The 55,521-nt window shown below is 50.7% G+C and carries 63 protein-coding genes, 4 tRNA genes, 4 pseudogenes and 1 riboswitch (2 of these 72 only partly in view); of the genes and pseudogenes, 62 read left to right on the forward strand and 9 right to left on the reverse strand.

Annotation, left to right across the window (positions count from 1 at the left end; all coding sequences use genetic code 11):
• Positions 1-335, reverse strand: the 5' portion of a protein-coding gene (locus H9L05_RS10075) for a thioredoxin family protein (protein ID WP_187734039.1). 112 nt of this gene lie to the left of the window's left edge; 335 of the gene's 447 nt are visible here — the first part of the coding sequence; it begins with the start codon at positions 333-335; its stop codon lies off the left edge, out of view.
• 164 nt (positions 336-499) lie between these two features.
• Between H9L05_RS10075 and H9L05_RS10080 the strand changes: the two genes are divergently transcribed.
• On the forward strand, positions 500-802 hold the full coding sequence (locus H9L05_RS10080) for a hypothetical protein (protein ID WP_187734040.1): 303 nt from the start codon (positions 500-502) through the stop codon (positions 800-802).
• A gap of 74 nt (positions 803-876) precedes the next feature.
• Here H9L05_RS10080 and H9L05_RS10085 read toward each other — a convergent pair whose 3' ends face one another.
• Both H9L05_RS10085 and H9L05_RS10090 read right to left on the reverse strand, forming a co-directional pair.
• The gene (locus H9L05_RS10085) at positions 877-1,965 is read right to left on the reverse strand and encodes a DUF5074 domain-containing protein (RefSeq protein WP_187734041.1); all 1,089 of its coding nucleotides are present in this window, start codon (positions 1,963-1,965) and stop codon (positions 877-879) included.
• Between the two features lie 32 nt (positions 1,966-1,997).
• Positions 1,998-3,971 carry a TonB-dependent receptor plug domain-containing protein gene (locus H9L05_RS10090; protein WP_187734042.1) on the reverse strand — a complete coding sequence of 658 codons (1,974 nt, stop codon included), beginning with the start codon at positions 3,969-3,971 and terminating at the stop codon, positions 1,998-2,000.
• Positions 3,972-4,132: 161 nt separating this feature from the next.
• A riboswitch (cobalamin riboswitch) is annotated at positions 4,133-4,359 on the reverse strand.
• A gap of 113 nt (positions 4,360-4,472) precedes the next feature.
• Between H9L05_RS10090 and H9L05_RS10095 the strand changes: the two genes are divergently transcribed.
• Complete coding sequence (locus H9L05_RS10095; RefSeq protein ID WP_187734043.1) at positions 4,473-5,078, forward strand: DNA-3-methyladenine glycosylase; 606 nt, start codon at positions 4,473-4,475, stop codon at positions 5,076-5,078.
• 130 nt (positions 5,079-5,208) lie between these two features.
• Here H9L05_RS10095 and H9L05_RS10100 read toward each other — a convergent pair whose 3' ends face one another.
• Both H9L05_RS10100 and H9L05_RS10105 read right to left on the reverse strand, forming a co-directional pair.
• Positions 5,209-6,426, reverse strand: coding sequence for a class I SAM-dependent methyltransferase (locus H9L05_RS10100; protein WP_187734044.1), 1,218 nt, complete (start codon positions 6,424-6,426; stop codon positions 5,209-5,211).
• Positions 6,427-6,463: 37 nt separating this feature from the next.
• Positions 6,464-6,850, reverse strand: a complete 387-nt coding sequence (locus tag H9L05_RS10105; protein ID WP_187734045.1) for a hypothetical protein — start codon at positions 6,848-6,850, stop codon at positions 6,464-6,466.
• Positions 6,851-7,209: 359 nt separating this feature from the next.
• Here H9L05_RS10105 and H9L05_RS10110 point away from each other — a divergent pair, with 359 nt between their 5' ends.
• On the forward strand, positions 7,210-7,959 hold the full coding sequence (locus H9L05_RS10110) for a DUF4397 domain-containing protein (RefSeq protein ID WP_187734046.1): 750 nt from the start codon (positions 7,210-7,212) through the stop codon (positions 7,957-7,959).
• A gap of 124 nt (positions 7,960-8,083) precedes the next feature.
• Positions 8,084-9,394 carry an adenosylhomocysteinase gene (ahcY, locus tag H9L05_RS10115; RefSeq protein WP_187734047.1) on the forward strand — a complete coding sequence of 437 codons (1,311 nt, stop codon included), beginning with the start codon at positions 8,084-8,086 and terminating at the stop codon, positions 9,392-9,394.
• 64 nt (positions 9,395-9,458) lie between these two features.
• Here ahcY and H9L05_RS10120 read toward each other — a convergent pair whose 3' ends face one another.
• Positions 9,459-10,652 (reverse strand): hypothetical protein, encoded by a 1,194-nt coding sequence (locus tag H9L05_RS10120; RefSeq protein WP_187734048.1) that lies wholly within the window; start codon positions 10,650-10,652, stop codon positions 9,459-9,461.
• Positions 10,653-10,787: 135 nt separating this feature from the next.
• On the opposite strand from H9L05_RS10120, the gene H9L05_RS10125 reads away from it, so the two are divergent.
• From H9L05_RS10125 to nadD, 7 genes are all read left to right on the forward strand, one after another.
• The gene (locus H9L05_RS10125) at positions 10,788-11,555 is read left to right on the forward strand and encodes a glycosyltransferase family 2 protein (RefSeq protein WP_187734049.1); all 768 of its coding nucleotides are present in this window, start codon (positions 10,788-10,790) and stop codon (positions 11,553-11,555) included.
• On the forward strand, positions 11,552-12,595 hold the full coding sequence (locus H9L05_RS10130; RefSeq protein WP_187734050.1) for a glycosyltransferase family 9 protein: 1,044 nt from the start codon (positions 11,552-11,554) through the stop codon (positions 12,593-12,595). Before H9L05_RS10125 ends, H9L05_RS10130 begins: the two co-directional genes overlap by 4 nt.
• A gap of 52 nt (positions 12,596-12,647) precedes the next feature.
• Entirely contained in the window at positions 12,648-13,757 is a 1,110-nt protein-coding gene (locus H9L05_RS10135; protein WP_187734051.1) for an O-antigen ligase family protein, read from the forward strand.
• Between the two features lie 226 nt (positions 13,758-13,983).
• The gene (locus tag H9L05_RS10140; protein ID WP_166073307.1) at positions 13,984-14,628 is read left to right on the forward strand and encodes a sigma-70 family RNA polymerase sigma factor; all 645 of its coding nucleotides are present in this window, start codon (positions 13,984-13,986) and stop codon (positions 14,626-14,628) included.
• 22 nt (positions 14,629-14,650) lie between these two features.
• Complete coding sequence (locus H9L05_RS10145) at positions 14,651-14,935, forward strand: hypothetical protein (protein WP_187734052.1); 285 nt, start codon at positions 14,651-14,653, stop codon at positions 14,933-14,935.
• A gap of 9 nt (positions 14,936-14,944) precedes the next feature.
• A complete protein-coding gene (gmk, locus tag H9L05_RS10150) occupies positions 14,945-15,529 on the forward strand; it encodes a guanylate kinase (RefSeq protein WP_187734053.1) in 585 nt (194 codons plus the stop codon).
• Positions 15,529-16,134 carry a nicotinate (nicotinamide) nucleotide adenylyltransferase gene (gene nadD, locus H9L05_RS10155; RefSeq protein WP_187734238.1) on the forward strand — a complete coding sequence of 202 codons (606 nt, stop codon included), beginning with the start codon at positions 15,529-15,531 and terminating at the stop codon, positions 16,132-16,134. The genes gmk and nadD overlap by 1 nt, the downstream gene beginning before the upstream one ends.
• A 57-nt stretch (positions 16,135-16,191) precedes the next feature.
• On the opposite strand, the gene frr is transcribed toward nadD, so the two are convergent.
• The 3 genes from frr to H9L05_RS10170 all read right to left on the reverse strand — a co-directional run bounded on the left by frr (position 16,192) and on the right by H9L05_RS10170 (position 18,200).
• Entirely contained in the window at positions 16,192-16,755 is a 564-nt protein-coding gene (gene frr / locus H9L05_RS10160) for a ribosome recycling factor (protein ID WP_187734054.1), read from the reverse strand.
• 97 nt (positions 16,756-16,852) lie between these two features.
• Positions 16,853-17,629, reverse strand: a complete 777-nt coding sequence (gene pyrH, locus H9L05_RS10165; RefSeq protein ID WP_187734055.1) for a UMP kinase — start codon at positions 17,627-17,629, stop codon at positions 16,853-16,855.
• A gap of 67 nt (positions 17,630-17,696) precedes the next feature.
• The gene (locus H9L05_RS10170) at positions 17,697-18,200 is read right to left on the reverse strand and encodes a biotin/lipoyl-containing protein (protein ID WP_187734056.1); all 504 of its coding nucleotides are present in this window, start codon (positions 18,198-18,200) and stop codon (positions 17,697-17,699) included.
• Positions 18,201-18,297: 97 nt separating this feature from the next.
• On the opposite strand from H9L05_RS10170, the gene H9L05_RS10175 reads away from it, so the two are divergent.
• The 51 genes and pseudogenes from H9L05_RS10175 to rplQ form a co-directional block, all read left to right on the forward strand.
• A complete protein-coding gene (locus tag H9L05_RS10175; protein WP_187734057.1) occupies positions 18,298-20,097 on the forward strand; it encodes a M1 family metallopeptidase in 1,800 nt (599 codons plus the stop codon).
• Between the two features lie 65 nt (positions 20,098-20,162).
• Positions 20,163-20,522 (forward strand): HEAT repeat domain-containing protein, encoded by a 360-nt coding sequence (locus H9L05_RS10180; RefSeq protein ID WP_187734058.1) that lies wholly within the window; start codon positions 20,163-20,165, stop codon positions 20,520-20,522.
• A 41-nt stretch (positions 20,523-20,563) separates the two neighbouring features.
• Positions 20,564-20,896 (forward strand): hypothetical protein, encoded by a 333-nt coding sequence (locus tag H9L05_RS10185; protein WP_187734059.1) that lies wholly within the window; start codon positions 20,564-20,566, stop codon positions 20,894-20,896.
• A gap of 249 nt (positions 20,897-21,145) precedes the next feature.
• Positions 21,146-21,228 (forward strand) — tRNA-Tyr (locus H9L05_RS10190).
• A 99-nt stretch (positions 21,229-21,327) separates the two neighbouring features.
• Positions 21,328-21,400: transfer RNA gene (locus H9L05_RS10195), tRNA-Gly, on the forward strand.
• Between the two features lie 75 nt (positions 21,401-21,475).
• Positions 21,476-21,547 (forward strand) — tRNA-Thr (locus tag H9L05_RS10200).
• A 173-nt stretch (positions 21,548-21,720) separates the two neighbouring features.
• On the forward strand, positions 21,721-22,911 hold the full coding sequence (tuf, locus tag H9L05_RS10205) for an elongation factor Tu (protein ID WP_187309859.1): 1,191 nt from the start codon (positions 21,721-21,723) through the stop codon (positions 22,909-22,911).
• Between the two features lie 117 nt (positions 22,912-23,028).
• Positions 23,029-23,099: transfer RNA gene (locus H9L05_RS10210), tRNA-Trp, on the forward strand.
• A gap of 50 nt (positions 23,100-23,149) precedes the next feature.
• Positions 23,150-23,344, forward strand: coding sequence for a preprotein translocase subunit SecE (secE, locus tag H9L05_RS10215; protein WP_133271645.1), 195 nt, complete (start codon positions 23,150-23,152; stop codon positions 23,342-23,344).
• A gap of 11 nt (positions 23,345-23,355) precedes the next feature.
• A complete protein-coding gene (gene nusG / locus H9L05_RS10220; protein WP_133271646.1) occupies positions 23,356-23,916 on the forward strand; it encodes a transcription termination/antitermination protein NusG in 561 nt (186 codons plus the stop codon).
• Between the two features lie 128 nt (positions 23,917-24,044).
• Positions 24,045-24,487: pseudogene (rplK, locus tag H9L05_RS10225) on the forward strand (50S ribosomal protein L11).
• Between the two features lie 21 nt (positions 24,488-24,508).
• Positions 24,509-25,204, forward strand: a complete 696-nt coding sequence (gene rplA / locus H9L05_RS10230) for a 50S ribosomal protein L1 (protein ID WP_133271648.1) — start codon at positions 24,509-24,511, stop codon at positions 25,202-25,204.
• Positions 25,205-25,221: 17 nt separating this feature from the next.
• Positions 25,222-25,776, forward strand: a complete 555-nt coding sequence (rplJ, locus tag H9L05_RS10235) for a 50S ribosomal protein L10 (RefSeq protein WP_187734060.1) — start codon at positions 25,222-25,224, stop codon at positions 25,774-25,776.
• Positions 25,777-25,844: 68 nt separating this feature from the next.
• Positions 25,845-26,225 (forward strand): 50S ribosomal protein L7/L12, encoded by a 381-nt coding sequence (gene rplL / locus H9L05_RS10240; protein ID WP_187734061.1) that lies wholly within the window; start codon positions 25,845-25,847, stop codon positions 26,223-26,225.
• Positions 26,226-26,427: 202 nt separating this feature from the next.
• A pseudogene (gene rpoB / locus H9L05_RS10245) lies at positions 26,428-30,317 on the forward strand (DNA-directed RNA polymerase subunit beta).
• Positions 30,318-30,432: 115 nt separating this feature from the next.
• Positions 30,433-34,782, forward strand: a complete 4,350-nt coding sequence (rpoC, locus tag H9L05_RS10250) for a DNA-directed RNA polymerase subunit beta' (RefSeq protein ID WP_187734062.1) — start codon at positions 30,433-30,435, stop codon at positions 34,780-34,782.
• A gap of 151 nt (positions 34,783-34,933) precedes the next feature.
• Positions 34,934-35,221, forward strand: a complete 288-nt coding sequence (locus tag H9L05_RS10255) for a DUF3467 domain-containing protein (RefSeq protein ID WP_187734239.1) — start codon at positions 34,934-34,936, stop codon at positions 35,219-35,221.
• A 267-nt stretch (positions 35,222-35,488) separates the two neighbouring features.
• On the forward strand, positions 35,489-35,917 hold the full coding sequence (gene rpsL / locus H9L05_RS10260) for a 30S ribosomal protein S12 (protein ID WP_084445982.1): 429 nt from the start codon (positions 35,489-35,491) through the stop codon (positions 35,915-35,917).
• Between the two features lie 86 nt (positions 35,918-36,003).
• Positions 36,004-36,471, forward strand: a complete 468-nt coding sequence (rpsG, locus tag H9L05_RS10265; protein ID WP_100337277.1) for a 30S ribosomal protein S7 — start codon at positions 36,004-36,006, stop codon at positions 36,469-36,471.
• A gap of 98 nt (positions 36,472-36,569) precedes the next feature.
• Positions 36,570-38,710: pseudogene (fusA, locus tag H9L05_RS10270) on the forward strand (elongation factor G).
• Positions 38,711-38,731: 21 nt separating this feature from the next.
• Complete coding sequence (gene rpsJ, locus H9L05_RS10275) at positions 38,732-39,037, forward strand: 30S ribosomal protein S10 (RefSeq protein WP_084445992.1); 306 nt, start codon at positions 38,732-38,734, stop codon at positions 39,035-39,037.
• A gap of 717 nt (positions 39,038-39,754) precedes the next feature.
• Positions 39,755-40,426 (forward strand): O-antigen ligase family protein, encoded by a 672-nt coding sequence (locus H9L05_RS10280; RefSeq protein WP_223284936.1) that lies wholly within the window; start codon positions 39,755-39,757, stop codon positions 40,424-40,426.
• Positions 40,427-40,613: 187 nt separating this feature from the next.
• The gene (gene rplC, locus H9L05_RS10285; protein WP_133271654.1) at positions 40,614-41,234 is read left to right on the forward strand and encodes a 50S ribosomal protein L3; all 621 of its coding nucleotides are present in this window, start codon (positions 40,614-40,616) and stop codon (positions 41,232-41,234) included.
• Positions 41,235-41,240: 6 nt separating this feature from the next.
• Positions 41,241-41,878, forward strand: a pseudogene (gene rplD / locus H9L05_RS10290) (50S ribosomal protein L4).
• Positions 41,878-42,165 (forward strand): 50S ribosomal protein L23, encoded by a 288-nt coding sequence (gene rplW, locus H9L05_RS10295; protein ID WP_187309867.1) that lies wholly within the window; start codon positions 41,878-41,880, stop codon positions 42,163-42,165. Before rplD ends, rplW begins: the two are co-directional and overlap by 1 nt.
• Positions 42,166-42,199: 34 nt before the next feature.
• The gene (rplB, locus tag H9L05_RS10300; protein WP_133271657.1) at positions 42,200-43,027 is read left to right on the forward strand and encodes a 50S ribosomal protein L2; all 828 of its coding nucleotides are present in this window, start codon (positions 42,200-42,202) and stop codon (positions 43,025-43,027) included.
• A gap of 3 nt (positions 43,028-43,030) precedes the next feature.
• Complete coding sequence (rpsS, locus tag H9L05_RS10305; protein WP_133271658.1) at positions 43,031-43,309, forward strand: 30S ribosomal protein S19; 279 nt, start codon at positions 43,031-43,033, stop codon at positions 43,307-43,309.
• Between the two features lies 1 nt (position 43,310).
• Positions 43,311-43,790, forward strand: coding sequence for a 50S ribosomal protein L22 (gene rplV / locus H9L05_RS10310; RefSeq protein WP_187734064.1), 480 nt, complete (start codon positions 43,311-43,313; stop codon positions 43,788-43,790).
• Between the two features lie 5 nt (positions 43,791-43,795).
• A complete protein-coding gene (gene rpsC / locus H9L05_RS10315; protein ID WP_187734065.1) occupies positions 43,796-44,683 on the forward strand; it encodes a 30S ribosomal protein S3 in 888 nt (295 codons plus the stop codon).
• Positions 44,684-44,721: 38 nt separating this feature from the next.
• Positions 44,722-45,144 (forward strand): 50S ribosomal protein L16, encoded by a 423-nt coding sequence (rplP, locus tag H9L05_RS10320; protein WP_084446017.1) that lies wholly within the window; start codon positions 44,722-44,724, stop codon positions 45,142-45,144.
• Positions 45,145-45,148: 4 nt separating this feature from the next.
• Complete coding sequence (gene rpmC / locus H9L05_RS10325) at positions 45,149-45,361, forward strand: 50S ribosomal protein L29 (protein WP_187734066.1); 213 nt, start codon at positions 45,149-45,151, stop codon at positions 45,359-45,361.
• A gap of 2 nt (positions 45,362-45,363) precedes the next feature.
• A complete protein-coding gene (gene rpsQ / locus H9L05_RS10330; RefSeq protein WP_187734067.1) occupies positions 45,364-45,654 on the forward strand; it encodes a 30S ribosomal protein S17 in 291 nt (96 codons plus the stop codon).
• Between the two features lies 1 nt (position 45,655).
• Complete coding sequence (rplN, locus tag H9L05_RS10335) at positions 45,656-46,024, forward strand: 50S ribosomal protein L14 (RefSeq protein ID WP_073107059.1); 369 nt, start codon at positions 45,656-45,658, stop codon at positions 46,022-46,024.
• A gap of 12 nt (positions 46,025-46,036) precedes the next feature.
• Positions 46,037-46,429, forward strand: a complete 393-nt coding sequence (gene rplX / locus H9L05_RS10340) for a 50S ribosomal protein L24 (RefSeq protein ID WP_223284862.1) — start codon at positions 46,037-46,039, stop codon at positions 46,427-46,429.
• Complete coding sequence (rplE, locus tag H9L05_RS10345) at positions 46,354-46,914, forward strand: 50S ribosomal protein L5 (RefSeq protein ID WP_133271662.1); 561 nt, start codon at positions 46,354-46,356, stop codon at positions 46,912-46,914. Before rplX ends, rplE begins: the two co-directional genes overlap by 76 nt.
• Complete coding sequence (gene rpsN, locus H9L05_RS10350; RefSeq protein WP_084446035.1) at positions 46,907-47,176, forward strand: 30S ribosomal protein S14; 270 nt, start codon at positions 46,907-46,909, stop codon at positions 47,174-47,176. The genes rplE and rpsN overlap by 8 nt, the downstream gene beginning before the upstream one ends.
• 203 nt (positions 47,177-47,379) lie before the next feature.
• A complete protein-coding gene (rpsH, locus tag H9L05_RS10355) occupies positions 47,380-47,778 on the forward strand; it encodes a 30S ribosomal protein S8 (RefSeq protein WP_133271663.1) in 399 nt (132 codons plus the stop codon).
• Between the two features lie 18 nt (positions 47,779-47,796).
• Complete coding sequence (rplF, locus tag H9L05_RS10360) at positions 47,797-48,351, forward strand: 50S ribosomal protein L6 (RefSeq protein WP_133271664.1); 555 nt, start codon at positions 47,797-47,799, stop codon at positions 48,349-48,351.
• A gap of 9 nt (positions 48,352-48,360) precedes the next feature.
• On the forward strand, positions 48,361-48,714 hold the full coding sequence (rplR, locus tag H9L05_RS10365) for a 50S ribosomal protein L18 (RefSeq protein WP_187734068.1): 354 nt from the start codon (positions 48,361-48,363) through the stop codon (positions 48,712-48,714).
• A gap of 6 nt (positions 48,715-48,720) precedes the next feature.
• Entirely contained in the window at positions 48,721-49,314 is a 594-nt protein-coding gene (gene rpsE, locus H9L05_RS10370) for a 30S ribosomal protein S5 (protein ID WP_187734069.1), read from the forward strand.
• A 5-nt stretch (positions 49,315-49,319) separates the two neighbouring features.
• Positions 49,320-49,499, forward strand: a complete 180-nt coding sequence (gene rpmD, locus H9L05_RS10375) for a 50S ribosomal protein L30 (RefSeq protein WP_187734070.1) — start codon at positions 49,320-49,322, stop codon at positions 49,497-49,499.
• A gap of 13 nt (positions 49,500-49,512) precedes the next feature.
• Positions 49,513-49,959, forward strand: coding sequence for a 50S ribosomal protein L15 (rplO, locus tag H9L05_RS10380; RefSeq protein ID WP_187734071.1), 447 nt, complete (start codon positions 49,513-49,515; stop codon positions 49,957-49,959).
• A gap of 13 nt (positions 49,960-49,972) precedes the next feature.
• The gene (gene secY / locus H9L05_RS10385; RefSeq protein ID WP_187309877.1) at positions 49,973-51,289 is read left to right on the forward strand and encodes a preprotein translocase subunit SecY; all 1,317 of its coding nucleotides are present in this window, start codon (positions 49,973-49,975) and stop codon (positions 51,287-51,289) included.
• Positions 51,290-51,292: 3 nt separating this feature from the next.
• On the forward strand, positions 51,293-52,063 hold the full coding sequence (gene map, locus H9L05_RS10390) for a type I methionyl aminopeptidase (protein WP_187734072.1): 771 nt from the start codon (positions 51,293-51,295) through the stop codon (positions 52,061-52,063).
• A gap of 4 nt (positions 52,064-52,067) precedes the next feature.
• Positions 52,068-52,286 (forward strand): translation initiation factor IF-1, encoded by a 219-nt coding sequence (gene infA / locus H9L05_RS10395; protein ID WP_086592757.1) that lies wholly within the window; start codon positions 52,068-52,070, stop codon positions 52,284-52,286.
• A gap of 12 nt (positions 52,287-52,298) precedes the next feature.
• The gene (gene rpmJ, locus H9L05_RS10400) at positions 52,299-52,415 is read left to right on the forward strand and encodes a 50S ribosomal protein L36 (protein WP_071890035.1); all 117 of its coding nucleotides are present in this window, start codon (positions 52,299-52,301) and stop codon (positions 52,413-52,415) included.
• 22 nt (positions 52,416-52,437) lie between these two features.
• The gene (rpsM, locus tag H9L05_RS10405; protein ID WP_084446066.1) at positions 52,438-52,815 is read left to right on the forward strand and encodes a 30S ribosomal protein S13; all 378 of its coding nucleotides are present in this window, start codon (positions 52,438-52,440) and stop codon (positions 52,813-52,815) included.
• Positions 52,816-52,889: 74 nt separating this feature from the next.
• Positions 52,890-53,282, forward strand: coding sequence for a 30S ribosomal protein S11 (gene rpsK / locus H9L05_RS10410; protein WP_084446069.1), 393 nt, complete (start codon positions 52,890-52,892; stop codon positions 53,280-53,282).
• 143 nt (positions 53,283-53,425) lie between these two features.
• Positions 53,426-54,031 (forward strand): 30S ribosomal protein S4, encoded by a 606-nt coding sequence (gene rpsD / locus H9L05_RS10415; protein ID WP_187309879.1) that lies wholly within the window; start codon positions 53,426-53,428, stop codon positions 54,029-54,031.
• Positions 54,032-54,084: 53 nt separating this feature from the next.
• Positions 54,085-55,074 carry a DNA-directed RNA polymerase subunit alpha gene (locus H9L05_RS10420; RefSeq protein ID WP_187734073.1) on the forward strand — a complete coding sequence of 330 codons (990 nt, stop codon included), beginning with the start codon at positions 54,085-54,087 and terminating at the stop codon, positions 55,072-55,074.
• Between the two features lie 180 nt (positions 55,075-55,254).
• Positions 55,255-55,521 carry the 5' end (the start) of a 50S ribosomal protein L17 gene (gene rplQ / locus H9L05_RS10425; protein ID WP_187734074.1) on the forward strand. The gene runs 333 nt beyond the window's last position, so 267 of the gene's 600 nt are visible here — the first part of the coding sequence; its start codon is at positions 55,255-55,257; its stop codon lies off the right edge, out of view.

The raw sequence follows: 55,521 nt of genomic DNA on the forward strand, positions 1-55,521 counted from the left end.
GGCAAGCCAAATCTGGCTTGCAAACGGTAAAATAAAGTCTCGGCAGATGCGGGGCATGAGCCCCAGGTACCTAATTCGGTAAATGTAGCATCCGGACAAATATGCCCGGGGATGCTGTTTTTGCCATCGGACTGATAGGCAGCCCTCAAGATAGGATATTCCGAACGAAAAAGGACAGACTGGTCAGTGCGCCCCTCAGATTCCTCAACTGAATAAGCAAATACTGGCAACTGCTCGGGCCCGGATGTGCGGTGCTCGCTGGCCAGTTGCCTTGCTGAGGCCCTGAGCGCAGAAGAGCGACGCGCAGCAGTGAGTGGGGCCGAGGAAATGAGCATAAGCGAAGGGTTGAGGTTCGGTTTGCGAATTCTAATGTACATACATCCATTTAATTTTTCTAGTTCGACTTGGTATCGTAGGCGTCGAAAACCAACTACCACCCCAAACTACCGTATCATAGCCTAACCCCTTTTATTGCCTTGTATATCCTTGCACCCAACTCATGAAAACTTCCTTTTTGTCTCGAATTTTGCTCCTGGGGGGCATTTTTGCTGTTTCGCTCACCGGTTGCAGCACCGGCACTGACCCAGGCGAAACCAACGTAGAAAGCGGCTCCGCGAAGGAGCAGGTAAACGAAAATAAGTCGGATGCCAACGACCCGGACGATAAGCTTTACACGACTTCCGATGCTGCCACCAACGGCGCCACGGCCGACACCTCAACCGTAAAAACCGGCAAGCAGGTGTATGACGAAGCTGATGACCGCCGCGACGAAAACGTAGACGGCAAGGCCGGCCCTCAGTAACTGACAAAGCACAGAAAAGCCCCCCAGACCATCGTCTGGGGGCTTTTCTGTGTCTGAGAGCTGGATTTTACTATTTAATAAAACACAAAGCTGTTCGGACCGATGTTTACGCCAAATGAATCGATGGCCGCGCCCGTGGGTTGGTAGCGGATAACCTTACCGGTAGTCGTGAAAGGAGCAATAGACCCGTAAATCGTGTTGTCCTGCGGATCAATGCCTAAGCCGTAGAAGTTACGTCGCACAAGAGGCGTAGCCGGTAGCATTGTGGCGCTTGCGCTAAGCTGATATACGGCGCTCTTATAACTATAATATAGCTGGTCCTTGGCCCCATTAATAACCAGATTGCTGGGGCCGCCACTGGCGAACGGAAGTACAGTTTGATTGGTGGGGCTGCCTGGGGCAAAGCGAACCAAGCTGCCGTTAGTTGAAGAAAGCACCGCAAACGTGACTGGATCGTAGCGAGTGATGCCACCACAGCCTACCCAGATATTGCCGTTCTTATCCTGCGCCAAACTGCTGGGTCCATCTTGCACCTGAACGGTGGCTTCTACCGCATCGGAAGTAGGATTGATAATGCTGATGGTGTTTTCATCCGAGTTTGCGACGTACAATCGGCCATTAGCTAGCAGCAGCTGCTCGGGCTGTCGGCCCACTGCAATAGACTTGGTTACGGTATTCGTGCGCAGATCTATAACTGCCACTCGGCCTGGCTTGCCCCGTTCAATCCACTCAGACAGGTAAGCTTTTGACGAGCTTACGGCCGCTAAATAGCGCGGCTGCTGCAACCGGTCGATGGTGGCTACCTGTTTAAAGTCGGCCATCGATACTACTTCTACCTTGCCGGTGGCATTCACCACAATGTAGCCCTGGTCGCCAACTACTGTCATCGACTGCACCACATCGCCCAGAATACGGCCATTTACCTTGGTAAACAAGTTGTTATCGACAACAGCCCTCGACGTTTTGCTGAATAAGCTGATAGCGCCATTGGGCGTATTAAACTGGCCCTCGTTTACGACATACACGTTGGAGCCAGTGCCGGCAGGCGCGGGCGGGCCAGTTAGCGGACCATCACTTTCCGGGTCGCAGCCAAATAGAGTAAGTGCGCCGATACCCGTGAGCAGGGTGCGCGTTAGAAAAGAAGAAAAATGTAGTTGGAACATATAATAAGGAGTAAAAAAGAAAGGAAGCTTGATTAGCGCCACGTGAGGCGTAGGCTGAGCGCGGCATTGCGGGGTGGCATGGCCCGGTAGGCGTACACTTGGTAGTCGCGGTTGGTGAGGTTGAAGCCTTGGGCCAGCACCGTCAGCGCCCAGGTAGGCGCAATAGCCACCGTCCGGCCCAGGCTGGCGTTTAGCAGGGTGTAAGACGGCAGAAAATCGACGGCAGAAGCGTCGGTGTAGCGGTAGCCGGTGAAGGTGAGCCCCGTGGTAAGCTGCCACTTGTGCCAGCTGTGGTCGGTGGTGAAGGCAAACGAATGCAGCGGCACATAAGGAAGCTGCCGCCCCGCTGGGTCAGGATCTTCCGCCCGGCCCTGCACCTTTTCCGACTGCGTGAAGCCGTACGCTGCCCGAGCCGTGAGCAAATAAGCCCCCCAGTGCCCGGTGAACTGCGAGCTGGCTTCTACGCCACGAGCGCGCACCTGGCGCAGGTTGCGCGGCGTGTAATCCCCTTGAGTGTTGGGCAGCCATTGTACCCAGTCGTCTACTAACTGGTGATAGGCTGTTAGCTCCGTTTGCAGATTCCAGGGGGCATTTTTGGTGAACTGATGCCGCAAGCCAGCTTCGTAGCCAAGGCCGTTTTCGGGGCGAAGGTTGGGGTCGCCGGTACGCCAGAAACGCTCGTTTAAAGTAGGCGCGCGGTAGCTGCGCGAGGCACTCACCTTTAGCGAAAGCTGCTGAGCCGGCGTTTGCCAAAACTGCCACTCGGCCCCAACCGTGGGAGCGAGCGGTGGCCGCCTACCTGAGATGAACGCCTGCCGTAGGTTGGCCGTGAGCTGCAAGCGAGGCACAGGATCGAAGCGAAGCAGCCCAAAGCCTGAAAACCGGTTTTCGGACACTGCCCGTCCGTAGCCATCTACTTCGGCCGCGAAGTGTTGGGCCTCGCCGCCTAAGCGCAGACTGGCTTTGGGATTGAAAGTGAACGTGTGCTCGGCTTGTGCCTGCGTGGTTCGGACCCGCGAATTACTCGTCAGGTCGTCGTTTTGGTAATCAATAACATCTTCAAACCACGCCACCCGCACCGCCGACTCATGGTGCCCGGAAGCTACGTGGCGGTAGCCAGCCAGCAGGCGGCGGCTTTGGTCGCGCTCCTGAGCGTGGTTGTTGCCCGAGCCAATGGCAGGCTGAAGCTGGCGGTCGGCATCGGTAAGCCAGATGGCCGCTGTAAGCTCGGCACGCTCACCTATGCGTAGGGTTGCGTCCTGGCTCAGGCTCCACTGGCGCACTGCGGCATTCTGCTGCCGCCGCTGCACCAAGCCCGTTATTTCGGGTGAGTTATAGGGAAAATCGTTGCGGGCTTCGCGGTAGGATGCCGCCGTACGCACGGCCACTTTCTGGTTGCTGAAGCGACCTTCCAAGCTGCCTGCGCCCAAGCCATACTGGCCCGCATCGAGTTGGGCGCTTATCTGGGTGCCTGATCCCCATCGGATAGGCGAGGAAAGCAGTACGGTACCGCCCACGGCGCCGGTGCCATAGGTGGCACCGGCCGGACCGTGCTGCACATCTATGCGTGTATTGGCCCCGGCAGGCAAAAGGGCAAAATCAGCTTCTCCAAGGGACGGTAGGTTGATGTTGAAGCCATTCCACAGCACCGCCGTGTGCCGGGCCGACGTACCCCGAATGGTAATGGAAGAAAGCTGCCCAGGCCCGTAGTTCTTGATATACAACGGCGTGCGCGCCGCCAATACATCCGTAAGCGTGCCCGTGCGGTATTGGCTTAAGGCCAGCGAATCGAGGGTGGTAAGGCGGCTGCCTACCGCAAACCGGCCGGGGCGCGCGGCTTGCACCCGCACATCAGGCAGCAGCTGGACGGCAGAAAGCTGGCTGGAATCGGGAGGGGAAGCTACATTGGCGTTTGACTGAGCCTGGCAGGGAAATGCACTCAAAAAGCCCCCCAGCAATCCAACGGCCGTTAGCAGCCAGCGCCGCCAAAATCTTTGTGTACTCATGATCCGAACTAAATTTTCGGTTTAGGAAAATTCAGTTCAAAACCCCGCAAAAGCCCTCCTGAAGCAGGAAAACTACCGCGAAGCCGAGGCCGAAAACAGGTGAAACCGGCCGCACAAAGCAGCCACTGCATTCGTTCTCCGCCTTTCCTCCGAAAGCGCTGAACATTAAACTTGTACAGGCAGGTCTCCTGGCTTGCTTCGAGTGGTGCCGCCTTCCCATTTCTCAAACTTCTGATGGATCAGAAGCTTTCAACGAAACAGTGGCCGGGGATTGGCCCACCCTCCAATGAAGCGTACAGTTGCGGGGACAGCTCCCGATTTGAACGGGATTCCCTTTTCAGCCGCGCCCCACAATCGGGGTCTGGCCACCTATAACGGGCGCAAAGATAGCGGCATTCGCTTCACTACAACACCTGACCGGCCAACTGAGCAGCGGGCAAAGCAAATACAAACTCGTCTGTAGCCGTATAGAAGTCGTAAAATGACCTTTTAGCATAGATAATGGCTACCAAATTGCCCCCCAGCTTCTACCGTCGCCCCGATCCTGTGCAGATTGCCCGCGAGCTGCTCGGTAAGCACGTGTTTTCGAACCTGAATGGTGAGCTAACGGGTGGCCGCATCGTAGAAGCCGAAGCGTATTCCCACGTCGGCGACCACTCACTTACAATGCATATTAAGCGGCGCGGAGCCCACGCTCAAGCTTTACGGGAGCCGGGTGGCCGCGCTTATCTCTACCAAGTGTATCAGCGCCATACCCTGTTCAACATCAGCACCAACGAAGCCCATAAACCCGATACCGTGCTCATTCGGGCCATTGAGCCATTACAAGGGGTAGAAATAATGCTGCAGCGACGCGGCCAGACAACCGTCTCGCCTAAGCTGACGGCTGGTCCGGGCTTGCTTACGCAGGCCTTAAACATTACGCCCGCCCTCACCGGCACCGACTTGCAGGGCGATGTGCTTTGGCTGGAAGATCATGGCGAAATAATCTCCGACGACCAAGTAAGGCGCAGCCCACGCGTAGGCCTGGCTTATGCCGGCTACGAAGCAGCCAACCTGCCCTGGCGCTTTCGCATTATTGGCAGCCCTTGGGTAAGCAAAGCCTGACTACGGCTAAGTCGTCCGGCTTTGAATAAGTAGGTTTCTTCTGGTTTACTGATATAAAAAAGCTCCCCAGAATTATTCTGGGGGCTTTTTTATATCAGTAAATAACTTTGGAGCAGATCATAAAAGTTGATCATTCTGCCCAGTCAGAAAAGTCTGCGGTTTGGCTTTTCTCGCACACCAGCACCATCAGGCGGCCACGCAGGTCGGTGGTAGCAAACAAGTAAGTGTCGCCGCCCTCCCGAATCCCGGTGCGCAGACGAAACTCGGCTACGGAGTCAGGGAAATTGCGCGTCGTAACATGGGCGCGGGCCTCAGGACCAAGGTGGGGGAGGAGGGCGTCGCGGTCGTAGCGCTCAGTGGCCCGGATGCGAAAAATACGGCCTGGAAAGTCAGGGCGAAGCGTGTCGGCGGTATATAAGTGGCTGTGCTGGTGAAGCTTCAACAGCTCAAAGGCAGTACCTATACTTTTGAAGCCGCCCGCTTTGAGAACCGCCACGTTAGGCTCGTACAAATACTGTTGGGGCTCAGCGTAGCGCGGTATGGCGCGTGCCTCGCGGGCCCTGTTTAGCCGAAACTCCTGCTGCTGCCCATTCCGTAACAAGTTGACCGTAAAGCGCTCCGGATCTACGGCAGCCTCTGGTCCGAGCTCATATAACACTTCTTTACACTCATTGTCAACGGCTACCACCCACAGGCGACGAACCTGGCGCAACTCACTAAGAGCCTGCTCAATATCGAGCATAGGCGACGTTTTGAGCAGCACCCGCCGGCTTTTATGCAGTAGCAAAGGCAGCAGGCGAAGTACATCCGGCTCGCAATCATGGAGGCGGAATATCTTGCGGGCAGCCGTGTCGCGCCGGGCCGGATCGAGGTAAATCCAGTCAAACGTATCGGGCGTGTTCTTCAGGAAATTTACAGCGTCGCTGGCATGGCACTGCACATTGTGAACCCCCAATTGTGCCAGATTATACTCTACAACGGCTACTAATTTGGGGTCGCGCTCTACGTAATGAACCTCCGGTATGCGGTTGGCAAAATACGTAGTATCAACGCCAAAGCCACCAGTCAGGTCGGCTAGGCGCTGTCCGCTCACCAAGCTTGCTTTAAAAGCCGCCGCGCGGGCCGAAGAAGCCTGCTCGACAGACACTGCGCTGGGAAAAATCAGATCGGGGTTATCGGCCCAGGCCGGAATTTTGGTGCGGGCCTTCTGGCGCGCCTGAATCTGGCGTACCAGATCGGGTACCGGCAGGCCCGGAAAGCGTCGGGCCTGGAGGGCAAGTTGGGCGGGGTCGTGGTGTAGGTGGTCGGCAACGTACTGCCGGGCCGCGTCGGGCAGCGGAAAGTCCATAGCTATGCTTACGCAAAAACGGGCTCTTCAGCGCAACCTAATGCAAATTCCAGCGCAAAGCGAGCTGAGGTTGGCCTGTTGGAGCAGCCGTAAGGCCTACAGCAGTGGGAGCTACACGCTGGAAAAGGCTACCGCGAGCCGCAGGCCAGCTGGCGTTGTGGGCTTCTACTGCCCGTTGGAAATGGGTATTTGTGTTACGGCTGATGAATACGTTAGCCAGCAAGCTAGCCGCCGCTACACCTATAGCAACTTTTTGCGGGTTGCTGAAGTAGCGCTGCTCACCTTCGTCCGCCAGCACCTGCTGGCCATAGAAACCTAAGGCACCCACAAAGGTCAGGCGCTCCGCCAAAAACAGCCATTTCTGCCGACGGTAGCTGTTTAAGTGCTCCAACGCCTGAGTATTGCCGGCCAAATAAGGACGCAAACGCTGTCCGAAAAAACCGGCATTCTGATACTCATTAGTGCCCTGGGGGCAAAATAGAAGTTCTTTTGGGAGCCATTCAGACCCCGGCCTTGGTCCTCAGGACTGAGGCGCAAAATGGTGGGGGTTTGCTGAGCCTGGGCAACACTAAAAGTTAGTAAGAAGCAGAGCAATAAGGCAATAGGGTGGAAGTGGCGCAGATTCATAAGAGCAGTATGAGGCAATAGATAGGTAAAGGTAAGGGACTACAGGGCGGCGGAATTAGTTCAGTAAGAACAGAAACTTTCAGCTAACAACTCAACAAAAGGGCCAAGACCTACGTTCTGAGGCCAGTTTACTTAGGTTCCACATTTAATTTGCTTATGATAACTCTCGCAACTGCTTTTCGCCGTTACCTCCTGCTGGCTACACTGCCTGCCGCCGCGCTAGCCTTCTCCGGCTGCGGCGACGATGATGATGATAATGCCGGCAACGGCCGGTTAATGGCCATTCATGCCGCTGCGGCTGCCAGTGTGCCAGTAAAAATTGTTGCTGACAACGCCGAGATTGGCCAGCTTGAATATGGCCGAAACAGCACCTACGCCAACGTGAGCGCTGGTGCCCGGACGCTGAAAATCAACGATGTCAGTTCTAATCAAACCTTAGTGAGCCAAGCGGGTACTATCGAGCGGGATAAAAACTATTCGCTCTTTGCTTATTCACCTGCTGCTACCATCGGATCGGCCGCGCTGTTACTGGTCTCCGATGATTTGACTGCTCCGGCTGCTAATAAGGCGAAAATCCGGTTGGTGCATCTGGGGTTAAGTGCCCCCAATCTCGTTGATTTATCGCTGGCTGGTCCTATTAGCCGCACTGGTGTTGTACTTAATGTTGCTTTCGGTACGGCTTCTCCCTTCATAGAAATAGAGCCGGGCTCTTATAACTTTGGCGTTTCTTCGGGAACGGGAGCTACGGCTACAACGGAAGTTTCTGTGGGTGATGGATCAGGCTCGGGTACAGGTACCAAAACGTACACGGCAGGTAAGATTTATACCGTGGTAGTTCGTGGTATTAAGAGTGCCAGCGTAGCCTCAGCTCAGCAGCTCAGAGCAACAGTAATTGAGAATAACTAGCTCAGCAGCAGTTAGCAATTAGCTATAAAAGAACCTGTTCCTGGTTGGGGCAGGTTCTTTGTTTTTTACCTCCGACTAACAATTTGATTACCTTTGTAGTTGAATAGCAAAAAAACACTATATCATGGTTGATACGACCTACGTTCCTTACAAAGTAAAAGACATGTCGCTGGCCGAATGGGGCCGCAAGGAGATCCGTTTGGCAGAGGCTGAAATGCCGGGCCTGATGGCTTTGCGCGAAGAGTTTGGCGCTTCGCAGCCGCTGAAAGGTGCCCGCATAGCTGGCTGCCTGCACATGACTATCCAGACTGCCGTACTCATCGAGACGCTTATCGCGCTTGGTGCCGACGTTACTTGGTCATCGTGCAATATCTTCTCGACTCAGGACCACGCCGCCGCTGCTATTGCTGCTGCCGGTATCCCGGTATATGCCTGGAAGGGCATGAATGAGGAGGAATTCAACTGGTGCATCGAGCAGACGCTGTATTTCGGTGAAGATCGTCAGCCCCTGAACATGATTCTGGACGACGGCGGTGACCTGACCAACATGGTGCTCAACAACTTCCCTGAGCTGGCTGCTGGCATCAAAGGTATTTCCGAAGAAACTACTACTGGCGTACTGCGCCTCCTGGATCGGGTTAAGAACGGCAGCTTGCCAATGCCTGCTTTCAACATCAATGACTCCGTAACCAAGTCGAAATTCGACAACAAGTACGGCTGCAAAGAGTCAGCAGTGGACGCTATCCGTCGGGCTACTGACGTGATGATGGCCGGCAAAATTGCGGTGGTAGCTGGCTACGGCGACGTAGGGAAAGGTACTGCTGCTTCGTTGCGCGGTGCTGGTGCCCGGGTTATCGTTACTGAAATTGACCCGATCTGCGCCCTGCAAGCTGCCATGGACGGCTACGCGGTGAAGAAAATGTCGAACGCTATCAAAGAGGCCGACATCGTAGTAACTGCTACCGGCAACTGCGACATCATCACGGAAGAGCATTTCCGCGCGCTGAAGGATAAGGCTATCGTCTGCAACATCGGTCACTTCGATGATGAAATCGATATGGCTTGGCTCAACGGCAAATACGGCCACACCAAAGACACCGTGAAGCCGCAGGTTGATCTGTATAACATCGACGGCAAAGAGGTTATCATTCTGGCTGAAGGTCGCTTGGTAAACCTAGGCTGCGCTACGGGTCACCCTTCGTTTGTGATGTCGAACTCGTTCACCAACCAGACCTTGGCGCAGTTGGAGTTGTGGCAGCACTCTGATCAGTACGAGAACAAAGTGTATACGCTGCCTAAACACCTCGACGAGAAAGTTGCTTACCTGCACCTGGCCAAAATCGGTGTGGAGCTGGATGAGCTGAAGCCTAAGCAGGCCCAGTACATCGGCGTAGATGTAGAAGGCCCGTTCAAGTCGGATCTGTACCGCTACTAGAATTCGGTATTATTATAAAAAAGCCCCTTAGACATCGTCTGGGGGCTTTTTTATTGTTGCGCCTTTATTCATCAACCGTAAACCACGGCACCTTTAGCTGGCCCGGCATAGCATATATACTAACGGTGTCGCCCACCTCTGTTTGCTTATAATAATCCTTAGTAACGGTCACGTCTTCGTTAGTTGTGCGCGGTCCCCAGGGAGCAACTTCCAAGTAATATGTAGTGGTTTTGCCGCTGCTCACATGTTTGCTGAGAACCTGCGCCTCATACTTAGTAGCCTGACCGTCATCGAAAGCACAATTGTAAGCGAGTGTACCGGCAAACCCATAGCTGACAGATATAAACAGAATCGCAAACAGTAAGCTTATACGCGACTCATTCTGGGCGAGAAAAGTGCGGCTCCCCACAAGCAATATAAGCGCAACAATAAGCGCTACTCCGCCCGCCTGAGGCCATAGAGGGCCATACTCCAGAATTTCAAAATCAAGTAGTACACGTGCCAATAATATCAGCACTGGCCCCGTGATTGCCGTGGTTAGCCCAGGATACACACTATTCTCCTTGCCATCAACTCTTATGGCGCCTTGGTGAATCCATGAGGCTACTATAGCTAATAAGGGTACTACCAAGCCGGCAGCCATAGCCCACTGATAGGGTTGGGGGCGAAATAGCAGCCAAACGGCTACTATGCCACCAGCAATATTGAGCCATTTGGCCGTGCGTTGCGCCTTCTCCAGCGTTTCTTGCCGCTCGGCTGGTGTCCGGCCCAAATCGTGGTCTTCCAAAGCTTGGGCGGCCTCTTGCTCCTGCTCTACTATATCCAGATCGGGATAATGGTCTGCGAACCATTCCTGCAACCCCGCATAATTCTCGCTGGTATAGCCTATCTGAATCTTTGGATCAGATGTACTTTTTGGAAAGACGCGTATGTAGTGCTGATCAATCCGATAGCCTTTGATATTAGCTAGTGGCAATTCTTTACGTCGGAATACGCCCGCATAAATGAGCTTGTCAGCGGTGATAATATGTCTGGCTTTGATGGTTTCTAGTAGACCGTAAATGAATAAGCCAGCCATTGCTATCATGAGAGCAGAAAACCCAATGCTGAAGCCTATTTGCTTTTCATTCCATCCTATCCAGAAGGGCAGAGATAGAAATAAAATGATGAGTGGCGGAGCCAAGATGTACATAAATAGGCGCCAACCTTTGGCGGTGCCGTATTCTTGCTGCGTCTGCGACTGTTGGGTAATGAGCATGATCTGATAAAGCTGTGGAATAGGGAAGGGAGTAAATGAAGTGGTAATTATAGGTTGCGAAACTGAGGCCAATAATATACTTGGGCTACTAAATCAGAATAAGAAGCTGGTCTTAATTCTGGATATTTGCCCCCCATGCCAGTTTCCCTGTCCGTCGTCATTATTACTTTCAATGAAGAGCGCAACATCGGCCGCTGCCTGGACGCGCTCGGCGACATAGCCGACGAGGTAGTAGTGGTCGACTCTTTCTCGACTGATGCGACGGTAAGCATCTGCCAGAGTCGCCAGGCGCGGGTTATTCAGCATGCCTTTGCCGGCTACGTGGAGCAGAAGAACTTTGCCACGGCCCAGGCTCGCTTCGATTATGTGCTTCAGCTCGATGCCGACGAAGTGCTGACGGATGAGCTGCGCCAAAGTATCCGGGCGGCAAAGCAGAACTGGCAGGGCGCGGGCTACACCCTGGCTCGCCTCACCAACTATTGCGGCACCTGGGTGCGCCACGGCGGCTGGTACCCCGACCGCAAGCTGCGCCTCTACGACCGCCGCCTGGGCCGCTGGACTGGCTTGCTCCTGCACGAGCGCTACGAGGTGGCTGAGGGGCAAAATGTGGGCATTTTAGCGGGCGACTTACTCCATTACTCCTACGACTCGGTGACCCAGCACATTGCGCAGCTCAACCGTTTCACCAGCATTGCCGCCGAGGAGCTGACTCTGCGTGGTAAGCAAAATGCTACGCTTTTTCATTTACTGCTGAAGCCCATCTGGAAGTTCGTGCACGGTTATTTTCTGCGTCTGGGCTTTCTAGATGGTTTTGCCGGCCTGTGCATTGCCAGCATTTCTGCGGGGGGCGTTTTTCTGAAATACGCCAAGCTGCGCACCCAATCGATACCTCCTGCTAAATGAAAACCTTTCTGGTAAGCCGGACCGACGCCATTGGTGACGTGGTGTTGACCTTGCCCGTTTGCGGGCAGTTGAAGCGCTTATTTCCGGGCTGTCGGGTAGTCCTGATCGGCCGCACGTACACACAAGCCGTGGCAGAGGCCTGTCCGCAGGTTGATGCGTTTATCAATGTAGATGAGCTGCTGAAAATGCCCCCCAATGCACAAATTGCGTTGCTAAGGGCAGAGGAAGCCGCCGCTATTATTCATGTTTTTCCCAATAAAGCACTGGCCCGGCTAGCCCGGCAAGCAGGTATTGCGGTACGTATCGGCACGCGCAACCGCTGGTTTCATTGGCTGACTTGCAATCGGCTGGTAGCACTGAGCCGCCGTCACTCCCCCTTGCACGAAGCTCAGCTGAATCTGCAATTGCTGCGTCCGTTAGGTGCGCCTAAAGCCAATTTGCCCTTAGCTGAAGTAGCAACACTAAGCAATTTACAGCCCGCAGAACCATTGGGGGGCAATTTCAGACAGCTTCTTCAGACTCGTAAAGCCGGGCAGCTCAATGTTATCCTGCATCCCAGCTCGCGCGGCAGTGCCCGCGAATGGGGCCTCGATCATTTCGGGAGCTTAGCTCAACTACTACACCAAGCCGGGCATCGCGTATTCATTACCGGAACGGCTGCCGACGGCGAAATGCTGCGCCCGTGGCTGACTGCCCATGCCGCCGCTCTGACCGCAGACTTAACCGGACAACTCTCTCTGCCTCAGCTTCTAGCTTTCATTCACGCCTCCGATGGCTTGGTAGCGGCCAGTACGGGCCCGTTGCATCTGGCCGCCGCGCTGGGCCGACATGCGTTAGGCATTTATCCGCCCCTGCGGCCTACCGACCCCGGGCGATGGGCGCCGCTCGGGCCTCATGCTGAGTACATCGTGTTCGACCGTCCCAACTGCACCGATTGCCGGACGCAGCCCGCGGCGTGCACTTGTGTGCGTGCAATTCAGCCGGCGCAGGTGTTGGCACGTATTTCGGGGTGGCAACCGTTAGCTATTTCTGCATCCTGATATTTTGGCGTTAATCTCTCATTCTGCTCCTCCTATTTCCCTATTGCCAAGTTTGCGTCAAGCCTGGCAACAAGGTCGCATATCGCAATACCTGTTGTTGCTGGCTTGTGTAGCTGGAGTATCCGGCCTTTTTGCTTCACGGGCATTGGTAGCCCTGAGCCCGCTGGTAGGCGTAGCCGCCGCCGTAGCCAACCCCAATGCACGGCTGGTTTTGGCGCAATGGCTACGTAATAAAGCAGCTTGGAGCTTGGCTCTTTTGTACCTGCTGTTGGTAGTAAGTAGCTTGTACACTGAAGACTGGTCAGTTTGGCGGCACCAGATGTATCGGCAGCTTCCGCTGATAGGGGTGCCGCTGGCCTTTGCCCTGGCTGTGCCGCTAAGTGGCCGTCAGCGCTATGCAGTGGGTTGTTTGTTCGTGGCTGGGGCAGCACTTATAGGCGGCGCTACGGTTGTTCGTTATTTGCTTAATCCGCTAGCTAATAACGAACTGATAATGATGGGCCAGAATACGCCTTCCGTAACGGGCATTTTTCACATTCATTTCGGCTTGATGCTGGCCTTAGCTGCTTACTTCGGCCTGTTGTTGAGTGGTAGCAAGTATGCGGGGAAAGTAGCGCGGGTGCTGCTGGTTCTGGGGGGCATTTCTTCGGCTGTTGCGCTGCACGTGTTGGCTTATCGAACGGGGCTGCTGGTACTGTATGCCGCTTTACTGGTAAATGGAGTGCTGCTCATTGTTAGGCAGCGGCGCTTTCTGCTGGGGGGCATTTTGCTGGCCTTCCTGTTCATTGTGCCATTCCTGACTTATAATTTTCTCACCTCTTTCCGCTACCGGGTGCTGGGCACGGCCTACGATATAGCCCAGTTTTCAGCCGATCAGGATATCAATGATTTTTCGGTATCGCAGCGCTTTGCTGCCTGGGAAACGGCCCGTGTAATTACCACTTTCCGGCCGTGGGTGGGCGTGGGCCTTGCCGATGTGCGCGTGGAAATGATGCGCCAGTACGAATGGCGCGACTACGGGCTGGAGCCCGCTAACCGCGTTATGATTCATAATCAATACTTACACTACCTAGTAGGGGGGGCGTCATCGGATTATTTCTTTGGCTACTGGTTCTGCTTGGACCGCTGGCGCAACCTAGTTTGCGTAGAAACCCGTACGTGATACATTTCCTGGTCGTAATGGGCACCGGAATGCTGGTTGATTCACTGTTGGAGCTACAAATTGGCTTCAACTTATTCGTGTTTCTTTACAGTTTTCTTGTAGTAGCTGGTGAGCGACACAGCCAAGAGGCTGTTGCGAACCTTCCCTGAGCGAACGGGTATAGTAGTATACGTTTCTTGGCCGATTGTCCTTTTTTGGTGATATTCGGCCGTAATTTTTAGCCTCCATGAGCGATTCTCCCGAACGGGTACCCAAGCTGAGCAAGGAAGAAAAAGACCGGCGGTTTCAGGCCGAACTGATGCCGGTGCTCGACCCGCTCTACAACTTTGCCTACCGCCTTACTCTCGACGAAGACGATGCCAACGACCTCGTGCAGGAGACCTATTTGAAGGCCTATCGGTTCTTTGAGTATTTCGAACAGGGAACCAACGCGAAAGCGTGGCTGTTTCGCATCCTGAAAAACTCGTTCATCAACGACTTCCGAAAAAAGAGTAAGCAACCCGCCAAAGTCGACTACAGCGAAATTGAGGGTTACTACAATACGGAAGACGTAGAAGCCGAGGGCGACGTGGGAAGCACGTCGTCGGATATGCGGCAGCAGTCTGTGCGCGACCTTATCGGTGATGAGGTAGCCAGCGCGCTCAACTCGCTGCCCGTAGATTTCCGCACCGTCATTATTCTCTGTGATCTGGAAGGGTTTACTTATGAAGAAATGGCCAAGGTGCTGGATATTCCTATCGGTACAGTGCGTTCTCGTTTGCACCGGGCTCGTAACTTCCTGAAAGAAAAATTAGAAAAATACGCTAAATCAATGGGCTATGGCAACGAACAAGAAAACGACGCTGACGCTCTCCTCACAGACGAAGATTAATAACAATATTTCTGGCTCCCTTATGGAAACTACCTCTACCACAGCCCCCAACCAGCAAGTCGCCGCTTCTGGTCCTGATTGCGAACGTGTGAACACGATTCTCGACCAAATTATCGTGGGGCAGGATCCCAATGAGGAGGATGAAGAATATTTCATCCATCACGCCGAAGACTGCTCTCCTTGCTTCGATAGCATTGATAAACAGCAGGTTTTCGTTGGTTTCCTTAATGAGAAAGTAGGTCGTAAGGGCGCCCCTTCTTCACTTCCCCACACCATTATGGCGAGAGTTCAGGCAGAAATGGCCTAATTTCGCTTCATGCAGGGTAAAATCATCGTGTTTTCGGCCCCCTCCGGAGCCGGCAAAACTACTATAGTCCATCGGCTGCTGGAGCGGGTTCCAGAGCTAAGCTTTTCAATTTCGGCTTGCACCCGCGATCGGCGCGGTCGCACTGAAGCCAACGGCAAGGACTATTATTTCATCTCCGTTCAAGAATTTCAGGAGAAAATCCGCCACGATGAGTTTGTCGAGTGGGAAGAGGTATATGAGGGGGCTTTTTATGGTACCCTCAAATCTGAAATTGAGCGCATCTGGGAGAGCGGTAAGCACGCCGTCCTGGATGTTGATGTTAAAGGTGGATTGAGTATCAAAGAGTTTTACAAAGACCGCGCATTAGCAGTATTCGTAAAACCACCCTCGCTGGAAGTATTAGAAGAACGACTAAAATCGCGTGCCACCGACTCAGCGGCCAGCATATCGGCCAGGCTGTATAAGGCAAACTTTGAGCTTACGTTTGAGGACCGATTTGATGTAACCATCGTCAACGACGACCTTGATGAGGCCATGGCTCAAGCGCAAAAGCTGGTACGTGAGTTTATAACGGCCGAACCTGCCATTCTGTGATTTCGGGCCCATCGTCGTCAGAGCGAGAGCATAAAAAGGTAGGATTGCTTTTCGGCTCGTTCAATCCTATTCATACTGGCCACCTCATTTTGGCGCATTTTATGGCTACCCACACCGATCTGGACGCGGTATGGCTGGTAGTGTCGCCCCAAAGTCCATTTAAGGTGGGCCAGGAAATGCTGCCCGAAGAAGAACGGCTGGCGCTGGTTGAGCTGGCAATTGCCGACAATGACCGGCTACGGGCTCTCGATATTGAGGCGCACATGCCTAAGCCCAGCTATACCATCGATACGCTCGACGAGCTGGTTCGTCTTCATCCGCAGCATCGGTTTGTGCTGCTAATGGGCGAAGACAATTTGCCTGATTTGCCGCGCTGGAAGCAGGCCGACCGTATTCTGGCCGAGCACGAGGTATATGTGTATCCCCGGCCCGACGTCGATTCCACGAACTTGAAAACGCATCCCAGCGTGCGCGTAGTAGAGGCTCCCTTGCTTGATATCTCTGCCACGTTTATCCGAGATTGTGTGCGAGGCGGCAAGTCAATTCGCTACCTAGTTCCTGATTCAGTAGAGAAAAGAATTCTGACTGCCGGTTATTGGCAGTAACATCAAAAAAGCCCCCAGACTAGTCTGGGGGGCTTTTTTGATGAAGGAAAACAAAAATCAAACTGTCATGATCTCGGCTTCCTTCTTACTCATCAGATCGTCAATCTTGGTGATGTAGCTGTCAGTGGCTTTCTGAACTTTAGCTTCGGCATCCTTCACTGCGTCTTCAGCCGCACCTTCCTTCAGTAGCTTACGCAACGACTCGTTCACGTCTTTACGAATACCCCGGATGCGTACCTTACCGCCTTCCGATTCGTTTTTCACCTGCTTCACTAGGTCGCGGCGGCGCTCCTCTGTCATCGGGGGAATGTTCAGGCGAACACCTTCCGCATCTGACTGAGGATTCAGACCTAAGTCACTGTTCTTGATGGCCTTTACGATCTCACCTACAATGTTTTTTTCCCAGGCTTTGATATAGAGCGAACGAGCATCGGGAGCGGAAATATTCGCTACTTGGCTAATAGGAGTAGGCGTACCGTAGTAGTCTACGCGCAAGCCTTCCAGCATAGCCGGTGAAGCCTTTCCAGCCCGTATGCGACTCAGCTCTAAGTTGGTGTGTTGCAGGGCCTTCCCCATCGATTCCTCCGCCTCGCTCAGATAAAACTGAATTTCTTCGTCCATTGTGGAAATATTGAAAGTTAAAAGTTGAGTGCTGAAGAGGGCTGCTGATTAATCCAGTGGCCACTATTCAGAACGCATGATTTTAGGTGTGCGAATATTACGCGGGTAAATTCAGGTTAGGCTGTAGACTGCTGTGCTTGGCCTCCAGAATTTGCCCCCCAGCGCCTTCCATCGATACCCGCGTACCGATGTTCTCGCCGTCGATCAGCCGCTGCAGGTTGCCGGTTTTGTTCATGTCAAATACCACGATAGGCAGGTTATTTTCCTTGCAGAGCGTGAAAGCAGTCATGTCCATCACGTTCAGGTTCTTCTCTATCACCTCATCGAATGAGATTTCGGGGAAGCGCACAGCGGAAGGATCTTTCTCCGGGTCGGCCGAGTATATGCCGTCTACCCGCGTACCTTTTAGTACCACGTCGGCCTCAATCTCGATGGCGCGCAATGAAGCGGCCGAATCGGTGGTAAAGTAAGGCGAGCCTATACCAGCCCCAAAAATAACTACGCGGCCTTTTTCTAAGTGCCGTAGCGCCCGCCGCCGGATGTACGGCTCGCATACCTGCTGAATAGTAAGGCCGGAAAGCAGGCGAGTGTTCACCTCAAGCTTTTCGAGGGCGCTCTGCAAGGCCATAGAGTTGATGACCGTAGCCAGCATACCCATATAATCGCCCTGCACCCGGTCGAGACCAAAGGTTTCGGCTTGTACGCCCCGGAAGATATTGCCGCCACCGATTACTACTGCCAGCTGGGTGCCCGTAGCCGCCACAGCCTTTATTTCTTCAGCATACTGCATCAGTCGAGTGGCGTCGATACCGTATTGCTGTTGGCCCATCAGCGCCTCACCGCTTAGCTTGAGCAGAATTCGTTTGTACTTCAAAGTGGTGGAAGTTGGTGAATGAGATGCTTAAAAAATGGGTAGCTTCTACTACCCATTCCAAACGCCTTTATGTGAACTGTACGAGCACTTGTCCCTTCTGCACGTTATCGCGCAGATTTATTTTAATGGCACCAATCGTAACGTCGCTGGGCGCTTTTAGAATGTTCTCCATTTTCATTGCTTCCAATACCAGAAGCGGGTCACCCTTTTGTACCGTTTGGCCGGTCTCTACCCGAATATCCACAATCAGACCAGGCATCGGCGCTTTTAATTCGTGCACTTTACTAGTCGCGGCATTGCTCATACCTAGCTTATCGAGCAGCAAGTCGAAGCGGTCTTTGGCCTGCAAATCAACGATTCGATTGTTCAGCTTTAACTGAAGTGCTTTGGCGGCGTAATCAATAGTGATTAGCTCGGCAGAGTAGGAGCGGCCTTCATATAGTATGTGGTAGCGGCCGGCGCCCAGCGGTACCACATCCCAATTAAAGGGCGCATTATCTACGGTAATAGAGCCGTTGGTCTGGTACTCAATGTCCCATACTTGATTGGGTCCGGTGCGTACTTGCAACATAGGGGAGGGGCGGTAAAAGACGGAAAGGGGCTTAAAGATAGGCCAAATCTGAAATAATTTCGGAACTTTAGCCATCCTTTCCTTATTGCCACCCAGCATGAAATACTCGGTCCTCGGCGCTCTTAGCCTGGTCCTTACATGTCACTTCGGGGCTCCGGCTCAGGCGGTGAAATCCAATAAGCCGGCGACGAATAAGGCTGCTACAAGCAAAAAAGCTTCTGCTGCTGCTGCCTCACCAGCTGCCCAATCGGCTCCAGTTGCCCCTTTAGTAGTGCCTTCCTGGTTGCCCCCCAGTAACCCCGTACAGCCATCGGCTACCATCCTCACCGACGTACTCGATACGAAACTCGATGTACGGTTTGATTGGGCCAAACAACAGTTGCTTGGCACCGCTTTGCTCACGCTACGCCCGCACTTCTATACCCAGAACCAAGTTGTACTTGACGCCAAAGGTTTCGATATCAAAAACGTGCGTTTGGTTACGGGCAATAAAGACAAAACGCTTACTTATGGCTACGACAAGCGTAAGCTGACAATCAATTTGGATCGTCAATACACGCGCTCTGAGACGTACCTGATTCGCATCAGCTACGTCGCTAAGCCCAACGAATTGCCTGCCAATGGCAGCGCAGCCATTACTTCCGACAAGGGCTTATACTTCGTGAATCCGCTGGGCACCGAGAAAAACAAGCCCAAGCAAATCTGGACACAAGGAGAAACTGAGGCTAATTCATGCTGGTTTCCGACCATCGATAAGCCAAATCAGCGGATGACGCAGGAAATTGCCATGACGGTAGAGGCGCAATACAAAACGCTCTCGAATGGTCTGCTGATTTCTTCTAAAAAGAACTCCGACGGCACCCGCACCGATGTATGGAAGCAGTCGTTGCCCGCAGCTCCTTACCTGACCATGATGGCCGTCGGCAATTTTGCCGTAGTGAGCGACAGTTGGAGAGGCAAAACAGTGGACTATTATGTCGATCCACAGTATCAAAGCACGGCCAAGGCAGTATTCGGGAATACGCCCGAAATGATGGAGTTCTACTCCCAGAAACTCGGCGTAGACTTTCCGTGGGAGAAGTATTCCCAGATTGCCGTGCATGATTTCGTGTCGGGAGCAATGGAAAACACGACGGCGGTTACGTTCGAACAGTCTATTGTGCAGCGCTCGGCCCGCGACATTCAGGATATGACTTACGACGCCGAGTCAACCATCACCCACGAGTTGTTCCATCACTGGTTCGGCGATTATGTCACGAGCGAGTCGTGGGCCAATCTGCCGCTTAATGAGTCGTTTGCAGATTATTCGGAGTTTCTGTGGGCAGAGCACAAGTATGGTGCTGATGCCGCCGCTTTAGTACAGCAGAAGAGCTTAGGTCAATATTTAGACGAAGCAAGAAGTAAGCGAGAGCCACTTGTGCGCTATCAGTATGCCAGCCAAGAAGATATGTTTGACCGTCATTCCTATAATAAGGGCGGGCGGGTGCTGCATATGTTGCGCAAGCATGTCGGTGATGAAGCCTTTTTCGCTTCTCTGAATCGTTATTTAACCCAACACAAATACACTTCTGTTGAGCTATCCGAGTTGCGTACGGCGTTCGAGGACGTGACCGGCGAAGACTTAATGTGGTTCTTCGATCAGTGGTTTCTACAACGGGGCCATCCTGAGTTGCGCGTTACCCATAGCTATGCTGGGGGGCAAATTGCGTTACGTGTTCAGCAATTACAGGATTCTACCTTCTCGCCTATCTACCGTTTGCCCATTACCATCACAACGTGGGCAAACAATCAAGCTACCGACCATCGAATCGTGGTCACGAAAGCCAACCAAACCTTTCATTTACCCGCCAGTCAGCGTCCTGCCTTGGTGAAATTTGATTCTGGGGGCAATTATTAGCTGATATCGATGAGGAGTTAACGCAAGATGAGTTGCTCTATCAGTACTACCACGCTCGCAACTACTTGCAGAAATACGAAGCCATTGAAAAGCTGCGCCCAAAGCTCGCGGACTTAGCGGTGAGCGGGATGATGCGCAACGCCCTGAATGATAGCTTTTGGGCCGTGCGCCAAGCCGCAGCAGAAGCGCTCCGGCGCTACAAAGGACCGGAAGGAAATGCTGTACGAATGGAATTACAACGTGTAGCAACTGCAGATAAGAAAAGCCAAGTCCGGGCCGCTGCATTAGCAAGCCTATCCTCCTTTCAGAATGAGGATTTTGGGTCTGTATACACTGTTGCTCTGGCTGACAGCTCCAATCTGGTGGTTAGTGCCGCTATCAACGCTCTTGCCAAGGCCCCACAATCGAATCGAGAGCACAAATAAACAAGCTTCAGGAAAAAGCCAGCCCCAGCTTATTAGGCGCTTTGTCAAATTACTACGCCCTCAATGGTAGCGTTGATCAATACCAATGGTATTTGGGCCGCATGAGCGAAGTAAGCGACGAAGATCTATACGAATCTTACTTGCAGAACTTTGCCACTTTCATGTTGCGAATGCCTCCTGTGGAGCGCGATAAAGGAGTGCAGCGCTTAGAAAGCTATGCCCGCTCACACTCGCGTGACATTGTTCGGCTCGGTGCCTACAAGGCATTAAGCACCATGGTTTCCAGCATGCCAGCTCTAAAAACAACACTTCAGGACATTCGCACAAAAGAAAAAGACCCCAACCTGAAGACCATGTATACATTGCTTCAATAAAGAGAAGGTAATCCTTTGTGACTCTCAGGCAGGCAATTGACTTTAAAATTAGCTGTTACGCTACAGTGCCGTGGGGGCATATTCGAAAAATGCCCCCACACAAAGAAAAAATATTGAAAGCTTTTCGCTCGTGAGCTTGACTTACATCAGAAAGCCGTTAATTTTGCAACTCCTTTTGCCACCCTACCACTTAGGATGGTTGTTTTAAAAGGGAAAATCTTCTCTATAAATGGTAGAGAAAATACACTTGGGGAGGTTCCAGAGCGGCCAAATGGGACAGACTGTAACTCTGTTAGCGTAAGCTTTCGAAGGTTCGAATCCTTCTCTCCCCACAGAGTAAGTTCAGGAATGTGAGAATTGAATTGTTAGAACGGTGGCTATTAGGCCACTTTCCTCAACAGTTCAATTCTCGAATTTCTAAGCTTAATATCGCGGGAGTAGCTCAGTTGGTAGAGCGACAGCCTTCCAAGCTGTAGGTCGCGAGTTCGAACCTCGTCTCCCGCTCTTTGTCCTTTATTAGTCTTGCCTCAATGCTTAGTTGTGGTAAGTCTCCTGGAAGATGAAAAGCATTTATACCAAGCCGTTTTAGCTCAGTGGTAGAGCACTTCCTTGGTAAGGAAGAGGTCATGGGTTCAAATCCCATAAATGGCTCACAATATCTAATACTAATACCGGCGGAGCAGCGCGACTGCACCGTTTGGATCTGTCAGCAAGATAAAGCGACATGCAGATGCTTTAAAAATAGCGCTGCGTTTCGCTTTCTTGTAGGTTAGCTCAGTCGCGTTTTCCTCTCATCACCACTACATTTCTCTAATCTCATTACAATGGCTAAAGAAAATTTTGATCGTTCCAAACCGCACGTGAACATCGGTACCATCGGGCACGTCGACCACGGCAAAACAACCCTGACCGCTGCTATCACCACGGTATTGGCGGGCAAAGGTTTGGCCGCTAAGCGTGACTTCTCCTCAATCGACAATGCTCCTGAGGAAAAAGAGCGTGGTATCACTATCAACACGGCTCACGTTGAGTACGCTACCGAAAACCGTCACTATGCACACGTTGACTGCCCTGGTCACGCTGACTATGTGAAGAACATGGTAACGGGTGCTGCTCAGATGGACGGTGCTATCCTAGTTGTAGCTGCTACTGATGGCCCAATGCCTCAGACCCGTGAGCACATCTTGTTGGCTCGCCAGGTTGGTGTACCTCAGTTGGTAGTGTTCATGAACAAAGTCGACATGGTCGACGACCCTGAGTTGCTCGAACTCGTTGAGATGGAAATCCGCGAGCTGCTCTCTTTCTATGACTTCGACGGCGACAATATTCCAGTTATTCAGGGTTCTGCTCTGGGTGGCCTGAATGGTGATGCTGCTTGGGTTCCTAAGATTGAGGAATTGATGGCTGCCGTTGATAGCTTCATTCCGATTCCTGCTCGTCTGACCGACCTGCCCTTCCTGATGCCTGTAGAGGACGTGTTCTCTATCACAGGTCGTGGTACGGTAGCAACTGGTCGTATTGAGCGTGGTATCATTAACTCTGGTGAGCAGGTTGATATCCTCGGTATGGGCGCTGCCCCCGGCTTGAAGTCGACGGTTACTGGTGTGGAGATGTTCCGCAAGATCCTTGACCGTGGAGAAGCTGGCGACAACGTAGGTCTGTTGCTGCGTGGTATTGAAAAAGAAGCCATCCGTCGCGGTATGGTTATTTGCAAGCCAGGTTCTGTAACTCCTCACCAGAAGTTTAAGGCTGAGGTTTACGTTCTGTCGAAGGAAGAAGGTGGTCGTCATACACCATTCTTCAACAACTACCGTCCTCAGTTCTATCTGCGTACTACTGACGTTACTGGTATCATCACTCTGCCAGAAGGCGTAGAAATGGTAATGCCCGGCGACAACATCACTATTCAAGTGGAGTTGATCAGCAAAGTAGCTATGGAGAAAGGTCTTCGTTTCGCTATCCGCGAAGGTGGCCGGACCGTAGGAGCTGGTCAGGTAACTGAAATCCTCGACTAATTATTAGTAGTCAATACGATCCGCCTCCGATTTTTCGGGGGCGGATTTGTTTTGAACCTATATTACCTTACATTTGCACTCCCAATTGAGGCTTTTGTTTCATGGGGTGCATTTTTTACGGGCGTAGTTCAAGGGTAGAATAGAGGTCTCCAAAACCTTTGATGGGAGTTCGAATCTCTCCGCCCGTGCGAAAGGACCGTTATGCGGTCAAATCTTAAAGCCTAACCTGGCTCCAGACATGAGTAAGCTGACAAATTACATCCGCGAGACTACTGAGGAGATGCGCTACAAAGTAACGTGGCCATCTTTTGAGGAACTGCAGAAGAGTGCCGGTTTGGTACTACTTGGCTCACTCATCTTTGCTGCTGTTGTTGGTCTGATGGACTTAGTGTTCAATACAGGCTTGGAGGCTTTTTACAATTCATTCCGTTAATCGGCTGATCAATGGGAGAATTGAAATGGTATGTAGTTCGCTCTGTAAGCGGACAGGAGAAGAAAGCTAAGCAGTATTTAGAAACCGAGCTTGGCCGACACAATCTGACGGAAATGGTACCACAGGTGCTGATTCCAATCGAGAAAGTGTTCGAGATGCGTAATGGAAAGAAGCGCGTTCGGGAGCGTAATCTGTATCCAGGCTACATCATCATTCACGCGGACCTTACCCACGGTGAAGTCGATCATATTATCACCAGTACCCCAGGAGTTATTGGCTGGGTAGGTGATAAGGATAGCAAAACAGCCTCTAGCAAACCTGCTCCATTACATATTTCGGAAGTCAACCGCATCCTAGGTATTGTAGACGAACAGGAAGAGCAAACAGCTTCACTAGAAACTCCTTTCATTACTGGTGAGCTGGTAAAAGTGATTGATGGCGCGTTTAGTGGATTTTCTGGTACTGTTTCAGAAGTATTTGAAGAGCGTAAGAAACTCAACGTAATCGTTAAGATATTCGGTCGTAGCACTCCGATGGAGTTGAGCTATACTCAGGTAGAGAAAGAATCATAGTTGTAAGAATTTATCGTCGCTGGCTAGTCGCTTCGAGCCAGTGATGCTTCCACATAGTATTTCGAAGCAAATTTTAAACTGAGGGCTCACGGTGTTACGACCTGCAAGCCTGAAGCCTTTTAACCCCAATGGCCAAAGAAATTAGAGGTTATCTGCGACTGCAGATAAAGGGAGGCGCTGCGAATCCTTCGCCGCCGGTTGGACCTGCACTTGGTAGCAAAGGCCTTAACATCATGGAGTTTTGCAAGCAGTTCAATGCTCGCACCCAGGATAAGGCCGGCCAAGTATGTCCCGTTTTGATCACCATGTACACCGACAAGTCTTTTGACTTTGTGGTGAAAACGCCCCCGCGCCGGTATTGCTGCTCGAAGCTGCAAAGATCCAAAGCGGGTCGAAGGAGCCTAACCGTAACAAGGTAGGTTCTGTTACCTGGGATCAGGTGCGCCATATTGCTGAAACCAAAATGGCTGACCTCAATGCATTCAAGATTGAGTCGGCTATGAAGCTTGTGGCTGGTACAGCCCGTAGCATGGGTATCACCGTCAAGGGCGATTCTCCCTTTGCCAACTAACTTTTAAACCTAGAAAAGCTCATGGCAAAAGTTAGCAAGAAACGCAAGGAAGCCCTTGCCAAGCACGACCTGACGCAAGTACGTTCATTGGTTGAGGCAGCGAAAATAGTGAAGGACATTACCTACACTAAGTTCGACTCATCTGTTGATATCGACGTGCGTCTAGGCGTTGATCCCCGTAAAGCCGACCAAATGGTGCGTGGCGTAGCTACGTTGCCACATGGTACCGGCAAAACTGTTCGTGTACTAGCTCTAGTAACCCCCGACAAAGAAGCCGAAGCAACTGCTGCTGGTGCTGACTTTGTTGGCCTTGATGACTACATCTCGAAAATCGAGAAGGGCTGGACTGACATCGACGTGATTATCACGATGCCATCCGTAATGGCTAAAGTAGGTCGTTTAGGTCGTGTGCTCGGTCCCCGTGGCCTGATGCCTAACCCTAAGTCGGGTACTGTTACTACTGACGTAGCCAAAGCTGTTCAGGAAGTGAAAGCTGGTAAAATCGACTTTAAAGTTGACAAGACTGGTATCATTCACTGCAGCGTAGGCAAAGTATCCTTCGACGACAACAAGCTCGCCGAAAATGCTTTCGAAGTAATTCAAACGCTAACACGTCTGAAGCCTTCGTCAGCTAAAGGTACCTACATCAAGAGCATCACGCTTTCGAGCACGATGAGCCCGGCTGTTCCGGTAGACACGACGGTAACTTCCGCCTAACTAACTGACGACGAACTATGACCCGGGAAGAAAAACAAGACCTCGTCAACGAGTTGAGCGAAAAGTTTCAATCGCACAACGCGTTCTATATCACGGATGCATCTACGATGTCCGTGGCGAAGATCAACGATTTCCGTCGCCTGTGCTTTAACCGCGGGATGGAGTACAAAGTGTACAAGAACACGTTGATCCGTAAAGCTCTCGATACCCTCGGTGGTGATACTACCGAGATGGATGAGGCTTTAAAAGGCCAATCAGGCATTCTGTTCTCGAAAGAGTCAGGTAATGCACCGGCCAAATTGTTGAAGGATTTCTACAAGCAGCAGAACTACGCTAAAACTGTAGTTCCGAAGCCAGCCCTAAAGGGCGCATTTATCGACAGCGGCGTTTACGTTGGCGTTGATAAGCTAGAAATGCTCAGCACACTTAAAGGCAAGCAGGAACTCCTCGGCGAAATCGTCGGCCTGCTGCAATCGCCTGCCAAGAATGTTATCTCTGCCCTATCGAGCGGCGGCAGCAAGCTGGCTGGTATCCTTAAGACACTTTCCGAAAAAGAAGAGGTTGCAGGCTAACCGCTGCTCATCTTTTTCACTTTCAATTTCCAAACGATTCAATAACCTTTTTTTAACAATCTACAGAAATGGCAGATTTGAAAGCATTCGCTGAGCAGCTCGTTAGCCTGACGGTGAAAGAAGTAAACGAACTGGCTACTATCCTGAAAGACGAGTATGGCATCGAGCCTGCTGCGGCTGCTCCAGTAATGATGGCCGGTGGTGGCGGTGGCGCTGCTGCTGACGCTCCTGAGGAAAAAACCTCGTTCGACGTAATCCTGAAGGCTGCCGGCGGCGCTAAGCTGGCTGTAGTTAAATTGGTAAAAGACCTGACTGGTCTTGGCTTGAAAGAAGCTAAAGAACTAGTTGACGGTGCTCCTAAGCCTTTGAAAGAAGGTGTTACCAAAGACGAAGCCGACACGCTGAAGAAGCAACTGGAAGAAGCCGGCGCTGAAGTAGAAGTTAAGTAAGCTGCGGCCCGCTTTTTCTCCTATAAACTTGGATAGGCCTGGCAACTAAGCCAGGTCTTTTCCTGTTTGTAGGCTATAAGTTTTAATAAAATGCCCCCAGCGCCGCATTGCGGCTTTTCGTGCCTACGGGTACGTAGATGGGAATGGTCAGGTTGACCAGAGTTAGTAAGCTTCAGTGTCCATTTCTTAAGACCCAAACGCATTGGCTACACCGAAAGCAGAGGCTTTGCAGAAAGCCGTTGAGCGAATCAATTTCGCCAAGATTAAAAAAGTTATCGAGTATCCGGACTTCTTGGACGTGCAGTTGCAGTCGTTCCAAGATTTCTTTCAGTTGGAAACTGCGGCCGAAAGCCGTGCCGACGAAGGCCTATTCAAGGTGTTCGCGGAGAACTTTCCAATATCGGACTCGCGCGAGAATTTTGTGCTGCAGTTTATGGATTATCACGTCGACCCGCCGAAATATTCGGTCGACGAGTGCATTGACCGTGGCCTAACTTACTCAGTACCGTTAAAGGCTAAGCTACGTCTTATCTGCAACGATACAGATAATGAGGATTTCGAGACGATTGAGCAGGAAGTGTTTTTGGGAAATATCCCTTACATGACCGAAAAAGGCTCTTTCGTTATCAATGGTGCCGAGCGTGTAATTGTATCTCAGTTACACCGTTCGCCAGGTGTATTCTTTGCTCAGAGCAAGCATACCAATGGTACCAAGCTATACTCAGCCCGTATTATCCCTTTCAAAGGTTCGTGGATTGAGTTTGCTACGGACGTGAACAACGTCATGTATGCTTACATAGACCGAAAGAAGAAATTCCCAGTTACAACCTTGCTTCGTGCTATCGGTTACGGCACTGACAAAGACATTCTAGACTTGTTCGGTTTGTCGGAGGAAGTGAAGGCTGAGAAGAAGAGCTTAAAGAAAGCAGTAGGTCGTAAGTTGGCTGCTCGGGTACTACGCACCTGGACTGAAGACTTTGTGGACGAGGATACCGGTGAAGTTGTTTCAATCGACCGTAACGAAGTTCTATTAGAGCGTGACTCGACTATCCAGGAGGAGGACATAGATGTAATCCTGAATGCGGGTCCAAAGTCTATCATTCTCCATAAGGAGAATGTGAACATCGCTGACTTCGCCATTATTTATAACACACTGCAGAAGGACAACTCCAACTCGGAGAAGGAGGCTGTGGAGCAAATATATCGTCAGCTCCGTAATACGGAAGCTCCTGACGAGGAAACTGCTCGCGACATCATCCAGAAACTGTTCTTCTCTGATAAGCGCTACGACCTCGGCGACGTTGGTCGCTATCGTATCAATAAGAAGCTTGGCCTCGACAAGAACTGGGAAGCACGGGTATTGACTAATGAGGACATTGTTCTAATTGTTAAATATCTGATCGGTCTTATCAACTCGAAGGCTGTAGTCGATGATATTGACCACTTATCGAATCGTCGGGTACGTACGGTAGGGGAACAGCTTTACGCTCAGTTTGGCGTAGGTCTGGCTCGTATGGCGCGTACGATTAAGGAGCGCATGAACGTGCGCGATAACGAGGACTTTAAGCCAGTTGATTTGATCAACGCGCGTACGCTGTCGTCAGTTATCAACTCCTTCTTCGGCACCAACCAGCTTTCTCAGTTCATGGACCAGACCAACCCGCTGGCCGAGGTGACGCACAAGCGTCGCGTATCGGCACTGGGGCCAGGAGGTCTGTCACGTGAGCGTGCTGGTTTCGAAGTACGTGACGTACACTACACTCACTACGGGCGTCTGTGTACCATCGAAACTCCGGAAGGACCCAACATCGGTCTGATTTCTTCGCTGTGCGTTCACGCTCGCGTGAATGGCATGGGCTTTATCGAAACGCCTTACCGTGCTGTAAAAGAAGGTAAAGTAGACGTAAGCCATGAAGTGAAGTACCTGACCGCTGAAGAAGAAGATACTCACCACATCGCGCAGGCTAACGCCCGCATCGATGATAAGGGTAACTTCTTGTCAGAATTGGTAAAAGGCCGCTTCGAAGGTGACTTCCCAGTGGTTGAGCCAGCAGAGTACTCTTACATGGACGTTGCACCGAACCAGATTGTATCGGTAGCTGCTTCGTTGATTCCATTCCTGGAGCACGATGATGCTAACCGTGCACTGATGGGTTCGAACATGCAACGTCAGGCTGTGCCATTGCTCCGCCCAGAGGCTCCTATCGTGGGCACGGGACTGGAAGGTCGTACGGCTATCGACTCACGCACGCTAGTTGTAGCTGAAGGCGACGGTGAAATTGATTATGTAGACGCTAATAAGATCATCGTTCGCTATGATTTGACTGCTGAAGATGTACTTGTAAGCTTCGATGCTGAGCGAGTATCATACGACCTGATCAAGTTCCGTCGTACTAACCAAGACACATGCATTAATCTTACGCCGCTGGTTAAGAAAGGCCAGCGTGTAACGAAGGGCGAGCCGCTATGTGAAGGCTATGGCACGAACAAGGGTGAGCTAGCTCTCGGCCGTAATATGCAGGTGGCCTTTATGCCATGGCAGGGTTACAACTTCGAGGATGCTATCGTAATCTCGGAGCGTGTCGTTCGTGATGATATTTTCACCTCTATCCACATTGAGGAATTCGAGCTAGAAGTTCGGGAGACGAAGCGAGGGGAGGAAGAGTTGACGTCTGAAATTCCAAACGTAAGTGAAGAAGCTGTCCGTAACCTCGACGACAACGGTATTATCCGTTTGGGCGCAGAGGTGAAAGAAGGGGATATCCTCATTGGTAAGATTACCCCTAAGGGCGAAACTGATCCAACGCCGGAAGAAAAGCTGCTTCGCGCCATCTTTGGTGACAAAGCTGGTGATGTGAAAGACGCCTCGCTTAAGGCGCCGCCATCCTTGAATGGTGTTGTTATTGGCACTAAGCTATTCTCACGTCCTAAGAAAGACAAGAACCTGCGCGCTAAGTCGAAGAAGGAAGTAGAAGAGTTGAAAGACCGCTACGCCCAAGAGCTTCGTAGCGTGAAGGCAGTAATGGTTGATAAACTGGTGCAGCTTCTGGAGGGCAAAACCTCACAGGGTGTGAAGCACAAGTTTGGCGATGAGATCTTGTCTAAAGGTGTGAAGTTTGGTAAGAAGAACGTCACTGAGGCGCTCTTCCCGAGAAGAACCCTTATAAGGATGAGAGCAACTACGCTGTACCGGAAGAGGTAAATATGTTCAAGGATCTGATCCTGGAGAACTGGACCGCTGACGAGAAAGTGAATAGCATGCTGCTGCAATTGGTGAAGAACTACGCCAAGCGTCGCAACACTATCACGGCTCGTTTCAAGCGCGACCGGTTTACCTTGGAAGTAGGTGATGAACTCCCCGCAGGTATTGTGCAGCTGGCCAAAGTATACATCGCCAAGAAGCGTAAGCTGAAGGTGGGGGACAAAATGGCTGGTCGTCACGGTAACAAGGGGGTGGTAGCCCGCATCGTGCGCGATGAGGATATGCCTTTCTTGGCTGATGGTACGCCAATGGACATAGTGCTTAACCCGCTCGGTGTACCAAGCCGCATGAACATCGGTCAGATTTATGAGACTGTACTTGGTTGGGCTGGCTTGAAGCTAGGTCGCACCTATGCTACCCCGATTTTCGATGGTGCTACCGAAGAGGAAGTATCACGTGAGTTGGCGGAAGCAGGGTTGCCGCACTTCGGTCGCTCTTACTTACACGATGGTTTGACTGGCCAACAGTTTGACCAGCCAGTAACGGTGGGTGTTATCTATATGCTGAAGCTGGGTCACTTAGTGGATGATAAGATGCACGCTCGCTCTATCGGACCATACTCGCTCATTACGCAGCAGCCGCTGGGTGGTAAAGCGCAATTTGGTGGTCAGCGCTTCGGCGAAATGGAAGTGTGGGCGTTGGAGGCCTTCGGTGCGTCGAACGTGCTGCAGGAAATTCTGACGGTGAAGTCGGACGACGTTGTCGGCCGGGCCAAAGCTTACGAAGCCATCGTGAAGGGCGACGTGCTACCCAAGCCAAATATCCCCGAGTCATTCAACGTGCTCATTCATGAGCTACGTGGTCTGGCACTGGAAATCACGCTTGACTAATTAGAAAAGGCGCGGTTCGCTTCCAAGCAATTGGAACGGGCCGCGCCAGCTCTAGTGTTACGATAGGCTGCAAAGCACATTTTACTTCTGACATAGTTTTTAGAAAAACGACAGTATGGCGTTTGCAAAGAATAAAAAACTGGTGCAGGACTTCTCGAAAGTCACTATCTCTCTGGCCTCGCCCGAATCCATTCTGGAGCGGTCGAATGGGGAAGTAGTGAAACCCGAGACGATCAACTACCGGACGTACAAGCCTGAAATGGGCGGCCTATTTTGCGAGCGGATTTTCGGTCCTGTGAAGGACTGGGAATGCCACTGCGGCAAATACAAGCGCATCCGTTACAAGGGCATTATCTGCGACCGTTGCGGCGTGGAGGTGACTGAGAAGAAGGTGCGTCGGGAGCGGATGGGTCACATCGAGCTGGTGGTACCTGTTGCTCATATCTGGTATTTCAAGTCCCTGCCCAATAAAATCGGTTACTTGCTGGGCTTGCCTACCAAGAAGCTTGATCAGATTATCTACTACGAGCGCTATGTGGTAGTTCAGCCTGGTGTATTAGCTGAAGAAGGCGTACAACAGCTTGACTTTCTCACCGAAGATGAGTACTTGGACATCATCGATAAACTTCCCCGGGAGAATCAGATGTTGCCTAATGAGGACCCTAATAAGTTTATTGCCCGTATGGGAGCTGACGCGCTGCAACTTCTGTTGGAGCGTACTAACCTCGACGAGCTTTCCTATAGCCTACGTGACTCTGCCGCCCACGAGACTTCACAACAGCGTAAAGCTGATGCGTTGAAGCGTCTGCGGGTAGTAGAAGCTTTCCGCGACGCAGCTACTCGTATCGAGAACAAGCCTGAGTGGATGGTTATTCGTATGGTGCCAGTGATTCCACCGGAACTGCGTCCGCTTGTTCCATTGGATGGGGGGCGTTTTGCTACCTCTGACTTGAATGATCTGTATCGTCGCGTTATTATCCGTAACAACCGCCTCAAGCGCCTAATTGAAATTAAGGCTCCTGAGGTGATTCTACGGAACGAGAAGCGCATGCTCCAGGAAGCTGTGGACTCGCTCTTCGACAACTCGCGTAAGGTTAATGCGGTGCGCGCCGAAGGTAACCGGGCTCTGAAGTCGCTGTCCGATATGCTGAAAGGCAAGCAGGGCCGCTTCCGTCAGAACTTGCTCGGTAAGCGTGTTGACTACTCTGGCCGTTCGGTTATTGTAGTTGGTCCTGAGTTGAAGCTGCATGAGTGCGGTCTGCCTAAGAACATGGCAGCTGAGCTGTTTAAGCCATTCATTATCCGTAAGCTCATTGAGCGCGGTATAGTGAAGACGGTAAAATCAGCAAAGAAGATCGTTGATCGTAAGGATGCTGTAGTGTGGGATATTCTGGAGAACGTGCTGAAAGGTCATCCAGTCCTGCTCAACCGTGCTCCTACCTTGCACCGCTTAGGCATCCAGGCATTCCAACCTCGTCTGATCGAGGGTAAGGCTATTCAGCTGCACCCACTTGTTTGTACAGCATTCAACGCTGACTTTGACGGTGACCAGATGGCTGTGCACGTTCCGCTCGGACCGGCTGCTATCCTGGAAGCTTCAACGCTGATGCTGGCTTCGCATAACATTCTGAACCCAGCCAACGGCGCACCCATCGCGGTACCGTCGCAGGACATGGTACTCGGTTTGTATTATGTGACTAAAGGCAAGCGCAGCACTGATGAAGAGCAGGTACAAGGCGAAGGCCGTATCTTCTACTCGGACGAAGAAGTTGTAATTGCTATCAACGAAGGTCAACTTTCAAAGCACGCTATTATTAAGGTGCGTACGAAAGTGCGGAACGAGAACGATGAACTTGTCACCAAGATCATCGAGACCGTAGCCGGTCGTGTTCTGTTCAACCAGCTGGTTCCGGAGGAAGTGGGCTTCGTTGACGAACTGCTAACTAAGAAGAAGCTTCAGCAGATCATCTCGCTCGTGTTTAAGCGTACGGGCATGGCCCGCACGGCTCAGTTCCTCGATGACATCAAGACGCTGGGCTTCCAGTCGGCTTACAAAGGTGGTTTGTCGATGGGTCTGGGTGATATTCAGATTCCAAAGGAGAAGGATGCCCTTATCGCTCAGGCTCAGGCCGACGTGGTAGCGGTAACCCAGAACTACCAGATGGGTCTGATTACTGACAACGAGCGTTACAACCAGGTTATCGACATCTGGACGCGTATCAACAACCAGATCACGGAGACACTCATGGGCCGCCTCGAAAAGGAGAACCAGGGCTTCAACTCGATCTACATGATGATGCACTCCGGTGCCCGTGGCTCGCGCGAGCAGATTCGTCAGCTCGGCGGTATGCGTGGTCTGATGGCTAAGCCACAGAAGTCGTTGCAAGGTTCGGTAGGTGAGATTATCGAAAACCCGATTCTGTCTAACTTCAAAGAAGGCCTGGACGTTATCGAGTACTTCATCTCCACCCACGGTGCTCGTAAAGGTCTGGCCGATACGGCATTGAAAACGGCTGATGCTGGCTACCTGACTCGTCGTCTGGTAGACGTATCGCAAGACGTTATTGTAAACGAAGTAGACTGCGGTACTCTCCGTGGCCTTGAGGTTTCGGCATTAAAGGACAACGAGGATATCGTAGAGTCACTCGCTGAGCGTATCCTGGGTCGTGTAGCAGTTCACAACGTTGTGAATCCGCTGAATGACGAGATAATCTTGGCTGCTGGTGAGGAAATCACGGAGGAAATCACTCGTTTGATTGACAATACAGCTATTGAGACGGTGGAAATCCGCTCAGTACTGACTTGTGAATCGAAGCGTGGTATCTGCGCCAAGTGCTATGGTCGTAACCTGTCTTCTGGCCGTATGGTACAGAAAGGTGAGGCTGTTGGTGTAATTGCTGCTCAGTCTATCGGAGAGCCTGGTACTCAGCTTACCCTGCGTACTTTCCACGTGGGTGGTACTGCCTCCAACATTGCTGTTGAGGCTAGCATCCGTGCTAAATTCTCTGGTGCTGTTGAGTTCGAAGACATTCGGACAGTAGCTACTACTACTGACGAAGGTGTGAAGGGCAAGGTAGTAATGGGTCGCTCGGGCGAAGTTCGGATTGTAGATTCTGCCACTGGCAAAGTCTTCATCTCGAACCACGTTCCTTATGGCTCTTTCCTGATTGTTGACGAAGGTCAGCAAGTAGAGAAAGGCGATGAGCTTTGCAACTGGGATCCTTACAACGCTGTCATCCTTTCGGAGTTCGATGGTACTGTTCAGTACGACGCTATCACAGAAGGTATCACCTACCGTGAGGAATCAGATGAGCAGACAGGTCACCGCGAAAAGGTTATCATCGAGTCGAAAGCCAAAGATCAGAACCCATCTATCATCGTTAGAGCTGGTAAGAAAGGCGATACCGAAGGTCAGAAAGGCTATAGCATCCCAGTAGGCTCTCACCTAAACGTGGAGAATGGCGACAAGATCAAGGCTGGTCACATTCTGGCTAAGATTCCTCGTGCCATTGGTAAGACTCGCGACATCACCGGTGGTCTGCCACGTGTGACGGAGCTGTTCGAAGCCCGTAACCCATCGAACCCAGCTGTTGTGTCGGAAATCGACGGTGTGGTAACGTATGGTACAGTGAAGCGTGGCAACCGTGAAATCTTCATTGAGTCGAAAGACGGCGTGAAGAAGAAGTACATGGTGCCCCTGTCCAAGCACATTTTGGTGCAGGACAATGACTTCATCCGTGCTGGTATGCCGCTTTCCGATGGTGCTATCACGCCATCCGACATCCTGAGCATTCAGGGCCCGGGTGCTGTGCAAGAGTACCTCGTGAATGAGATTCAGGAAGTATATCGCTTGCAGGGTGTAAAAATCAACGATAAGCACATTGAGGTGGTAGTTCGCCAGATGATGCAGAAGGTGGTTATCCTCGACGCCGGCGACACGACTTTCCTCGAAAATCAGGTGATCGACAAGATCGTCTTCATGGAGGAGAACGATACCATCATCGACATGAAGGTGGTAACCGACGCGGGTGACTCTACGGAGTTGAAGCCTGGTCAGATTGTGAGTGCCCGCCGCCTCCGCGACGAGAACTCCAGCCTGAAGCGTCGCGACCTGAAACTGGTGGAAGTGCGCGACGCGCAGCCTTCTGTTTCGCGTCCGACCCTGCAAGGTATCACCCAAGCCTCGTTGGGCACGCAGAGCTTCATTTCGGCCGCTTCCTTCCAGGAGACGACTAAGGTGCTTAGCGAAGCTGCTATCCGTGGCAAGGCCGACGAACTGCTTGGCCTGAAGGAGAACGTAATTGTTGGTCACCTCATCCCGGCTGGTACCGGCCTGCGCGAGTATACTCGTCAGGTTGTGGGCTCGAAGGAAGAGATGGAAGCGGCTGCCGCTGCACCCAAGGCTGACACTGAAACGAAGCGCCCCGCTCGCGCAAGCAAGCGTGAGGCTTCCATTCAGGAGTAGTATTTGATACGTGAGTAAAGAGAAAAGCCGACTGGATACTTTCCGGTCGGCTTTTCTCTTTTCACTAATTTTGACATCATTCTATTATTTGCCCCCAACCTTATCCTATGAATCAACCTCCTGACCAAAATGCCCCCAGGACCCGAACGCAATCAATATTGAACTGTCAGAACAAATTGCGGAAGGTGAGTACGCCAATCTGGCTATGATAGCGCATAGCAGCGGGGAGTTTGTTATTGACTTTATCCGATTGATGCCGGGCTTGCCAAAAGCGAAGGTTAAAGCTCGCATTGTGATAACGCCAGAGCATGCTAAGCGCCTGCTAGCTGCGCTAGCCGATAACGTAGACCGCTTCGAGCAGACATTTGGCCCAATAAAAACGCAGCCTGATATGCCAAACTTCCCCATGAACTTTGGGGGTACGATGGGAGAGGCATAAACATTATAAGTAAGCTGAACCTTATCATGGTCTTCGCAGCTTATTTATAAACAACCCGAAAAAGCCCCCCAGCCGCTGTTTGTGGCTTTTGGAGGCGATTATGAGAGTGTTAGACAAGGTTAAGTGCAGCGAGAGATAAGTCACTTGCAGTAAAGCACTTTCCCTAAAACAAACTATTTCAACCTGTTTGCTATTGTAAAGCAACTTCTATACCTTTGCAAGCCTAATTTTTTGGGAGAGAACCCTCCTTGACAAACCATTCCGTAGATGCCTACCATCAATCAGTTAGTACGAAAGGGAAGAGAAAAGCTGACGACTAAGTCAAAGTCGCCGGCACTCGATTCCTGCCCGCAGCGCCGTGGCGTTTGCACCCGTGTATATACCACTACGCCCAAGAAGCCAAACTCGGCGATGCGTAAAGTCGCTCGTGTGCGTCTCACCAATGGCAAAGAAGTCAACGCCTACATTCCAGGCGAAGGCCACAACCTGCAGGAGCACAGCATCGTGCTGATTCGCGGTGGCCGCGTGAAGGACCTTCCTGGTGTACGTTACCACATCATCCGCGGTGCTCTTGACACGGCTGGAGTAGGTGGTCGTACCCAGCGTCGTTCGAAGTATGGCGCTAAGCGTCCGAAGCCAGGGCAGCCCGCTGCAACCGGCAAAGGCGGCAAGCCAGCACCCGGCAAGAAAAAGTAATTAAATAAGAGATGAGTAGTAAGAAGTGAGAGGTGAGACGAAGTTCTTATCTCACTTCTCACTTCTCGGTACTCACTTCTGATAAAATGAGAAAGTCAAAACCAAAGAAGCGCATTCTCCTACCCGACCCTAAGTACAAGGAGACGCTGGTAACCCGTTTCGTCAACTACATGATGTATGACGGAAAGAAAAACCTAGCCTACACCATTTTCTACGATGCCTGCGAACTAGTGGAGCAGCGCACCAAGGAAAATGGCCTCGAAATGTGGCGCAAGGCTCTGAACAACGTAATGCCGACTGTAGAAGTAAAGAGCCGCCGTGTAGGTGGTGCTACCTTCCAAGTGCCGATCGAAGTTCGTCCTGATCGTCGTATTTCAGTAGGTGCCAAGTGGATGATTCAGTACGCTCGTCGTCGTGGTGAGAAGACCATGAAAGATAAGTTGGCCGGCGAGATTATCGCTGCTGCTAAAGGCGAAGGTGCTTCCGTGAAAAAGAAAGACGATACGCACCGGATGGCGGAAGCCAACAAGGCTTTCTCGCACTTCCGTTTCTAAAGGAGAAAATTAGGGACTTGGGGATTAAGGAGCTTCAAGAGATGTTGTATCATTTCTACGCTCTTTGGTCCCCAAGCTCTTAAGACCCTACAAATAAAATGGCTAAACAAGACCTCAAATACCTCCGCAACATTGGGATTATGGCGCACATCGACGCCGGTAAGACCACGACCTCGGAGCGCATTCTGTATTACACAGGCAAAACCCACAAGATCGGGGAAGTGCACGAAGGTGCCGCCACGATGGACTGGATGGAGCAAGAGCAGGAGCGGGGCATCACGATTACGTCGGCTGCTACTACTACCTTCTGGAACTACCCAACGGACGCCAGTGGTGAACCCACTGACGAAACCAAGCAATACAAGATTAACCTGATTGACACTCCTGGCCACGTAGACTTTACCGTAGAGGTTGAGCGCTCGTTGCGCGTATTGGATGGCGCTGTAGCGTTGTTCTGTGCGGTATCAGGTGTGGAGCCTCAATCTGAGACTGTATGGCGTCAGGCTGATAAGTATAAAGTGCCGCGTATCTGCTTCGTCAATAAGATGGACCGTGCCGGCGCTGACTTTTTCAAAGCTGTAGCTGAGATCAAAGACAAGCTAGGTGCTAACCCAGTGCCGCTGCAAATCCCAATCGGAGCCGAAGACACCTTCAAAGGTGTTGTCGATCTGCTAACCGGTAAGGCAATTGTGTGGGATGATGCTACCCAAGGTAAAGCCTATCACGAGATCCCCGTACCCGAGGATTTGGTGGAGACAGTAGCTGAATGGCGTCAGAAACTGGTAGAAAGCGTTGCTGAGTATGATGACGCTCTGCTAGAGAAGTTTTTCGAAGATCCAGAAAGCATCACTCGTGAGGAAATGATGGTTGTTATCCGCCAGGCGGTTATCGACATGAAGTTCTCGCCTGTAATGTGCGGTTCAGCCTTCAAAAACAAAGGTGTACAGTCGATGCTAGACGGTGTTATGGCTTACTTGCCTTCGCCGCTGGATATGCCCCTATCATTGGTACCAACCCAGATACCAACGAAGAAGAGGTTCGCCTGCCTACTACCGAAGCACCTTTTGCTGCTCTGGCGTTTAAGATTGCTACTGACCCCTTCGTAGGTCGTTTGTGCTTCTTCCGTTGCTATAGCGGTACGCTGGAAGCTGGTTCGTATGTGTTCAACAACCGTACGGAGAAGAAGGAGCGTATCTCGCGTTTGATGCAGATGCACTCCAACAAGCAGAACCCTATCGACCGTCTGGAGGCTGGTGATATCGGTGCTGGTGTTGGTTTCAAAGATATTAAAACAGGTGATACCCTTACTGATGAGAAGCACCGCTTGGTGCTCGAGTCAATGAGCTTCCCTGAGCCTGTAATCGGCTACGCCATTGAGCCTAAAACTCAGGCTGACGTTGATAAAATGGGTATGGCTATTGCCAAACTTGTAGAAGAGGACCCAACCCTGACCGTAAACACTGACCCAGAGACTGGCCAGACAGTATTGCGCGGTATGGGTGAACTTCACTTGGAAATCATCATTGACCGTATGCGTCGTGAGTTCAAAGTGGAGATCAACCAGGGTGCTCCTCAGGTTGCCTACAAAGAGGTTCTGACCAAGAAAGTAGAGCATCGCGAGACTTATAAGAAGCAGACTGGTGGTCGCGGTAAATTCGGCGACATCGTATTCGAACTTGGTCCGAAAGAGACTGAGCCAGAAAAGGCCGGCTTTGAGTTCGAGAATGCTATCGTAGGAGGTGTAATTCCCCGCGAATTCATTGCTCCGATTCAGAAAGGCTTCGAAGAGGCTATGAAGAATGGTCCTCTGGCCGGCTTCCCCTTGGACTCAATGAAGGTGCGCCTATTCCACGGTTCCTTCCACGACGTTGACTCGGACGCTCTGTCGTTCGAACTTGCTGCCCGTGGTGGTTTCCGTGAAGCTGCCCGTCAGGCTGGCCCCAAATTGCTGGAGCCTATCATGGCTGTCGAGGTAGTTTGCCCAGATGAGTACACCGGTCCCGTAACCGGTGACTTGAACCGTCGTCGTGGCATTATGAAGGGTATGGATACCAAAGCCGGTGCTCAACTCATCAAGGCCGATGTTCCGCTGTCGGAGTTGTTTGGTTACGTAACTGACCTACGCACCATTTCTTCGGGTCGCGCTTCTGCTTCGCTAACCTTCTCTCACTACGAGCAGGTACCATCGAACTTGGCTGAAGGCATTGTTGCCAAAACCAAAGGTCACGCCGTTCGCTAATTCGCTTTCAAGACTTAAGACATGAACCAGAAAATTCGCATTAAACTCAAGTCCTACGATCATAACCTCGTAGACAAGTCGTCCGAGAAGATCGTGAAAGCGGTGAAGGCTACGGGCGCTATCGTTAGCGGTCCAATTCCGTTGCCCACTAAAAAAGAGAAGTTTACGGTTCTTCGCTCGCCCCACGTTAACAAGAAGTCGCGTGAGCAATTTCAGCTTTGCACGTACAAGCGCCTCGTTGACATCTATTCAACTTCATCGAAGACAGTAGATGCCCTGATGAAGCTTGAGCTGCCCAGTGGTGTAGACGTAGAAATCAAAGTCTGAAGACTGGTTTCAACGATTAGTAAAAAGGCCCCCCAGATTGATTCTGGGGGCTTTTTTGTTGCTTAGTTACAGGATGAGCTATAATTGCGCTCGTTTAACATATTTGTCTACAGTGTCGTTAGCCACCATTCTTACTGCTGATCGGACCGAGCTACTAGCTACAACTAGTGTAGCATTGATACTTATTAGCCTTTTTACAAATGACTTTCTACCCCAGGTTTCAACTGTAGGCATATCATGCTTACTATTAACGGCATTGTTGCACAGCAGTGCGCATTGGCAAATCATACAAAAGAAGCAATGGCGAGTGTATGCTTCACTCACCGGCGTGTTCCTTCTACACTTAGTTGCTGGCCTGAATACAAGTGAGGCAAATAGGGCAGCATTCTGGGCTGATGTGCAACATCAGCTTCCTTTTCTAGTGTTGCCTGTGGCGTTCTGGCTGCTGCCACCGCTATCATCACAGACTTTGCGTAGGTTTTACTTGTTATTCTACTATCTGGTAGTACTATCAGCACTCGGAAGTACAGGTTATTATCTGCTGCATGCAGCTGAGATAAATCAACTGTATTATCAATCCCAGATTATGCCAACGGTTCCCGATTATATTCGGTTTAGCCTGATGGTTACTTTAGCTATAACTATTGGGGGCTTTTCTTGATAAATAATGTAGTTAACGGACGCCATCGACTAGCAGTATTATTGGCAACTGCCTTCTTGATTCTGTACTTGTACTTGCTATCGGTACGAAGCGGATTGGTCGCTTTTAATGTGCTGGGTATTGTAACACTGCTATTGTGTTTGGTGAAACGATACTATCACCAAGCACTAAGCATAGGAGTGCTTCTGCTAGTGCTCCCATTTCTGAGCTTTTGGTGCTTTCCTACCTTCCACAACAAATACTACAATACCAAAGATGATGTTGGAAGGGTAGAGGAGGTAAGTTCAGCAAATAACTTCTCATTAGTAGGGCGAGTGTATTCTTATAAAGTGGGCTTGCAGATCGCGCAAGCCCATCCTTTTGTAGGAGTAAGCAAAGCGGATATGCAGGATGAGATAGCAACTTATTATAAAGCCGATTTTCCGGATATAGAACCATCAGCCTATCTGTTACCGCACAATCAGTTTCTATACTGCTTGGTGGCTTTTGGCGAGTTCGGTTTACTAATTTTCATCGGGTGCTTTTACTACCCATTATTTTGGTCGCGGACCAAAACGGCACCTTTACTAATCGCTCAATACATAATTATCTCCTTATCCTTTTTAGTAGAATATACCCTTGATCAAAAAAATCAAACAGGCTTATTATTCACTTTGCTATTCCTGTTATTACCACTAAATGGCCTGATGTCTCCGGCCCGTTCAGAAGTAGGCTGGAGACCTAGCTAGCCTAGGAACCATCATACGGAAATGATTGATAAAGAGCCCCTAGCTAATGGCTCCGAAACAGGACGGCTCTAAAATTATTTTAAACCGTAGTTTGAATAAAGCATTAAAATTGTCTAGCTTTGCACTCCCATTACGAAAACGTCATAAGGGCGTTTTCTCTGTGTATTCTTAATTAAATCAAAAACGAATGCCTGGCATCATCGGTAAAAAAATCGGTATGACAAGCCTCTTCACTCCGGACGGGAAAAACATTCCCTGCACGCTCATCGAAGCGGGTCCGTGCGTAGTGACGCAGGTTAAGACTATCGAAAAGGACGGCTACACAGCCGTTCAACTCGGTTACGGCGAGAAAAAAGCCAAGAACACCACCAAAGCATTGGCTGGTCACTTTGCCAAAGCTGGTACTACTCCTAAGAAAAAACTTGTTGAGTTCCGCCTCGACGCAGAGTCTACGTACGCTGCTGGAGCTGAAATCAAAGCTGACCTTTTTGAGGAAGGCGAGTTTGTCGACGTAGTAGGAACCTCAAAAGGTAAGGGCTTCCAAGGTGTTGTGAAGCGTTACAACTTTGCCGGTGTGGGTGGTCAAACCCACGGTCAGCATAACCGTCTTCGTCACCCTGGTTCTATCGGTGCCTGCTCGTGGCCTTCACGTGTATTCAAAGGAATGCGCATGGGTGGTCGTATGGGTGGTGACCGTGTGAAGATCCAGAACTTGAAGGTAATGCGCATCGTAGCCGACAAAAACCTGATTCTGGTTAGCGGCTCGGTTCCCGGCGCCAAGAATTCTTACGTGGTCCTGGAAAAATAACGCGAGATGGAACTGTCAGTATATAACATCAAAGGCGAAGACACAGGCCGCAAGGTTACGTTGTCTGACGCTATCTTCGGTTTAGAGCCGAATGAGCACGTGATGTACCTCGACGTGAAGCAGTACTTGGCTAATCAGCGCCAGGGAACGCACAAGTCGAAGCAGCGTCACGAAGTGCAGGGCACAACCAAGAAGCTCAAGAAGCAAAAAGGTACGGGCGGTGCTCGTGCTGGTAGCATGAAGTCACCTGTATTCATTGGTGGTGGTCGCGTATTTGGCCCCCAGCCCCGTGACTACGGCTTCAAGCTGAACAAAAAGACGAAGCGTGTTGCTCGTTTGTCGGCTCTGAGCACGTTGGCTCAGGAAGGCAAAGTAGCTTTGGTAGAAACTATCACGTTAGATGCCCCCGTACGAAAGATTTTCTTTCGATTCTGACTGGTCTGAAGCTGAACAACGGCAAGAAAACCTTGCTCGTAACCGGTGAAGCCAACAAGAATGTGTTGCTGTCGGCGCGCAACATTCAGAAAGTGACCGTGGCTACTCCAGTCGCTCTGAACACGCACGACCTGCTTAACACGGACACCTTGTTGCTGTCTGAGGACGGGCTGAAGTCGTTGGAACAACTTTATACCCCTGCTGAGTAATGAGCACGTTGAAGAAACCTATCGTGACCGAAAAGGCCACGGCTCTGAACGAAAAAGGTCAGTACGCTTTCGAAGTAGAGCGCACAGCTAATAAGGTTCAGATCAAAAAAGAAATCGAACAGCTGTATGGTGTAACGGTAACGGGCATTAGCACGATCCGCACCAATGGCAAAATGAAGTCTAAATTCCAGAAAGGTGGTGCCGTATCAGGCCGCCGTCCCCACGGAAAGAAGGCTATCGTGACTGTGAAAGAAGGCGATATCATCGACTTCTATAGCGGCATATAAGCAGAGCTTACTCGCAAGCGCATTTTAAGATAAAATGGCACTCAAAAAACTAAGACCAACATCACCGGGTCAACGATTTCGCATCGCCCCGGCCTTCGACGAGATAACCACGTCGACGCCGGAGAAATCGTTGTTGGCACCCATGGAAAAATCCGGTGGCCGAAACAATTCGGGTAAAATGTCTAACCGCTATATCGGTGGTGGACACAAGCAGAAGTATCGTATAATCGATTTCAAGCGTGATAAAGCTGGTGTTCCAGCAACGGTGAAGACGATTGAGTACGATCCGAACCGCACGGCGCGTATTGCTCTGCTCAACTACGCCGATGGCGAGAAGCGTTATATCATCGCTCCTGCTGGCTTAGAGGTAGGAACCACTGTGGTTGCCGGCCCTGGAGTCGCGCCTGAAGTGGGTAATGCTTTAACCTTGCGTGAAATGCCCCTCGGTACTATAGTTCACAACATTGAACTTATGCCTGGTGGTGGCGCTGCTATAGCTCGTTCAGCTGGAACTTATGCTCAGCTAGTCGCCCGTGAAGATAAGTACGCTACTTTGAAATTGCCCTCCGGTGAGATGCGCATGGTACTCGTTACCTGCATGGCTACGGTTGGTACTGTTTCGAATGGCGACCATATGAATGTGCGTCTCGGCAAAGCCGGTCGCAATCGTTGGATGGGCCGTCGTCCACGTGTTCGTGGTGTTGCAATGAACCCAGTCGATCACCCAATGGGTGGTGGCGAAGGTAAATCGTCGGGTGGACACCCACGTAGCCGTAATGGTATTATTGCTAAGGGTCAAAAGACTCGCAACAAGAATAAGTACTCCGAGCAACTCATCGTAAACCGTAAAGGCAAAAAGTAAGCAATGGCACGTTCGCTAAAAAAAGGGCCGTACATTGACTTCCGGCTCGAGAAGAAAGTAACGGCAATGGAAGATTCTGGTAAAAAATCAGTGGTGAAGACCTGGTCGCGCCGCTCGATGATTTCTCCAGACTTCGTAGGCCACACCTTCGCTGTACATAATGGGAACAAGTTTATTCCAGTGTACGTGACTGAAAACATGGTTGGTCACAAGCTCGGTGAGTTCGCACCCACGCGCAACTTCCGCGGCCACGTAGCCAAAAAAGATAAAGGCAAGCGCTAAGATGGAAGCAACAGCTAAACTCCGCAATGTGCCTACCTCGCCTCGCAAGATGCGTTTGGTAGCCGATATGGTCCGCGGTCAGAAAGTGACCCGTGCCTTGGGCTTGCTAAAGTTTGAAGCCAATTCAGGGGCTGAGCGTATAGAGAAGTTGCTTCTCTCCGCTTTGTCGAATTGGCAGCAAAAGAATGAAGACGAGCGCATCGAAGACGCTAATCTATATATCAAAGAGATATTTGTTGATGAAGGTCGCCAGTTGAAGCGTCTACGTCCTGCTCCTCAAGGTCGCGGTCATCGCATCCGCAAGCGCAGCAATCACGTGACGTTGGTCATTGATTCTAAGGTTGAGCCGTTAGGCAGCAAAGCTGCTGTTAAGCAAGCCTCCGAACAAAAGCCGGCTGAAGCGAAAGCTGGTGCTAACCGCACCCGTCGTAGCTCGACTAAGAAAACCACTACTGAAAACACGGCAGAAGCCACTGCATAAGCACTATGGGACAGAAAGTAAATCCGGTTGGCTTCCGCTTAGGTGTCATTAAAGGATGGGACTCGAACTGGTACGGCGGTAAAGACTTCGCCGACAAGCTGGTAGAGGACGAGAAAATCCGCAAATATATCCTCGCTCGTATTCCGAAAGGCGGTATTTCCCGCATCGTGATTGAGCGTACCCTGAAGCGTATCACTATTACGATTAACACGGCTCGTCCAGGTGTGGTAATCGGTAAGGGCGGTCAGGAAGTTGATAAGATCAAAGACGAGCTAAAGCAGATCACCAGCAAAGACGTTCAGATCAACATCTTCGAAATTAAGCGCCCGGAACTTGATGCTAAGCTGGTAGGAGAGAGCATTGCTCAGCAGCTACAGGCTCGTATCTCTTTCCGCCGTGCAATGAAGCAGGCTATTCAGGCTGCAATGCGTGTTGGTGCTGAAGGCATCAAAGTGCAGTGCGGTGGTCGTCTTGGCGGCGCTGAAATTGCTCGCTCGGAGCAGTACAAAGAAGGTCGCACTCCACTGCACACCCTACGCGCTGACATTGACTATGCTTTGTCAGAAGCTCAGACTGTGTATGGTAAGATCGGTATCAAAGTATGGATCATGCGTGGTGAGGTATTTGGCAAGCCCGACTTGTCGCCTAACCAGCAACCTGCTAACCAAGGTACTGATAGCCGTGGCGGTAACGACCGCGGCCCACGTGGTGAGCGTGGTGACCGTGGTGGTGATCGTGGCCCACGACGCGACCGCAACGATCGTGGCGGTGAAGGCCGTGGCGACCGTGGCGGCGACAACCGTGGTGGTCAAAGTGGTGGCCCACGTCGCAACAGCGGTGCTGGTGGGGCTGGGGGGCAAAACCGCGGTGGCGGTGGCGCTCCTCGTCGCTAACCCTTTCTCATTTTTCGAATTTATAATTTTCGATAATCATGTTACAACCGAAAAGGACCAAGTATCGCAAGATGCAAAAGGGTCGCGTGACAGGCTTAGCCTACCGCGGCAGCTCCATTGACTTCGGTTCATTTGCTATCAAGTCGCTGGAAACTGCGTGGATAACGGCTCGCCAAATCGAGGCTGCTCGTATCGCTATGACCCGTGCCATGAAGCGTGAAGGTCAAGTTTGGATCCGCATTTTCCCTGACAAGCCTATTACCAAGAAGCCTGCTGAAGTACGGATGGGTAAAGGTAAAGGCTCACCTGAGTATTGGGTGGCCATTGTACACCCCGGCACTATCATGTTCGAATCGGATGGTGTTCCGCTCGAAGTAGCCCAGGAGTCACTGCGTCTAGCGGCGCAAAAGTTGCCCGTGAAGACCAAGTTTGTTGTTCGTCGCGACTACGTAGAAAACTAGTAAGATGAAAAACGCTGATATCCGTGCTCTCTCAGTAGAAGAGCTGAAGAACCAGATCAAAACCGAACAGACTAGTGGTCAGTCGCTGCGTTTCGCGCACGCTATCTCTCCCCTAGAGAACCCGATTCGCCTGAAGCATAGCCGCAAGAACGTAGCTCGTCTGAAGACTGAGTTGACCCGTCGCGAGAACGAGCAGGCAAACCAAACTGCTAACTAACGATGGCAAGCAACACAGATCAGCAGACTCCCGCTACCCTTGAGCGGAACCTGCGCAAAGAAATCATTGGGCGTGTCTCTAGCTCCAAGATGGATAAGTCCATCACGGTAGTAGTGGAGGAAAAGCAAAAGCACCCCATCTATGGCAAATTTGTGAGCAAGACTACCAAGTTCATGGCTCATGATGAAAACAACGAATGTGGCGAAGGCGATACCGTGCGGATTATGTCCACTCGGCCGCTGAGCAAGAACAAGCGTTGGAGATTAGTAGAAATCGTAGAGCGCGCCAAGTAAGATGATACAACAAGAATCCCGTCTGACCGTCGCTGATAATAGCGGCGCAAAAGAAGTGCTCTGCATCCGTGTCCTCGGCGGCACGGGTAAGAAATATGCTAGCGTAGGCGATAAGATCGTTGTTTCGATCAAGTCGGCTATTCCTTCTGGTAACGCTAAGAAAGGCACTGTATCAAAGGCAGTAGTTGTTCGCACGAAGAAAGAAGTACGTCGCAAAGACGGTTCTTACATTCGTTTCGACGACAACGCTGCAGTACTACTCAACAACAACGATGAGCCCCGCGGTACCCGTATCTTCGGACCTGTAGCTCGCGAGTTGCGTGAGCGCCAGTTTATGAAGATTGTATCACTGGCCCCTGAGGTTCTATAAGCATAGTAGCAAATGGCAACGAAAGCAAAAGACCAAAAGCCCGTGAAATTGCACGTAAAAACTGGCGATACCGTTAAGGTGATTGCTGGTGATGAGCGTGGCAAGACTGGTACTATCAAATCGGTGAACCGCACTTCACAGCGCGTTATCATTGAGGGTTTGAATCTAGTGACGAAGCACAACAAGCCGAGCGCAAAAAACCCCCAGGGTGGTATCACCAAGATCGAAGCTCCCATTCATGTGAGCAACGTGCAGCCCATTGACCCCAAGACGGGTGAGCGGGTACGCAAAAATGCCCCCAGCAAAACGCCTAACCCGGCTTTACGACAATGGCTCGACTCAGAGAAATATATCAGAAAGACGTGGTGCCTGCGCTCCAGGAGAAATTCCAGTTCAAGAGCGTAATGCAGGTGCCACGCATCACTAAAATCTGCATCAACCGCGGTATCGGCGCAGCAGTAGCTGACAAGAAACTGGTTGATAATGGTGTGGATGAGCTAACGACCATTACTGGTCAAAAAGCTGTTCCTACTATCGCTAAGCGTTCGGTATCTAACTTTAAGCTTCGTGAGGGCATGCCCATCGGTGCTAAAGTTACACTGCGTGGCGAGCGCATGTACGAGTTCATGGACCGTCTGTTGACGGTTGCTTTACCTCGTGTACGCGACTTCAAAGGCATCAACGATAAGGGCTTCGATGGCCGTGGTAACTATACCTTGGGTATCAAAGAGCAGATTATCTTCCCAGAAATTTCCATTGACAAGATCAAGTCGATTTCTGGTATGGATATTACCTTCGTTACAACCGCCGAGAACGACGAGCAGAGCTATGAGCTGCTCAAGGCTTTCGGAATGCCCTTCACTAACGCCAAGAAAGAAAACAATGGCTAAGGAATCCGTTAAAGCAAGAGAAAGAAAGCGTATCGCTACAGTTGCTCGTTATGCTGAGAAGCGTAAGGCACTCAAGGCTGCTGGCGATTACGAAGGTCTAGATAAGTTGCCACGCAACGCTTCACCAGTGCGTGTTCACAACCGCGACAAGATCAACGGTCGTCCTCGTGGTTACATGCGTAAGTTCGGCATCAGCCGTGTTACGTTCCGTGAAATGGCACTAGCTGGTAAGATCCCCGGAGTAACTAAGTCGAGCTGGTAGTATGAATATAGCCAGTATGCCTTCTGAAACGGTGTGCTGGCTATTTTTTACTCCGTCTACTAAGTAGACTCAAGAAACCATTGGCCGTGCCCCGATAGCCGAGCCAAGTAGTCTTAACTGAAAATTTCGCTGTTGCTTTCTGCAGCTGCGAAATTTTCTTATCTTTGCGCTCCCTAAAAAGGAGTGTAGCTTTTCTATATCATATGAATACAGATCCAATTGCCGATTATCTGACTCGGGTGCGTAATGCCATCAAGGCAAACCACCGGGTAGTAGAAATACCGGCCAGTAACATCAAAAAGGAAATCACGAAAGTGCTCTACCATAAGGGTTACATTCAAAGCTACCGCTTTGATGACTCGTCGGTACAAGGCACTATCAAGATTGCACTTAAATACAACCCTGCTACCAAGCAGCCAGCTATCACGAAGCTGGAGCGTGTAAGCACGCCTGGTCTGCGCAAGTACGCTCACGTGGAGAATCTGCCACGCGTATTGAGCGGCCTTGGAGTAGCTATCCTATCTACGTCGAAGGGCGTGATGACGGAGAAAGAAGCCAAAAACGAAAACGTGGGCGGCGAGGTGCTGTGCTACGTTTACTAAGCGAGAGGAAACAGAATTATGTCACGCATTGGTAAACTGCCGATCAGCCTGCCCGCTAACGTGCAGATTGATATCAGCAAAGAAAACGAAGTAACCGTTAAGGGCCCGAAAGGAAGCTTGACCACTCCCGTAGACCGCGACATCACCGTTTCTACTGCCGATGGTCAACTCGTAGTAGAACGTCCTACTGAGCAGAAGCGCCATAAGGCTATGCACGGTTTGTATCGCTCGCTTATCAACAACATGGTTGTTGGCGTGAGCGATGGCTATACGGAGCGTTTGGAGTTAGTAGGTGTAGGTTACAAAGCTGCAATGGCTGGTACTACGCTCGAACTGTCTTTAGGTTACTCGCACAATATTTTCTTGGCGCTGCCTAAGGAAGTAACTGCTACTGCTCTTACAGAGAAAGGTAAAAACCCTATCGTTACTCTGACTAGCATCGATAAGCAACTGTTAGGTCAAGTAGCTGCAAAAATTCGTTCGTTGCGTAAAGTCGAGCCCTACAAAGGCAAAGGTGTACGCTTCGTGGGTGAGCAGATTCGTCGCAAGGCTGGTAAAACAGCTTCGAAATAATTTCGCATTATGGCTTTTGATAAAGCAACAAGAAGAAAGCGGATCCAGCGCATCATCCGTACTCGGGTGGCTGGCACGTCCGATCGGCCACGTTTGTCGGTGTTTCGCAGTAATAAAGGCATCTATGCCCAAATTATTGACGATACTATTGGCCAAACGCTGGTATCTGTATCATCTAAGCACGTAACAACGGCTGATGATGCTACCCCAGTAGTTTCTGCTGCTGCAGTAGGCAAAGAAATTGCCTCTCGCGCTCAGGAGAAGGGTATCACCAAAGTAGTGTTCGACCGTTCAGGTTATCTCTACCACGGCCGCGTAAAATCATTGGCAGAAGGAGCCCGCGAAGGCGGCCTCAATTTCTAAATCATCATGGCAGAATTTAACAACAGCAACCGTGGTGGCAATGACCGTGGCGGCAACGATCGTCGCGGTGGTGGCAATGATCGTGGTGGTAACCGGGACCAAGCTCCCCGCGCTGGTGACACAGACCTAAAGGAAAAAGTAGTAGCCATCAACCGAGTAGCCAAAGTGGTAAAAGGTGGTCGTCGCTTTAGCTTCTCTGCAATCGTAGTTGTAGGTGACGGCAACGGTACTGTAGGTTTCGGCCTAGGTAAGGCTAACGAGGTAACTGATGCAATTGCAAAAGGTATCGATGATGCTAAGAAGAACTTGGTAAAAGTGCCTCTCTATAAGCATACAGTTCCTCACGTGATGGAAGGTAAGTATTCGGGTGGCTTCGTTCTAGTACAGCCAGCAGCAGCTGGTACCGGCGTAATTGCAGGTGGTGCTATGCGTGCTGTATTCGAAAGCGCTGGTATCAAAGATGTATTAGCTAAGTCGAAAGGCTCGTCTAACCCCCACAACGTGGTAAAGGCTACCTTCGATGCTCTTTTGAAGATGCGTGACCCCATGCAGATTGCGCAGCAGCGCGGCATCACTCTCCAACAAGTTTTTAACGGCTAGACGAGATGGCGCAGATAAAAATCAAATTGGTAAAAAGCGTGATTGACCGCCCTGAGCGTCAAAAGCGTACGGTTCAGGCCTTGGGTCTGGGTAAAATCGGTAGCACCTCGGAGAAAGAAAACAACCCCCAGATTGCTGGTATGGTGGCCGCCGTGCAGCATTTGATCGAAGTAACCGAACTTTAAGAAGTAACTTAACATGAATCTCAGCAATCTAAAACCTGCCGTAGGCGCAACGCGCAATGAAAAGCGCATTGGTCGCGGTACGGGTTCGGGCCGCGGTGGTACATCTACCCGTGGTCACAAAGGGCAGAAGTCACGTTCGGGCTACTCTAAGAAGTCAGGCTTCGAAGGTGGTCAGATGCCCTTGCAGCGTCGTGTGCCTAAGTTTGGTTTCACGAACATCAATCGTGTAGAGTATAAGGGTATCAACCTTGATGCTCTTCAGAGCCTGACGGACAAAGGCAGCACAACCACTATGGATGTTGCTTACTTTGTATCTAATGGCCTTGTTTCTAAGAATGCCAAAATCAAAATTCTCGGCCGAGGTGAAATCACTCAAGCTGTAGAAGTGCATGCGCATGCTTTCTCTAAATCTGCTGTTGAGGCGATTGAAAAAGCAGGTGGCAAAGCAGTGACTTTATAAAGCCTGACTGGCAATGAAGAAGTTTATCGAGACGATAAAGAACATTTTTGCGATTGAGGATCTGCGTATGCGGATTCTCAATACGCTTTTTTTCATTGCTATCTACCGGCTCGGTTCCTTTGTTGTGCTGCCTGGGGTAGATGCTACCAGATTAAAGCAGGGAGCTGAAGGTCTCTTCGGAATCCTTGATACCCTGTTAGGTGGAGCATTCAGTAATGCTTCCATCTTCGCACTTGGTATCATGCCTTATATCTCGGCTTCTATTGTACTGCAATTGCTAACCATAGCAGTTCCTTATTTTCAAAAGCTGCAAAAGGAAGGGGAATCAGGTCGTAAGAAGATCAATCAATACACCCGTATTCTGACCATTCCAATTGTGATGGCTCAGTCGATTGGCTTCATTGCAACTATCACCCCTGAGGCTATCATTTCTCCTGGTACGTTTTTTACAATCTCCACCATGATAATTATCACGGCTGGAACTTTGTTCTGCATGTGGCTCGGAGAAAAGATTACTGATAAAGGCATTGGTAATGGTATTTCTATGATCATTATGATCGGAATCGTTTCCCGATTCCCAGGAGCCATTATTGGTGAAGCTGCTGCCAAAGGAATGCGTGGATCGCTGATCTTCTTAATTGAGATGGTAGTGCTCTTCTTGGTTGTAATGGCGGTGATTGTGTTGACGCAAGCGGTTCGTCGTATCCCAGTACAGTACGCAAAGCAGGTAGGTGGAACCACACAGCTTAACGCTCAGCGCCAATTCATTCCCTTGAAGGTGAATGCTGCTGGTGTAATGCCAATCATCTTTGCTCAGTCATTGATGTTCGTTCCAGCTATAGTTGCTTCTATTTGGCAAAACGATAGTGATACAGCCAGCTATATTGGAGTTAAGTTTTCAGACTATACATCTTGGCAGTATAACCTTGTTTTCGCTACTCTGATTATTGTCTTTACTTACTTTTACACTGCTATCAGCGTAAATCCTAATCAGATTGCTGATGATTTGAAACGTAGTGGTGGCTTTGTTCCCGGAGTGAAGCCTGGTCGTGACACATCCGAGCATATGGATGAGATTCTGACTCGGATTACTTTACCTGGCGCAATTGCATTGGCTCTGATTGCAATCTTTCCCGCTTTAGCTTTGTTGGCCGGCGTAACTCGTCCTTTCTCTGCTTTCTACGGTGGTACCTCATTAATCATCATGGTAGGCGTTGTATTAGACACGCTTAACCAGGTGGAAAGTTACTTACTCATGCGTCATTATGATGGTATGATGAAGACAGGTAAGTTGAGAGGTAGATCGCAAAATGTAGCGATGGCTTCTTAAGTCATGATCGTTTACAAGACTGAAGAAGAAATAGAACTTATTCGGGCTAGTGCGAAAGTTTTAGCCCAAGCTCACGGAGAAGTCGCGAGCCTTATCAAAGAAGGCGTAACCACCCGCGAGCTGGATAAGCGTGCGGAGGAGTTTATTCGAGACAATGGAGGGCAACCTTCTTTTAAAGGATATAACGACTTTCCTTTTAGCCTTTGCATATCACCTAACTCTGTCGTAGTCCATGGGTTTCCCAGTGATTACACGCTGAAAGGCGGTGATATTGTTTCGATTGACTGTGGTGTATTCCTCAATGGTTATCACAGTGACAGCGCTTACACTTACCCAATCGGGGAGGTTGAACCTGAGGTTATAGACTTATTAGCTCATACTAAACAGTCTTTGTATCTCGGTATCGAGCAAGCGGTGGCCGGCAACCGGATGGGTGATGTTGGCTATGCGATTCAAAGCTTTGTTGAAAAGCAAGGCTATGGAGTCGTTAGAGAGTTAGTTGGTCATGGCTTGGGTAAGAAGCTACACGAGCGACCCGAAGTACCTAACTACGGTAAACGTGGTTCAGGTCTTAAGTTGCAAACGGGGTTAGTTATTGCGATAGAACCCATGGTTAACTTAGGTGTTAAGCACATTGTCCAGGAGAAAGATGGTTGGACCATCCGCACCAAAGACAAGAAGCCTTCAGCACATTTTGAGCATACAGTAGTTGTTAGAAAAGACAAGGCGGAAATTTTAACCTCCTTTGAGTACATAGAAAAAGCCTTACAGTAGCCTTATGGCCAAACAATCCTCCATTGAGCAGGACGGAGTAATTCTAGAAGCACTCTCTAATGCGATGTTTCGTGTAGAGTTGGAAAACGGCCACCAACTGGTGGCCCACATTTCTGGGAAGATGCGTATGCACTACATTAAAATTCTGCCTGGAGATAAGGTGAAACTAGAAATGTCACCCTACGATCTGTCGAAGGGACGCATTGTTTACCGTTACAAATAATTTACTGACGACATGAAAGTCAAAGCATCGGTCAAGAAGCGCAGCGTTGACTGTAAGGTAATTCGCCGCAAAGGCAAACTTTACGTCATTAACAAAAAGAACCCACGCTATAAGCAGCGTCAAGGTTAAACCATTCGTTTTAAAGAAGCATATGGCTCGTATTGCAGGGGTTGATATCCCGGACAACAAGCGTGGCGAAATCGCCCTCACGTACATTTTCGGCATTGGCCGTTCTTTAGCTCAGAAGATTCTTGGTCAAGCTGGTATCTCTGTAGACAAGAAGGTTAAGGATTGGACGGAGGCTGAAGCCAGCGAAATCCGTGCTATCATCGCCGCCCAGCACAAGACTGAGGGTGTTTTACGCTCAGAAGTGCAGCTTAACATCAAGCGCCTGATGGACATTGGCAGCTACCGTGGGCTGCGTCACCGCAAGGGACTACCTGTCCGTGGACAGCGTACCAAGAACAACTCGCGCACTCGTAAGGGTAAGCGTAAGACTGTTGCCAACAAGAAGAAGGCTACTAAATAACCAGTAGCGGAAATCGGTGCTTGCTTAGCATATTGAGCGGGCATCAACACCTTCCGCGTTTTTGCGATAACTAAATGGCACAAAAGAGAAAAGACAAAGCCAAGAAGCGCGTTGTCGTTGTTGAGCAAGTAGGCCAGATTCATATCAAGGCTTCCTTCAACAACATCATCATTTCCATCACCAACAATAATGGTCAGGTTATCTCCTGGGCTTCTGCTGGTAAGATGGGCTTCCGTGGCTCGAAGAAGAATACTCCATACGCTGCTCAGATGGCAGCTACGGATTGCGGTAAAGTTGCCCATGACTTGGGCATGCGCAAAGCTGAAGTATTTGTAAAAGGACCAGGCTCAGGTCGTGAGTCGGCTATCCGTACCCTCCAGAATGTGGGCATTGAGGTAACTACCATCCGCGACGTAACACCGCTGCCCCACAACGGCTGCCGTCCGCCTAAGCGTCGTCGCGTCTGATATACTGAACAGGCAAAGCGTAGACTTAGTGTCTGCGGATTTGCCCCCTGGTGTCGGGTTTCCGATGCGTATGCACCTGCTGCAACGCGTCTGCGAGGCTCGACATTCGCGGTTCAACCCCTGCAAAACTCAACATCCTCGAAATGGCACGTTATACCGGTCCTAAAACCAAGATTGCCCGTCGCTTCGCTGAGCCGATTTTCGGTCCGAGCAAGGCACTCAACAAAAAGAATTACCCCCCCGGCCAGCATGGTCGTGGTCGTCGCAAGAAACAGTCGGAATATGCTATCCAGTTGATGGAGAAGCAGAAGGTAAAGTACATGTACGGTGTACTTGAGAAGCAATTCGAAAACCTGTTCCATAAAGCTGCAGCACTTCCAGGTATTACTGGTGATAACCTGCTGGCTCTGTTAGAGTCACGTCTTGATAATACGGTTTATCGCTTAGGAGTAGCTCCTACTCGTCGTGCTGCTCGTCAATTGGTATTGCACAAGCATATCACTGTAAACGGTGAGGTAGTCAACATTGCGTCGTACAAACTGCGTCCTGGTGACATTATTGGCGTTCGTGAGAAGTCAAAGTCGCTGGAAACAATTACTACCAGCCTGAGTGCTCGTAATGCTCGCGCTTTCTCGTGGTTGGAGTGGGACGGCAAGGAAATGGTGGGCAAGTTCACCAATGCCCCCTCACGTGAGTTGATTCCTGAGAAGATCCAGGAGCAGCTGATCGTCGAGCTGTACTCGAAGTAATCGCCTTTTGGCAATCTTCGTTTTTCCCTTGTTGTATTTTTAAAGCCCCACTTATGTCAATCTTAGCTTTTCAAATGCCGGAGAAAGTTGTGATGGAGAAATCCGATGACTTTTACGGAACGTTTGAATTCAAACCGCTGGAGAAAGGCTACGGCGTCACGATCGGCAATGCTTTGCGCCGTATCCTGCTGTCGTCGCTAGAGGGCTATGCCGTTACATCGGTTCGCACGCCCAGCGTGCTGCACGAGTTCATGACCATTGAAGGTGTGATTGAGGACATGTCCGAAATCATTCTAAACCTAAAGATGGTTCGCTTCAAAAAGGTAAGCGACGCTATTGAGGACAAAATCACCGTCCGCATCAAAGGTCAGGAAACATTCACGGCCGGCGATATCAATAAGTTCACCAATGGCTTCCAAGTTCTGAACCCGGAGTTAGTTATCTGCCACGTAGATACTAATACCGAACTGGAGTTTGAACTAGCCGTGCAGAAAGGTCGGGGCTATGTACCCGCCGAAGAGAATAAGCCTACCGATCAGGTATTCGGGCAAATTGCTATCGATGCCATCTTCACACCTATTAAGAACGTGAAGTATAGTATTGAGAACACCCGCGTAGAGCAGAAGACTGACTATGAGAAGCTTCTCATTGAGATTCAGACTGATGGCTCTATTCACCCAGAGGAAGCACTGAAAGGTGCTGCTAATATCCTGATTCAGCATTTCATGCTGTTCTCCGACAATACAATGACCTTCGAAACGGCTAAGGCTGAAGAAGAGGAAACTGTAGACGAGGAGACACTGCACATGCGCAAAGTTCTGAAGACGCCATTGGCGGATATGGACCTGTCAGTGCGTGCTTACAACTGCCTCAAGGCTGCCGACATCAAAACGCTCGGTGACTTGGTACAGTTGGATATGAGTGACATGATGAAGTTCCGCAACTTCGGTAAGAAGTCGCTGACGGAGTTGGAGAATCTTGTTGAAGAAAAAGGTCTAAACTTCGGTATGGACCTGAGCAAGTACAAGCTCGACGAAGACTAGTATTCAGACATGATGGCTGAATTGTTGATGGCTCTATGCCTAAGCAGTTCAGCCATTATTTTTAATTTTTTTCAGTGTGCCCGAGGTTGGGCGGTTCTAATGAGGTGGCTGCTAAAAGCGAGCCGCCCGCCGTGGTCGCCCAACGCAAGCACATACACCCCGCATACTCAAAATAACAAAATGAGACACGGTAAAACCCTCAACCACCTAGGCCGCACGGCTGCGCATCGTAACTCGATGCTGTCTAACATGGCTTCTTCGCTGATCATGTATAAGCGTGTATCAACGACGGTAGCTAAAGCCAAAGCTTTGCGCAAGTTTGTAGAGCCTCTGCTGACTAAGGCGAAGAGCGATACTACGCACGCTCGTCGTATGGTATTCGCGACTCTACAGAACAAGGAGTCACTAAAAGAGTTGTTTGGCGACGTAGCAGCCAAAATTGCTAAC

This window comes from Hymenobacter qilianensis (genome assembly GCF_014489555.1).
GTDB lineage: Bacteria > Bacteroidota > Bacteroidia > Cytophagales > Hymenobacteraceae > Hymenobacter > Hymenobacter qilianensis.

Coding starts and splice junctions, on each gene's coding strand:
- H9L05_RS10080 (WP_187734040.1), top strand. CDS start 500: ATGAAAACTTCCTTTTTGTCTCGAATTTTGCTCCTGGGGGGCATTTTT.
- H9L05_RS10085 (WP_187734041.1), bottom strand. CDS start 1,965: ATGTTCCAACTACATTTTTCTTCTTTTCTAACGCGCACCCTGCTCACG.
- H9L05_RS10090 (WP_187734042.1), bottom strand. CDS start 3,971: ATGAGTACACAAAGATTTTGGCGGCGCTGGCTGCTAACGGCCGTTGGA.
- H9L05_RS10095 (WP_187734043.1), top strand. CDS start 4,473: ATGGCTACCAAATTGCCCCCCAGCTTCTACCGTCGCCCCGATCCTGTG.
- H9L05_RS10100 (WP_187734044.1), bottom strand. CDS start 6,426: ATGGACTTTCCGCTGCCCGACGCGGCCCGGCAGTACGTTGCCGACCAC.
- H9L05_RS10110 (WP_187734046.1), top strand. CDS start 7,210: ATGATAACTCTCGCAACTGCTTTTCGCCGTTACCTCCTGCTGGCTACA.
- ahcY (WP_187734047.1), top strand. CDS start 8,084: ATGGTTGATACGACCTACGTTCCTTACAAAGTAAAAGACATGTCGCTG.
- H9L05_RS10120 (WP_187734048.1), bottom strand. CDS start 10,652: ATGCTCATTACCCAACAGTCGCAGACGCAGCAAGAATACGGCACCGCC.
- H9L05_RS10125 (WP_187734049.1), top strand. CDS start 10,788: ATGCCAGTTTCCCTGTCCGTCGTCATTATTACTTTCAATGAAGAGCGC.
- H9L05_RS10130 (WP_187734050.1), top strand. CDS start 11,552: ATGAAAACCTTTCTGGTAAGCCGGACCGACGCCATTGGTGACGTGGTG.
- H9L05_RS10140 (WP_166073307.1), top strand. CDS start 13,984: ATGAGCGATTCTCCCGAACGGGTACCCAAGCTGAGCAAGGAAGAAAAA.
- H9L05_RS10145 (WP_187734052.1), top strand. CDS start 14,651: ATGGAAACTACCTCTACCACAGCCCCCAACCAGCAAGTCGCCGCTTCT.
- gmk (WP_187734053.1), top strand. CDS start 14,945: ATGCAGGGTAAAATCATCGTGTTTTCGGCCCCCTCCGGAGCCGGCAAA.
- frr (WP_187734054.1), bottom strand. CDS start 16,755: ATGGACGAAGAAATTCAGTTTTATCTGAGCGAGGCGGAGGAATCGATG.
- H9L05_RS10170 (WP_187734056.1), bottom strand. CDS start 18,200: ATGTTGCAAGTACGCACCGGACCCAATCAAGTATGGGACATTGAGTAC.
- H9L05_RS10175 (WP_187734057.1), top strand. CDS start 18,298: ATGAAATACTCGGTCCTCGGCGCTCTTAGCCTGGTCCTTACATGTCAC.
- tuf (WP_187309859.1), top strand. CDS start 21,721: ATGGCTAAAGAAAATTTTGATCGTTCCAAACCGCACGTGAACATCGGT.
- secE (WP_133271645.1), top strand. CDS start 23,150: ATGAGTAAGCTGACAAATTACATCCGCGAGACTACTGAGGAGATGCGC.
- nusG (WP_133271646.1), top strand. CDS start 23,356: ATGGGAGAATTGAAATGGTATGTAGTTCGCTCTGTAAGCGGACAGGAG.
- rplA (WP_133271648.1), top strand. CDS start 24,509: ATGGCAAAAGTTAGCAAGAAACGCAAGGAAGCCCTTGCCAAGCACGAC.
- rplJ (WP_187734060.1), top strand. CDS start 25,222: ATGACCCGGGAAGAAAAACAAGACCTCGTCAACGAGTTGAGCGAAAAG.
- rplL (WP_187734061.1), top strand. CDS start 25,845: ATGGCAGATTTGAAAGCATTCGCTGAGCAGCTCGTTAGCCTGACGGTG.
- rpoC (WP_187734062.1), top strand. CDS start 30,433: ATGGCGTTTGCAAAGAATAAAAAACTGGTGCAGGACTTCTCGAAAGTC.
- rpsL (WP_084445982.1), top strand. CDS start 35,489: ATGCCTACCATCAATCAGTTAGTACGAAAGGGAAGAGAAAAGCTGACG.
- rpsG (WP_100337277.1), top strand. CDS start 36,004: ATGAGAAAGTCAAAACCAAAGAAGCGCATTCTCCTACCCGACCCTAAG.
- rpsJ (WP_084445992.1), top strand. CDS start 38,732: ATGAACCAGAAAATTCGCATTAAACTCAAGTCCTACGATCATAACCTC.
- rplC (WP_133271654.1), top strand. CDS start 40,614: ATGCCTGGCATCATCGGTAAAAAAATCGGTATGACAAGCCTCTTCACT.
- rplW (WP_187309867.1), top strand. CDS start 41,878: ATGAGCACGTTGAAGAAACCTATCGTGACCGAAAAGGCCACGGCTCTG.
- rplB (WP_133271657.1), top strand. CDS start 42,200: ATGGCACTCAAAAAACTAAGACCAACATCACCGGGTCAACGATTTCGC.
- rpsS (WP_133271658.1), top strand. CDS start 43,031: ATGGCACGTTCGCTAAAAAAAGGGCCGTACATTGACTTCCGGCTCGAG.
- rplV (WP_187734064.1), top strand. CDS start 43,311: ATGGAAGCAACAGCTAAACTCCGCAATGTGCCTACCTCGCCTCGCAAG.
- rpsC (WP_187734065.1), top strand. CDS start 43,796: ATGGGACAGAAAGTAAATCCGGTTGGCTTCCGCTTAGGTGTCATTAAA.
- rplP (WP_084446017.1), top strand. CDS start 44,722: ATGTTACAACCGAAAAGGACCAAGTATCGCAAGATGCAAAAGGGTCGC.
- rpmC (WP_187734066.1), top strand. CDS start 45,149: ATGAAAAACGCTGATATCCGTGCTCTCTCAGTAGAAGAGCTGAAGAAC.
- rpsQ (WP_187734067.1), top strand. CDS start 45,364: ATGGCAAGCAACACAGATCAGCAGACTCCCGCTACCCTTGAGCGGAAC.
- rplN (WP_073107059.1), top strand. CDS start 45,656: ATGATACAACAAGAATCCCGTCTGACCGTCGCTGATAATAGCGGCGCA.
- rplX (WP_223284862.1), top strand. CDS start 46,037: ATGGCAACGAAAGCAAAAGACCAAAAGCCCGTGAAATTGCACGTAAAA.
- rplE (WP_133271662.1), top strand. CDS start 46,354: ATGGCTCGACTCAGAGAAATATATCAGAAAGACGTGGTGCCTGCGCTC.
- rpsN (WP_084446035.1), top strand. CDS start 46,907: ATGGCTAAGGAATCCGTTAAAGCAAGAGAAAGAAAGCGTATCGCTACA.
- rpsH (WP_133271663.1), top strand. CDS start 47,380: ATGAATACAGATCCAATTGCCGATTATCTGACTCGGGTGCGTAATGCC.
- rplF (WP_133271664.1), top strand. CDS start 47,797: ATGTCACGCATTGGTAAACTGCCGATCAGCCTGCCCGCTAACGTGCAG.
- rplR (WP_187734068.1), top strand. CDS start 48,361: ATGGCTTTTGATAAAGCAACAAGAAGAAAGCGGATCCAGCGCATCATC.
- rpsE (WP_187734069.1), top strand. CDS start 48,721: ATGGCAGAATTTAACAACAGCAACCGTGGTGGCAATGACCGTGGCGGC.
- rpmD (WP_187734070.1), top strand. CDS start 49,320: ATGGCGCAGATAAAAATCAAATTGGTAAAAAGCGTGATTGACCGCCCT.
- rplO (WP_187734071.1), top strand. CDS start 49,513: ATGAATCTCAGCAATCTAAAACCTGCCGTAGGCGCAACGCGCAATGAA.
- secY (WP_187309877.1), top strand. CDS start 49,973: ATGAAGAAGTTTATCGAGACGATAAAGAACATTTTTGCGATTGAGGAT.
- map (WP_187734072.1), top strand. CDS start 51,293: ATGATCGTTTACAAGACTGAAGAAGAAATAGAACTTATTCGGGCTAGT.
- infA (WP_086592757.1), top strand. CDS start 52,068: ATGGCCAAACAATCCTCCATTGAGCAGGACGGAGTAATTCTAGAAGCA.
- rpmJ (WP_071890035.1), top strand. CDS start 52,299: ATGAAAGTCAAAGCATCGGTCAAGAAGCGCAGCGTTGACTGTAAGGTA.
- rpsM (WP_084446066.1), top strand. CDS start 52,438: ATGGCTCGTATTGCAGGGGTTGATATCCCGGACAACAAGCGTGGCGAA.
- rpsK (WP_084446069.1), top strand. CDS start 52,890: ATGGCACAAAAGAGAAAAGACAAAGCCAAGAAGCGCGTTGTCGTTGTT.
- rpsD (WP_187309879.1), top strand. CDS start 53,426: ATGGCACGTTATACCGGTCCTAAAACCAAGATTGCCCGTCGCTTCGCT.
- H9L05_RS10420 (WP_187734073.1), top strand. CDS start 54,085: ATGTCAATCTTAGCTTTTCAAATGCCGGAGAAAGTTGTGATGGAGAAA.